General features: G+C 34.1%; 48 protein-coding genes (1 of these 48 cut by a window edge). 16 read left to right on the forward strand and 32 right to left on the reverse strand.

Features of this window, described 5'->3' with window-relative positions:
* Positions 1-424: 424 nt before the first annotated feature.
* Both DFQ08_RS13790 and trkA read right to left on the reverse strand, forming a co-directional pair.
* Complete coding sequence (locus DFQ08_RS13790) at positions 425-1,927, reverse strand: TrkH family potassium uptake protein (RefSeq protein WP_114310623.1); 1,503 nt, start codon at positions 1,925-1,927, stop codon at positions 425-427.
* A gap of 6 nt (positions 1,928-1,933) precedes the next feature.
* Positions 1,934-3,283, reverse strand: a complete 1,350-nt coding sequence (gene trkA, locus DFQ08_RS13795) for a Trk system potassium transporter TrkA (protein ID WP_114310624.1) — start codon at positions 3,281-3,283, stop codon at positions 1,934-1,936.
* Positions 3,284-3,576: 293 nt separating this feature from the next.
* Here trkA and ubiE point away from each other — a divergent pair, with 293 nt between their 5' ends.
* A complete protein-coding gene (ubiE, locus tag DFQ08_RS13800; protein WP_114310625.1) occupies positions 3,577-4,308 on the forward strand; it encodes a bifunctional demethylmenaquinone methyltransferase/2-methoxy-6-polyprenyl-1,4-benzoquinol methylase UbiE in 732 nt (243 codons plus the stop codon).
* Position 4,309: 1 nt separating this feature from the next.
* Positions 4,310-5,026, forward strand: a complete 717-nt coding sequence (gene porT / locus DFQ08_RS13805; RefSeq protein WP_114310626.1) for a type IX secretion/gliding motility protein PorT/SprT — start codon at positions 4,310-4,312, stop codon at positions 5,024-5,026.
* On the opposite strand, the gene DFQ08_RS13810 is transcribed toward porT, so the two are convergent.
* On the reverse strand, positions 5,013-5,756 hold the full coding sequence (locus DFQ08_RS13810; protein ID WP_114310627.1) for a TrmH family RNA methyltransferase: 744 nt from the start codon (positions 5,754-5,756) through the stop codon (positions 5,013-5,015). The two genes, porT and DFQ08_RS13810, sit on opposite strands and share 14 nt — an antisense overlap.
* A gap of 211 nt (positions 5,757-5,967) precedes the next feature.
* On the opposite strand from DFQ08_RS13810, the gene tamL reads away from it, so the two are divergent.
* The 4 genes from tamL to DFQ08_RS13830 all read left to right on the forward strand — a co-directional run bounded on the left by tamL (position 5,968) and on the right by DFQ08_RS13830 (position 11,618).
* The gene (tamL, locus tag DFQ08_RS13815; protein ID WP_245935442.1) at positions 5,968-8,553 is read left to right on the forward strand and encodes a translocation and assembly module lipoprotein TamL; all 2,586 of its coding nucleotides are present in this window, start codon (positions 5,968-5,970) and stop codon (positions 8,551-8,553) included.
* Positions 8,554-8,767: 214 nt separating this feature from the next.
* Complete coding sequence (gene fbaA / locus DFQ08_RS13820) at positions 8,768-9,835, forward strand: class II fructose-bisphosphate aldolase (protein WP_114310628.1); 1,068 nt, start codon at positions 8,768-8,770, stop codon at positions 9,833-9,835.
* Between the two features lie 256 nt (positions 9,836-10,091).
* Positions 10,092-10,949: an acetyl-CoA carboxylase, carboxyltransferase subunit beta gene (gene accD / locus DFQ08_RS13825; protein ID WP_114310629.1), complete on the forward strand. Its 858-nt coding sequence runs from the start codon at positions 10,092-10,094 to the stop codon at positions 10,947-10,949.
* Positions 10,950-11,081: 132 nt separating this feature from the next.
* On the forward strand, positions 11,082-11,618 hold the full coding sequence (locus tag DFQ08_RS13830) for a hypothetical protein (RefSeq protein WP_114310630.1): 537 nt from the start codon (positions 11,082-11,084) through the stop codon (positions 11,616-11,618).
* 69 nt (positions 11,619-11,687) lie between these two features.
* On the opposite strand, the gene DFQ08_RS13835 is transcribed toward DFQ08_RS13830, so the two are convergent.
* Positions 11,688-12,812, reverse strand: a complete 1,125-nt coding sequence (locus tag DFQ08_RS13835; RefSeq protein ID WP_114310631.1) for a sensor histidine kinase — start codon at positions 12,810-12,812, stop codon at positions 11,688-11,690.
* Between the two features lie 194 nt (positions 12,813-13,006).
* On the opposite strand from DFQ08_RS13835, the gene rpsO reads away from it, so the two are divergent.
* From rpsO to rpe, 9 genes are all read left to right on the forward strand, one after another.
* Positions 13,007-13,276: a 30S ribosomal protein S15 gene (gene rpsO / locus DFQ08_RS13840; RefSeq protein WP_114310632.1), complete on the forward strand. Its 270-nt coding sequence runs from the start codon at positions 13,007-13,009 to the stop codon at positions 13,274-13,276.
* A gap of 193 nt (positions 13,277-13,469) precedes the next feature.
* Positions 13,470-15,722, forward strand: a complete 2,253-nt coding sequence (locus tag DFQ08_RS13845; RefSeq protein ID WP_114310633.1) for a polyribonucleotide nucleotidyltransferase — start codon at positions 13,470-13,472, stop codon at positions 15,720-15,722.
* 461 nt (positions 15,723-16,183) lie between these two features.
* Positions 16,184-17,599 (forward strand): glycosyltransferase, encoded by a 1,416-nt coding sequence (locus DFQ08_RS13850; RefSeq protein ID WP_114310634.1) that lies wholly within the window; start codon positions 16,184-16,186, stop codon positions 17,597-17,599.
* A gap of 299 nt (positions 17,600-17,898) precedes the next feature.
* Complete coding sequence (gene proC / locus DFQ08_RS13855; RefSeq protein ID WP_114310798.1) at positions 17,899-18,702, forward strand: pyrroline-5-carboxylate reductase; 804 nt, start codon at positions 17,899-17,901, stop codon at positions 18,700-18,702.
* A 104-nt stretch (positions 18,703-18,806) separates the two neighbouring features.
* Complete coding sequence (gene proB / locus DFQ08_RS13860; protein WP_114310635.1) at positions 18,807-19,586, forward strand: glutamate 5-kinase; 780 nt, start codon at positions 18,807-18,809, stop codon at positions 19,584-19,586.
* 27 nt (positions 19,587-19,613) lie between these two features.
* Complete coding sequence (locus tag DFQ08_RS13865) at positions 19,614-20,813, forward strand: glutamate-5-semialdehyde dehydrogenase (protein WP_114310636.1); 1,200 nt, start codon at positions 19,614-19,616, stop codon at positions 20,811-20,813.
* Between the two features lie 193 nt (positions 20,814-21,006).
* A complete protein-coding gene (locus DFQ08_RS13870) occupies positions 21,007-21,381 on the forward strand; it encodes a hypothetical protein (RefSeq protein ID WP_114310637.1) in 375 nt (124 codons plus the stop codon).
* A 96-nt stretch (positions 21,382-21,477) separates the two neighbouring features.
* Positions 21,478-22,341 carry a sigma-70 family RNA polymerase sigma factor gene (locus DFQ08_RS13875; protein WP_114310638.1) on the forward strand — a complete coding sequence of 288 codons (864 nt, stop codon included), beginning with the start codon at positions 21,478-21,480 and terminating at the stop codon, positions 22,339-22,341.
* Between the two features lie 460 nt (positions 22,342-22,801).
* Positions 22,802-23,464 (forward strand): ribulose-phosphate 3-epimerase, encoded by a 663-nt coding sequence (rpe, locus tag DFQ08_RS13880; protein ID WP_114310639.1) that lies wholly within the window; start codon positions 22,802-22,804, stop codon positions 23,462-23,464.
* Between the two features lie 37 nt (positions 23,465-23,501).
* Here rpe and DFQ08_RS13885 read toward each other — a convergent pair whose 3' ends face one another.
* The 28 genes from DFQ08_RS13885 to DFQ08_RS14020 form a co-directional block, all read right to left on the reverse strand.
* Entirely contained in the window at positions 23,502-23,921 is a 420-nt protein-coding gene (locus DFQ08_RS13885; RefSeq protein WP_114310640.1) for a CBS domain-containing protein, read from the reverse strand.
* A 95-nt stretch (positions 23,922-24,016) separates the two neighbouring features.
* The gene (locus DFQ08_RS13890) at positions 24,017-26,350 is read right to left on the reverse strand and encodes a GumC family protein (protein ID WP_114310641.1); all 2,334 of its coding nucleotides are present in this window, start codon (positions 26,348-26,350) and stop codon (positions 24,017-24,019) included.
* A 1-nt stretch (position 26,351) separates the two neighbouring features.
* Positions 26,352-27,035, reverse strand: coding sequence for a polysaccharide biosynthesis/export family protein (locus DFQ08_RS13895; RefSeq protein WP_245935443.1), 684 nt, complete (start codon positions 27,033-27,035; stop codon positions 26,352-26,354).
* Positions 27,036-27,194: 159 nt separating this feature from the next.
* Complete coding sequence (locus DFQ08_RS13900; RefSeq protein ID WP_114310643.1) at positions 27,195-28,304, reverse strand: MraY family glycosyltransferase; 1,110 nt, start codon at positions 28,302-28,304, stop codon at positions 27,195-27,197.
* Positions 28,305-28,393: 89 nt separating this feature from the next.
* Positions 28,394-29,143, reverse strand: coding sequence for a glycosyltransferase family 2 protein (locus DFQ08_RS13905; protein ID WP_114310644.1), 750 nt, complete (start codon positions 29,141-29,143; stop codon positions 28,394-28,396).
* Complete coding sequence (locus DFQ08_RS13910; RefSeq protein ID WP_114310645.1) at positions 29,144-29,695, reverse strand: WcaF family extracellular polysaccharide biosynthesis acetyltransferase; 552 nt, start codon at positions 29,693-29,695, stop codon at positions 29,144-29,146.
* Positions 29,696-29,711: 16 nt separating this feature from the next.
* Positions 29,712-30,662 (reverse strand): UDP-glucuronic acid decarboxylase family protein, encoded by a 951-nt coding sequence (locus DFQ08_RS13915; RefSeq protein ID WP_114310646.1) that lies wholly within the window; start codon positions 30,660-30,662, stop codon positions 29,712-29,714.
* Between the two features lie 4 nt (positions 30,663-30,666).
* Positions 30,667-31,827 (reverse strand): glycosyltransferase family 4 protein, encoded by a 1,161-nt coding sequence (locus tag DFQ08_RS13920; protein WP_114310647.1) that lies wholly within the window; start codon positions 31,825-31,827, stop codon positions 30,667-30,669.
* 28 nt (positions 31,828-31,855) lie between these two features.
* A complete protein-coding gene (locus DFQ08_RS13925) occupies positions 31,856-32,869 on the reverse strand; it encodes a glycosyltransferase family 4 protein (protein WP_114310648.1) in 1,014 nt (337 codons plus the stop codon).
* A gap of 231 nt (positions 32,870-33,100) precedes the next feature.
* On the reverse strand, positions 33,101-34,378 hold the full coding sequence (locus DFQ08_RS13930) for a hypothetical protein (RefSeq protein ID WP_147269480.1): 1,278 nt from the start codon (positions 34,376-34,378) through the stop codon (positions 33,101-33,103).
* A 495-nt stretch (positions 34,379-34,873) separates the two neighbouring features.
* Complete coding sequence (locus tag DFQ08_RS13935) at positions 34,874-35,980, reverse strand: glycosyltransferase family protein (RefSeq protein ID WP_114310650.1); 1,107 nt, start codon at positions 35,978-35,980, stop codon at positions 34,874-34,876.
* Positions 35,977-36,993 carry a CgeB family protein gene (locus tag DFQ08_RS13940; RefSeq protein WP_114310651.1) on the reverse strand — a complete coding sequence of 339 codons (1,017 nt, stop codon included), beginning with the start codon at positions 36,991-36,993 and terminating at the stop codon, positions 35,977-35,979. The genes DFQ08_RS13935 and DFQ08_RS13940 overlap by 4 nt, the downstream gene beginning before the upstream one ends.
* A gap of 9 nt (positions 36,994-37,002) precedes the next feature.
* Positions 37,003-37,983 (reverse strand): hypothetical protein, encoded by a 981-nt coding sequence (locus tag DFQ08_RS13945; RefSeq protein ID WP_114310652.1) that lies wholly within the window; start codon positions 37,981-37,983, stop codon positions 37,003-37,005.
* 5 nt (positions 37,984-37,988) lie between these two features.
* Positions 37,989-39,425, reverse strand: a complete 1,437-nt coding sequence (locus tag DFQ08_RS13950; RefSeq protein ID WP_114310653.1) for an MBOAT family O-acyltransferase — start codon at positions 39,423-39,425, stop codon at positions 37,989-37,991.
* A gap of 1 nt (position 39,426) precedes the next feature.
* The gene (locus DFQ08_RS13955; protein ID WP_181858414.1) at positions 39,427-40,536 is read right to left on the reverse strand and encodes a glycosyltransferase family 4 protein; all 1,110 of its coding nucleotides are present in this window, start codon (positions 40,534-40,536) and stop codon (positions 39,427-39,429) included.
* A 5-nt stretch (positions 40,537-40,541) separates the two neighbouring features.
* Positions 40,542-41,492 carry a glycosyltransferase family 2 protein gene (locus DFQ08_RS13960; protein ID WP_114310655.1) on the reverse strand — a complete coding sequence of 317 codons (951 nt, stop codon included), beginning with the start codon at positions 41,490-41,492 and terminating at the stop codon, positions 40,542-40,544.
* On the reverse strand, positions 41,485-42,390 hold the full coding sequence (locus DFQ08_RS13965; RefSeq protein WP_147269481.1) for a glycosyltransferase family 2 protein: 906 nt from the start codon (positions 42,388-42,390) through the stop codon (positions 41,485-41,487). Before DFQ08_RS13965 ends, DFQ08_RS13960 begins: the two co-directional genes overlap by 8 nt.
* Before the next feature lies 1 nt (position 42,391).
* Positions 42,392-43,528 carry a glycosyltransferase gene (locus DFQ08_RS13970; RefSeq protein ID WP_114310657.1) on the reverse strand — a complete coding sequence of 379 codons (1,137 nt, stop codon included), beginning with the start codon at positions 43,526-43,528 and terminating at the stop codon, positions 42,392-42,394.
* Between the two features lie 57 nt (positions 43,529-43,585).
* Positions 43,586-44,710 carry a glycosyltransferase family 4 protein gene (locus DFQ08_RS13975; RefSeq protein ID WP_114310658.1) on the reverse strand — a complete coding sequence of 375 codons (1,125 nt, stop codon included), beginning with the start codon at positions 44,708-44,710 and terminating at the stop codon, positions 43,586-43,588.
* Entirely contained in the window at positions 44,710-45,594 is an 885-nt protein-coding gene (locus DFQ08_RS13980; protein WP_114310659.1) for a glycosyltransferase family 2 protein, read from the reverse strand. Before DFQ08_RS13980 ends, DFQ08_RS13975 begins: the two co-directional genes overlap by 1 nt.
* The gene (locus tag DFQ08_RS13985; protein ID WP_114310660.1) at positions 45,587-47,041 is read right to left on the reverse strand and encodes a lipopolysaccharide biosynthesis protein; all 1,455 of its coding nucleotides are present in this window, start codon (positions 47,039-47,041) and stop codon (positions 45,587-45,589) included. Before DFQ08_RS13985 ends, DFQ08_RS13980 begins: the two co-directional genes overlap by 8 nt.
* 371 nt (positions 47,042-47,412) lie before the next feature.
* Positions 47,413-48,345, reverse strand: coding sequence for a GDP-L-fucose synthase family protein (locus tag DFQ08_RS13990; protein WP_114310799.1), 933 nt, complete (start codon positions 48,343-48,345; stop codon positions 47,413-47,415).
* Between the two features lies 1 nt (position 48,346).
* Positions 48,347-49,462: a GDP-mannose 4,6-dehydratase gene (gene gmd, locus DFQ08_RS13995; RefSeq protein WP_114310661.1), complete on the reverse strand. Its 1,116-nt coding sequence runs from the start codon at positions 49,460-49,462 to the stop codon at positions 48,347-48,349.
* Positions 49,463-50,025: 563 nt separating this feature from the next.
* On the reverse strand, positions 50,026-50,820 hold the full coding sequence (gene cysQ / locus DFQ08_RS14000; protein ID WP_114310662.1) for a 3'(2'),5'-bisphosphate nucleotidase CysQ: 795 nt from the start codon (positions 50,818-50,820) through the stop codon (positions 50,026-50,028).
* 75 nt (positions 50,821-50,895) lie between these two features.
* A complete protein-coding gene (locus DFQ08_RS14005; protein WP_114310663.1) occupies positions 50,896-52,152 on the reverse strand; it encodes a sulfate adenylyltransferase subunit 1 in 1,257 nt (418 codons plus the stop codon).
* 87 nt (positions 52,153-52,239) lie between these two features.
* Positions 52,240-53,145, reverse strand: coding sequence for a sulfate adenylyltransferase subunit CysD (gene cysD, locus DFQ08_RS14010; RefSeq protein ID WP_114310664.1), 906 nt, complete (start codon positions 53,143-53,145; stop codon positions 52,240-52,242).
* Positions 53,146-53,150: 5 nt separating this feature from the next.
* Positions 53,151-53,741 carry an adenylyl-sulfate kinase gene (gene cysC, locus DFQ08_RS14015; RefSeq protein WP_114310665.1) on the reverse strand — a complete coding sequence of 197 codons (591 nt, stop codon included), beginning with the start codon at positions 53,739-53,741 and terminating at the stop codon, positions 53,151-53,153.
* Positions 53,738-54,172: a DUF2061 domain-containing protein gene (locus DFQ08_RS14020; protein ID WP_114310666.1), complete on the reverse strand. Its 435-nt coding sequence runs from the start codon at positions 54,170-54,172 to the stop codon at positions 53,738-53,740. Before DFQ08_RS14020 ends, cysC begins: the two co-directional genes overlap by 4 nt.
* Positions 54,173-54,843: 671 nt before the next feature.
* Between DFQ08_RS14020 and DFQ08_RS14025 the strand changes: the two genes are divergently transcribed.
* Positions 54,844-57,671: the 5' portion of a GEVED domain-containing protein gene (locus tag DFQ08_RS14025; RefSeq protein ID WP_114310667.1), read on the forward strand. The gene runs 1,768 nt beyond the window's last position; only the first 2,828 of its 4,596 coding nucleotides appear in the window; it begins with the start codon at positions 54,844-54,846; its stop codon lies off the right edge, out of view.

Raw genomic sequence — 57,671 nt, forward strand, 5'->3', positions numbered from 1 at the left:
TTTTTTAATCGGTCGCGCTTTGTTAATAATTTTCTATTATTATTTATTACGGTGTTCATGGCACTTGCAGACATAGCTTAAAAGATTTAAAAGGGTTATTTAGGATTTAAACCAAGGACGCTATAAAACGATAAAGGGGCTTAAACCTAAAAGCACTAAGAAAAGTAAGACTGACGTTTGAAGGAAAACACCTTCAGACTGCATCACTAAAGAATAAGCCTGTGATATAAATAATCAGAACCCAAGTAAAAGTATTAGTGCTACAAATAGGACGTAGAACTTATAAGAATGTTACAAGCGTGTGTCGGGTAGTTTGTAGAACACCCTCAGGTTATCGCTAAAAAAAACAAGCAATAACCTCCATAAAACAAAGATATTACAAGGCCATTTACCCAAAGTAATGATTAGGCCTACAGCTTAGTGCTTAACGATTTCTCCAAAAGAAAGGCGTTAGTAAGATCAGTACGGTAAAGAGTTCTAAACGACCAATGAGCATTAAGAACGAAGCCCACCATTTTCCTAAAGGCGGTAATGCCCCATAGTTATTAACAGGTCCAAAATCCCCTAAAGCAGGTCCTACATTACCCAAACTTGATGCTGAAAGTCCTATGGCCGATGTAAAATCCATTTGAAACATCGAAAACACGGCCGCACCAATAATAAATGACAGCATATAAAGAATAAAAAAGCCTAAGACATTAAATACAATATCTTTAGATACCGATTTCCCATTATAACGTACCGGAATAATCGCATTAGGATGTAAGGCCCGTTTAAATTCTAAGAAACTGTTTTTAATTAATATCAATTGACGCATTACTTTTACACCCCCTGAGGTACTTCCTGCAGAACCTCCTAAAAACATCATTCCGAAGAAGAAAACGGTTAAAAATGGCGTCCACAAGGTATAATCAGCACTCACAAATCCTGTGGTAGTAACTACTGTTAATACCTGAAATAAGGCATGTCTTAAAGCACTTTCAGCTTCCCCTAAAACCATAGGGTGATCTATTGAAGATATAGACACATCAGCTCTAAAGTAAATTAAAACAGCAGCCACTGCCGTGAAAATTAATATAAACTGAGAGTACAATTTAAACTCTTCATCTTTTAATATTTTAACCACTTTACCTTTAAATAGATAATAACTTAAGACAAAATTGGTCCCAGCTAAAAACATAAAGAATATAATAATATACTGAATAGCCGGATTATCATTCCAATAGGCTACACTCGCATTTTTTGTTGAAAAGCCCCCCGTAGACAAGGTACTCAAGGCATGATTAATAGCATCAAAGAAAGACATCCCTGCAATTTGAAGCAAAATTGTTTCAGCAACGGTATAACCTACATAAATGAGCCATAAGCGCTTAGCAGTATCGGTAATCCTGGGGTGTAACTTATCGGCACTAGGGCCAGGAGCTTCAGCCGTGAACAACTGCATCCCTCCTACTCCTAACAATGGTAAGATGGCAATGGCTAATACAATAATCCCCATACCGCCAATCCAATGCGTCATACTTCGCCAAAACAAAACCCCTTCAGGAATAATTTCAATATTGTCTAAAATACTAGCCCCTGTGGTCGTATAACCCGACATGGTTTCAAAAAAAGCATTTGTAAAAGAAGGAATTGCACCGGTCGCGATATAAGGCAGTGTTCCCGTTAGGGACATCACAATCCAACCAAAGGCCACAACGATATACCCTTCCCGCTTATTCATTTCTTTACGGTGGTCTTTCGTTCTATACATGGCAATAGCACCAATAAGCAAGGTCACAATACCGGCTAAAAACAACTCTATAGTTACTCCATCATTATAGATGAGACTGATTAAAGTTGCCGTAAGCATAAATCCACCGTTGAATAACAAAAGCAGACCGAAAAAATGAAATATTATTTTATAATTGAGTTTTATTCTTGACATCGTATTTTAAGAGAAAAACCGTTCAACTTCAGAAATAGAACGTGGTAAACAACAAACTACCACACGGTCTCCAGCTTGAATGGTAAAGCTTCCTAACGGAATAGACCCTTTACCATCTCTAATAACACCACCAATAATAGCAGATTTTGGAAACTTAACATTTTTTATCAGCTTATTGGTTATTTTAGATTTTGGCTTTACTACAAATTCTAAAAGTTCAGCATTCATATTGGTAAGTTTGGTCATTGCCACCACTTCACCTTTTCGTATATATCTAAAGATATTATTGGCCGCTAATAACTTTTTATTAATCAAAGTATCAATCCCAATAGACTGAGACAATTGATAGTAATCCATATTTTCTACCAAGGCAATAGTTTTCTTAACGCCTTTAGACTTGGCTAAAAGGCAAGACATAATATTGGTTTCAGAATTTCCGGTTACCGCAATAAAAGCATCCATATCAGAGATATTTTCTTCATCTAAGATATCCACATTTCTACCATCACCACAGATCACTAAAGCATTCGGAATTTCTTCTGCCAACTCTTCAGCTTTTCCTCGTCTACTCTCTACCAATTTCACATTAAACTTACTAGAACATAAATCGTGTGCCGTTTTATATCCTATTTGGCTTCCTCCAAGAATCATTACATTCTTTATTGAGACCTTAACTTTACCGGATAACTTAAATAATTCATCATCTCCACCTTTAGAGGTCACAAAGACCACTTTATCTCCTTCTTTAAATATGGTATCGCCTCGCGGAATAATAGTGTATTGGGTCCCTAAACGTTGAATGGCAATAGGTATAAAATTTAGCTCTGGGTAGATTTCTGCCGCCTCCTTAACCGATTTATCAACAAAGGTCGCGGTCCGTGATAAACGCAGACCTAACATGGTTAACTCGCCACCTTCAAACTCATAGGTGTCATTAAACCCGTATTGATTTAATAACAATTCTATTTCTGATGCCGCTAAAGATTCAGGTGATATTAACTCATCAATTCCAAACTTAGAAAACCCTACGGTATCTTTATTTTCAATAAACTCTGTGTTAGAAATTCTAGCTATGGTACGCTTAGCGCCTAATTGCTTCGCTAATACACAGGCCGTAATATTTGTAGTTTCAGAAGAGGTTACCGCAATAAAAAGTGCAGCAGTATCTATACGCGCCTCTTTTAAAATTGAAATTGAAGTAGAATCGCCCTTTATGGTTCTAATATCTAGGTGTTCACCGGCATAAGATAAACTATCTTTCTTTGTATCAATTAACGTAATTTCTTGTGACTCGTATGATAAAAGTTTAGCTAAATGAAACCCTACCTCACCGGCCCCTGCGATAATAATCTTCATTGTATTTGTTTGGAGTAAGCATGCAAATATACTTATAACTTATAAGTTAACGCCTTCCTGTAAGACATTATACCCACCTGCTACATTATGTTGCAAGTTAAAAAGTTCTTTATACTATGAAAATAATACAGCTTTTAATTCACTAAAAGAGCATAAAAACTACAGAGACCTAATTCGAATTTCTCTTTAAAAACAGAATTTCACAGAGCTTAAAAAGTGATTTTTTTTGCACTTTAAATGTAGGCAACGTTAAGTTCTTGACACTTCTTTTAGTATATTTGCTAAAAATTTTTATGGCTGAAAAAGTAAATCCCTATAAGGACAGTGACCAATCTAAAAAGGTCCAAGTCACTAAAATGTTTGATACCATTTCTAAAGAATACGATGGTTTAAACCGTGTTATTTCTTTTGGTATTGATATTAAATGGCGAAATAAAGTTGTAGACTTAGTTGCCAAAACAAAACCTAAAAACATTTTAGACATTGCTACCGGAACTGGAGATTTAGCCATTAGCCTTACCGCTACGAATGCTGAAGAAATCATTGGTTTAGACATTAGTGATGGGATGTTAGAAGTTGGAAGGAAAAAAATTACCGCTAAAAACTTAGACCCGATCATTTCTATGGTTATTGGAGACTCTGAAGATTTACCTTTTGAGGACAATACCTTTGATGCTATTACCGTTGCTTTTGGGGTTAGAAATTTTGAACACTTAGAAAAAGGCTTAGCTGAAATTCTTAGAGTACTGAAACCAAATGGTATTTTTGTGATTCTTGAAACATCAGTCCCTACGAATCCTATTTATAAAGCGGGTTATAATTTCCACACCAAATTAATTATGCCAACCATCGGAAAATTATTTTCTAAGGATAAAGTGGCTTATAATTATTTAAGTGAATCGGCATCTGTTTTTCCTTATGGTGAAGCTTTAAACAATATTTTACGAAAAATTGGGTTTATAAATGTTGTAGACCTACCACAAACTATGGGAGTGGCTACTATTTATACCGCATCTAAAGCATAATATGAAGCAAACTCTTGTCCTTTTAGCATTTTTATTCGCGTTTCAAAATTCTTCAGCGCAACTGTTCACTAAAGAGAAAGTGGCAAATCCGGTTGATAACATCGATCAAAAGCGCTTAACCTGGGGGTATTTTATTGGATTTAACCAATACGATTTCAACTTTGATTATCAGGAAGATTTAAAGGACATTTTGGTAGATGAAGCTGTAGGCTTTCATTTAGGACTTATTGGCGATATGCGTATTAACGATTACATGAACCTAAGGTTAGAACCCGGCGTTTTCTTTACCACAAGAAACTTAATGTACGACGAGAGTCTTTTTCCAAACGACGATTATAATGATTCCGATTTATTAAGAGAAGTGAAATCAACTTATGTCCACATTCCACTACTTTTAAAAATCTCTACAAAACGTATTAATAACTTTAAGCCATTTATTATTGGTGGTTTTTCTACCGCACTAAATTTATCGAGTAATCAAGACAACCCTGATGATAATAGTTCGGGAGAGTTTAGAATGAAAAAAAACAGCTATTTCTATGAGGTCGGTTTTGGAATAGACCTCTATTTGCAATACTTTAAATTCACGCCTTCAATACGTGGTATTTTCTCCATGAATGACGAGTTAGTTCGTGATGCTGACCCTAATAGCCCTTGGACAGGGAATGTGGCTAAAATGCAAACACGTGGGGTGTTTATTAATTTTACTTTTCAATAGTACGCCTACGAAATTCACTTAGAAGAATGGCCGTGGCATTAGCAACATTTAAACTTTCTGTAGCTTTTACGATTCCGAATTGAGGAATGGTCACTTTCCGATCCACTTGACTTTCTATCGCCTCTGAAATTCCATTACCTTCATTCCCTAAAACAATAATACCACGCTCAGGCAAACTGCTGCTGTAAATATTTTCGCCTTCTAAAAATGTACCAAAAACCTCAATAGAATGTGTCTTAAGATAACTTTCTAAATCTACATACTGCACATTAACCCGTGTTAAGGATCCCATCGTGGCTTGTACCACTTTACTATTGTAGCAATCTACCGTATTAAGACTACAGATTAGACTTTTTACACCGTACCAATCGCACAACCTAATAATTGTTCCTAAATTCCCAGGATCTCTAACATCATCTAAGGCCACAACCAATCCTGGATCTAAGTCTTGTTTAGGCTCCGGAATTTTAAAAACCGCTAAGGCCGTATTAGGATTTTTAAGAGCCGTTATTTTTTTTAAATCCGCATCAGAAATCAGAGACAGCAATTCTTCAGGCGCCTCAAAAATAGGTTTCGTGGTATATAAATTAACCAAGCTGTAATCGGAATTTAAGAATTCTGAAATACCTTTTACCCCTTCAACAATAAACAAACCCAGTTGCTGTCTGTTTTTCTTCTGACTTAAACTTTTTACAACCTTTATTTGATTCTTTGATAATACCGAACTCATTGTTCCACTGATCTAATTAATGTATCTGTAAAAGGCCTACGCAACGTCTAAAAATAGTTTCAGTTTAGCTTAGCAGAACCCCTACAAATACAAAGTAAACCTTTTTTAACGAAACAGCCTTTGCAAATTAACAGGACTATGAGGCATCTAATTAAGAAATGATGTTATTTTTGTTTCTTTAAGACTATTAAAAAACAACGCCAGTTTAAATTTGCATAAGTTCCCTTTTATATCACCATCTCAGTACAAATACGTGTCTCGCCATGTGTTGCTATGCTTATGCGTTTTAACCATCAGTTCTTGTAATATTGTAAAGCGTGTAAAAACAGGCGAGCATCTTATTACCCATAATACCATTTTAGAAGACAGTGTTGTGGTTAGCAATGAACGCATTAACAATATCATTGCACAAAAGACTAATTCTGGAATGCGTAAGTTTTTAGGATTCCCCTTAAAACTTCATATTTATAATTTAGCAAGACCTAATATAGACTCTATTTTAGAAGCACAGATTTTGAGTGACTCTACTAAAGTAAAACGTAGAATTGCTTTACTCTCTGAAAAACAGTTTGACAAGTTCCTTAAATCCAGACGAGATTTTAACGCTTGGCTAAAACGTACAGGAGAAGCTCCGGTGCTATATGATGAAGCAAAAACCATAAAAACGGCTAAAAACCTTCGTAAGTACTATTACACCAAGGGTTGGTTTAACAACGATGTTACTTTTGAAGTTAATAAGGACAGTAACAAATTAGCTCAGGTGATTTATAAGGTAAATAAAAAACAACCTTATATGCTAGACTCGCTTAGACCAGTGATTAGTAGTCCGGCGATAGACTCCATGTATCCGAAATTTATTGCGAGAACCTTATTAAAAAAAGGTGAGCAATTTGATGAGCAAAATTACGAAAGCGAACGCAGCAGAATTAACACCTACCTCCGTAATGCCGGCTTTTATTATTTTGGGCAAGATTATATTCGGTTTGAAATGGACACCATAAACACCAATCATAAAGTCCACACCGATCTTATCATTGGCAACCGCATTATCCGTGGGGACGATTCTACCGTTACCCGGCCTTTTAAGGTTTACAAAATTAAAGAAGTGAATCTCTATACCGATGATAATTTTAATAACCGCTTTAGTGCCATAACAGATTCTACCACTTATAAAGATATTAACCTATATAGTAAAGACGAATTAAAGTTTAGACCAAAAGCCTTAACGGATGCTGTTTTTATTAATAAAGGCGAAATTTATAGCGATTTAGCTCGAAGCCGCACCGCAAGATACCTCAACGATTTACAAATGTTTAGGTACCCTAATATAGATTTTGTTGAAAACGAAGAAGACTCCACATTAACAGCGAATATCTTTTTAGAACCGAAGAAAAAGTACGCTTTAAGTTTCGATTCAGACATCAATCAAAGTAATATTCAATCTATAGGATTTTCATTCAGTTCAGGATTAAAAATCCGAAATGTTTTTAGAGGGGCCGAAACCTTAGAAATCACCGGAATTGCAGCCATTGGCGCATCAAAAAGTAGAAGTTCTACGTCCACTTCCTTTTTCGACATTAATGAGTTTGGGGGCAATATTAGGCTTACCATCCCTAGATTGTTTAGTCCGTTTAATACTGAAAAAATTATTCCAAAATACATGTCGCCGAGTACAGCTATTAACCTATCGGCCACCAGTCAACAAAATATTGGTCTAGACAAACAATCTATTTCCGGAATTTTCAGTTACAATTGGTTTCCTTCAAACACGGTGACCAACACCCTAGAAATTTTTAACATCAACTTTGTTAAAAACTTAAACACAGATAATTATTTTGGGGTGTATTCCAATTCCTTTGCGCGCCTAAATGCCATTGCTCGCGGTATTGGTTATATTGATACTGAAGGGACTCTTTCTGATAGTTCGCTATCCAATCCGTATGCCCCAGCAGATACTTTTATTTCTGAAGTGTTATCTGAAAATACGAGTTTAACGTCTAGTGACGACGATTATGTGCTGGTCAACAACATTCAAGAGCGAAAAGAACGTTTAACAGAAAACAACCTTATTTTCTCTACCAGTTTTGACTATACAAAAGACAAGCGAAAGAATATTTTTGATAATGATTTTTCCGTGTTTAAATGGCGTGTAGAATTAGCCGGAAACCTTATGTCTAACATTTCTAACATTGCAGGCTTGTCTAAAAATAGCGATGACAATTATGAGATTTTCGGAGTCGCTTTTTCACAATATATTAAAACCGAAATCGATTATATTAAGTATGTCGATTTAGGGCGAAAAAACGTATTTGCATTTCGTAGTTATGCGGGGATTGCTATTCCTTATGGCAACTCTAACAGTATTCCTTTTGCTGAAAGTTTCTTTGCTGGTGGCCCTAATGACAACCGTGCATGGACCGCCTATAACTTAGGACCAGGGAGTTCTAAAACCACCAATGAGTTTAACGAAGCCAATTTTAAACTACACTTTAGTGCAGAACAACGCTTTAGTCTGTTTGGGGCGTTTCAAGGTGCCGTATTCGTAGATGCCGGAAATATCTGGAATGTTTTAGACAACGTCACAGAAGATGCAGCAACCCTATCTAACCTGAGCTCTTTAAAAGATATTGCTATTGGATCTGGAATGGGTATCCGTTACGATTTCGATTTCTTTGTACTGCGTTTTGATGTTGGTTTTAAAACACACGATCCCGCTCAAGATTTTGGGAACCGTTGGTTTAGAGATTATAACTTTAGAAACGCCGTTTATAACATTGGTATTAATTACCCATTCTAAATACATTCTACAAATTTAGTGTGTCACTGGTTTCGCTATGGAAAACCAGAAAAACATCAAGAACACCTCTGATGCTAAAGGACTTAGACTATTTATTCTGAACATTATAATCCCTTGGCTACTACAACGTTTTCGATATTTAATAATGAGTTTCACACTGCAAATACTCAAAATTTATGTACTTTTGGTAACATAAATTATCAATACCATAATTATGAGTCACAATATCAAACCTGGCGTTGCCACAGGAAAAGAAGTTCAAAATATTTTCAACCACGCTAAAGAAAAAGGTTATGCTTTACCTGCGGTAAATGTCATCGGATCTAATACTATTAATGCGGTTTTAGAAACTGCAAAATCTTTAAATGCACCAGTTATCATCCAGTTTTCTAATGGAGGAGCACAGTTTAATGCTGGAAAAAGTTTAAGTAACGAAGACCAAAAAGCGGCTATAGCAGGTTCTATTGCAGGTGCTAAACATATTCACCTTATGGCAGAAGCTTACGGTGTTCCTGTAATTTTACATACAGACCATTGTGCTAAAAAACTTTTACCTTGGATTGATGGTTTACTAGATGCTAGTGAACAACATTTTAAAGAAACAGGAAAGCCTTTATATAGCTCTCATATGATTGATTTATCTGAGGAGCCATTAGAAGAAAACATTGCCATTTGTAAAACATACTTAGAGCGTATGAGCAAAATGGGAATGACCTTAGAAATAGAATTAGGAATTACAGGTGGTGAAGAAGACGGTGTAGATAATACAGATGTTGACGATTCTAAACTTTATACACAGCCAGAAGAAGTGGCTTATGCTTATGAAGAGTTAAGTAAAGTTAGTGACCAATTCACTATTGCTGCTGCTTTCGGAAACGTTCACGGTGTATACAAGCCAGGAAACGTAAAATTAACGCCGAAAATTCTTAAGAATTCTCAAGAGTTCTTATCAGAAAAGTACAATTTACCACATAACCATATTGACTTTGTTTTCCACGGTGGATCTGGATCTACAGTAGAAGAAATTAAAGAAGCTATTGGTTACGGTGTGATTAAAATGAATATTGATACGGATATGCAATACGCTTTCTTAACAGGAGTTAGAGATTACATCCAAGACAATAAAGACTTTTTACAAACCCAAATTGGTAACCCTGAAGGAGACGATGTACCTAACAAAAAGTATTACGATCCACGTGTTTGGTTACGTAAAGGAGAAGATGCTTTTGTGGCCCGATTGAAAAAAGCCTTTGAAGATTTAAACAATGTTGATACCCTTTAATTCGGTGTATTAATATACTTTTTTAAAACCCGTTAAAACTTATAATCAGAGTTTTAACGGGTTTTTATTTGCTTTTAAGACTGCATTTTAGAGATAGCTTGCTCTATTTTTGAGTTATATTTAATAAAATAGTAATTTTGCACTCTTAGTCTAGTAACTAATAACTCACTTAAAAGACCGATTTTAAGATTTAAAACCTCTAAAAATCATAAACCTGTCCGAAGCATTGGCTAAGGATCCAAAATTGTAAATTTATATGGCTTGGTTTAAAAGAAAAGAAAAAGGTATTCATACCTCAACTGAAGAAAAGAAAGATACCCCTAAAGGCCTTTGGTATAAATCTCCTACTGGAAAAATAATTGACACCAAAGAATTAGAACAAAACTTTTATGTAAGCCCAGAAGATGGCTACCACGTAAGAATTGGAAGTAACGAGTATTTCCAAATTTTATTTGACGATAATAAATTCACGGAACTCGATGCTAACTTAACATCTAAAGACCCGCTTAAATTTGAAGATACAAAGAAGTATCCAGATCGTTTAAAAGCAGCGCAAGCCAAAACCAACTTAAAAGATGCTGTACGTACTGCAGTAGGAAAATCTAATGGCGAAGACTTAGTTATTGCTTGTATGGATTTCGCTTTTATTGGAGGCTCAATGGGAAGTGTAGTAGGCGAAAAAATTGCACGTGCTGCAGATTACGCCTTAAAGAATGAAACCCCTTTAATGATTATCAGTAAATCTGGTGGCGCACGTATGATGGAAGCGGCATTATCTTTAATGCAATTAGCAAAAACATCAGTAAAACTTGCGCAATTAGCAGACGCTGGTATTCCTTACATCTCTTTATGTACCGATCCTACTACAGGAGGAACCACAGCATCATTTGCTATGCTAGGAGATATTAACATTGCTGAACCTGGCGCATTAATTGGATTTGCAGGTCCAAGAATTGTTAGAGATACCACCGGAAAAGAACTTCCTGAAGGATTTCAAACTTCAGAATTTTTATTAGAACATGGATTCTTAGATTTTATTACACATCGTAAAGATCTTAAGAAACGTGTTAACCTCTACATTGATTTGGTTAAGAATCAAGCTGTAAGGGCTTAATAAACAAACTAAAAAAAGAGGCGAAATGCCTCTTTTTTTAGTATATTAGTGTTTAAGTTAATAACTTTTCAACCTTGTTTGCGTTTTTATGGCTTCAGCACTCATTAAGCAAACAGCAAAACACATACTATTATGAAAACTACAGCACAACTTACCGCCATTTTACTGCTCATGGTGACTACATTTTCTTGTGATGACCTTGACGAACTTACAGAATTTAACGTCACAGACGATTTCACCACTACCATTAGTGTTTCTGCCTCTGAAGATTCTGAAGGCCAACCCCAAAGTATTACACAATCTGCAACCTTAGATATTTCCTCTAACCAGGATATTCAAGATAACATTGATCTAATTCAAGATATTACGTTGAACTCCCTAACGTATGAAATTACAAATTACACAGGGATTGAAGATGCCACATTAACTGAAGGGTCCTTAACCTTTGGTACGGAAAGCATCACGCTAGCAAATATTAATTTAGAGCAGTCTGATATAGACAACACTATCTACACCGTTTCGGATGTGAGCTTATTAAATGCGATTGCTACAGATTTAGAGAATAATACGGTGGTTAGTGTTTTAGTATCGGGTACTGTTAATGCCACTCCTGTGGTTTTTGATGTTATTGTAACTTTTGATGTTACTGCAACTATTGACGTATTATAAACGACTCCGCATAATCACATATAAAAAAAGCGTTTCTTAAAGGAAACGCTTTTTTTATAACTTCAATATTTATTCCGCTATACTGGAATCGCACATTTTGAGGTAGATTAAAAACTCAGTCCCCTCATCTACCACACTATTCACTTCTACCCGTCCTCCTAAAGATTCAATATGATTTTTTGTAATGAATAATCCAATACCTATAGCATCTTCATTACAGTGAAAGGTATTGTACATATGAAAGAGTTGCTCTCCAAATTTTTCCATATCAATTCCTAAGCCATTGTCTTTAATTTTAAGCACCACATAATTTGTATCTAATGTACAACTGAGATGGACTTCTAATCGTCGTTTTTCAGATCTATATTTAATAGCATTAGTAAGAAAGTTAATTAAAATACTATCTAAATATGCGGCCACACCTTTAACACAGATATCTTCATCAATTTCATTAGCTATTAAAGCATCGGCGTTTTGCGCTAATGCAATAATATTGTAAATGGCTTTTTCTGTAAAATCGTGAAGGTTTAAGGCATCCAATTTAGAATCCTCTATAACTCTTATTTTACCAACTTCTGTTAAATGGGCTACCGTTTCTTGTAGATTACCTACCGCTTTTTTAAGAAGCTGAAAATTTTCATTCGTATCAAAGTCCGTATAATCTTCAGCTAAAAACTCCGTAATGATTTCTAAATTCCCGGCATGCGATCGTAAATTATGCGTCACAATTTCTGCAAAAGCGTTTAAGCGTTTGTTCTGCTCATCAGCAACGGTAAGCATAGCTTTTAATTTATTTTCTATTTTTTGGCGTTTGGTAATATCTGTAAACTGCCAAATCATATTCGGGCGTCCCGTTTTAAAATAAACGAGCGATACAGAGATTAAGACCCAAACAATAGACCCATCTTTATGAAAGTAGCGTTGTTTAACCCTGTATTTTTTAATATCACCATTAATGAGGCGTTCAAATTTTTCTTCGTGTACGCCAAGATCTTCAGCATAAACGATATTATCAATATCCATATTAAACAGATCCCATCGGGTATAACCAAAAATATCACAGACACTCTCATTAACTTTTAACCAATTTCCATCTAAATTTACAATAGCAATGCCATTGTAAGTATTATTAAAGGTTTGCTCTAAAACGTCATAGGCGTTAGAGAAATTTCGGAGATGATTTGAAACTTTCATACATAGCGATTGTTAGGATTAATTTATTGAAAGTTGCTAGTTCGGCTAAGGGGAGGTCTAAAACTATAAAATCAATATAGGCTTAAGAATATCAAAAAGTTACGAAAAAAAATTTAAATCACAAAAAAATAGTATATTTGCGGCTCGAAAGAGATGCTTTCGTGTACATAAAAATCATTTACAATAATATTAGCATGTATTTAAATCAAAAAGGAAAAGAAGAGCTTTTCACAAAACACGGTAAAAACGCGCAAGACACTGGTTCTGCAGAAGGACAAATTGCATTATTTACTGTAAGAATTAATCATTTAACAGAACACTTAAAAAGAAATCGTAAAGATTTTAATACGGAGCGTTCGCTAGTTAAATTAGTAGGTAAGCGTCGTGCTTTATTAGATTATTTAACTAAGAAAGATGTCTTAAGATATCGTGCTATCGTTAAAGAATTAGGATTAAGAAAATAATCTCAATATAAAGGCCACGCATTTAGCGTGGCTTTTTGTTTTCTATACAACTCACACGTAAGAGTTTAACAATCGTAAAAAATAGCATAAAAATCCTAAGTTAATTTTAGGGTTCGCGGTTTTTCATTGGTCACCAACAACAACAACTACACAACAACACAACGACCATTGTTTAATTAGAATTAAAAAATTTATGATTCCAAAAGTTTTTAAAGAGGTCATTGACCTAGGGGATGGTAGAGAAATCTCTATCGAAACCGGAAAATTAGCAAAACAGGCCCATGGTTCTGTTGTTGTACAGTCAGGAAAATGTATGTTACTATGTACAGTTGTTTCTAACTACAAGCAAGCCGATGTTGACTTTTTACCATTAACGGTAGATTATCGCGAAAAATTTGCAGCTGCTGGGCGTTACCCAGGAGGTTTCTTTAAAAGAGAAGCAAGACCTAGTGATGGAGAAGTATTAACCATGCGTTTAGTAGACCGTGTTTTACGTCCATTATTCCCAAAAGATTATCACTCTGAAACTCAGGTGATGATTCAATTAATGTCTCATGATGATGATGTTATGCCAGATGCTATGGCAGGTTTAGCCGCTTCTGCTGCTATTCAATTATCAGATTTCCCTTTTGAATGCCCAATTTCTGAAGCAAGAGTTGGTCGTGTAAACGGAGAATTTATCATTAACCCTACACGTTCTCAATTAGAAGAATCTGACATCGATATGATGATTGGTGCTTCTGCTGATTCTGTAATGATGGTAGAAGGTGAGATGGATGAGATTTCTGAAGAAGAAATGACTGAAGCGATCAAATTTGCTCATGAAGCCATTAAAGTACAATGTGCTGCTCAAGTAAAATTAGCTGAAGCCTTTGGTAAAAAAGACGTTCGTGAATACGAACCAGAAAGAACTGATGAAGACTTAGCGAAGAAGATTCATGATATGGCATACGACAAAGTTTATGCTGTAGCAAAAGCCGGATCTTCTAAGCATGAAAGAAGTGCTGCATTTGCAGAAATAAAAGAAGAAATCAAAGCCTCTTTTTCTGAAGAAGAACAAGAAAATTTTGGTGGATTAATTTCAAAATATTACTCTAAAGCGGAAAAAGCTGCCGTTAGAGATTTAACATTAAATGAAGGTTTACGTTTAGATGGACGTAAAACTACAGATATTAGACCAATCTGGTGTGAGGTAGATTATTTACCATCTACCCATGGTTCTTCTATTTTTACACGTGGAGAAACTCAAGCTTTAGCGACAGTGACTTTAGGTACAAGTAGAGAAGCTAACCAAATAGATATGCCATCTTACGAAGGTGAAGAGCGTTTCTATTTACACTATAACTTCCCTCCTTTTTCAACTGGAGAAGCGAGACCAATCCGTGGAACATCTCGTCGTGAGGTAGGACATGGTAACTTAGCACAACGTGCTTTAAAAGGTATGGTTCCTGATGATTGTCCTTACACAGTACGTGTGGTTTCAGAGATTTTAGAATCTAATGGTTCGTCTTCTATGGCAACGGTTTGTGCTGGTACTATGGCAATGATGGATGCTGGTGTACAATTAAAGAAACCTGTTTCTGGTATTGCAATGGGATTAATTTCTGATGCTGATTCTGGAAAATACGCCGTATTATCTGATATCTTAGGTGATGAAGATCACTTAGGAGATATGGATTTTAAAGTTACAGGTACTGCAGATGGTATTACAGCTTGTCAAATGGATATCAAAGTAAAAGGATTATCTTATGAAATCCTTGTTAATGCTTTAAAACAAGCCCGTGACGGTCGTTTACATATCTTAGGTAAAATTACAGATACTATTGACACGCCTAACCAAGATGTTAAAGAGCATGCGCCTACAATGATTTCTAGACGTATTCCTAATGAATTTATCGGTGCCTTAATTGGTCCTGGTGGAAAAGTAATTCAGGAAATGCAAAAAGAAACAGAAACCACTATTGTTATTAACGAAGATCCTGTAACAGAAGAAGGTATTGTTGAAATCTTAGGTGTTGGTAAAAAAGGTATTGATGCTGTAATGGCTAAAATTGATTCTTTATTATTTAAGCCTCAAGTGGGTAGCATTTACGAAGTTAAAGTTATTAAAATGCTTGACTTTGGTGCTGTTGTTGAATATACAGAAGCTCCAGGAAACGAAGTTTTATTACACGTTTCTGAACTTGCATGGGAACGTACAGAAAATGTATCTGATGTTGTAAACATGGGAGATGTATTTGATGTGAAGTACTTTGGTATTGATTCTAGAACACGTAAAGAAAAAGTATCTCGTAAGGCCATCTTACCAAAACCAGAAGGTTATGTAGCAAGACCACCAAGAGATGACAAACGTTCTGGTGGACGTGATAACAGAGGAAGAGATAATCGCGGACGTGACAACAGACGTGATGATCGTAAACCTAGAGAAGAAAAGAAAGAAGATTAATTCTTTTTAAGTCTATAAATTTAAAACCGCTTCATACTAATGAAGCGGTTTTTTTGTTTTCTAGTCCCTACACATTCGCTTATAGGACCCCTGCCATTACAGCCAACCCAAACGTCATGTCTAGAGTAAAGCTCATCACTGTGTCACAATTGCTAATACCACATAAACAAAATCGCTTCTTCTCCCATTTCCATATATGGCCATCTCTAACGTTTTTAGGGGTATAAATGCTCCCATATCCCCATTTATGTTCTTAAGTCTTTCAACAATAATAACGCTTTTATACGCCTACTTTTTAACAGGCCATCTTACTAAAAACGCTTCAAATCAGCAGTAAAATCAAGCCCTTAGAAATTATAAAGTTTTCTTAATAAATGCATCGGCATGGTCTAAGTTACAATTGTCGTCGTATATACTTTAAACAATTTAGTCACAATCAACAAACTAAAAACTTCATTTCTATGATGTCAAAACCAACCTCCTCAACAAAACTATCTCGAACAAAAAAATTCACGAATAAATTTATTTTCAACAGTAAGCCTAAGCCCCATAATTTTCACAATAAAATTGTCCTATTTAGTACATTCTTATTAATGAGTATTGGTATTTATTTCTTTTATGTGTTTTTTAATGATTTTGAAAAATTTAATGCCGATCGTAGAAGCACAACATTAGGTTTCACCTTTATGACTATTGCTTTAGGTTTATTTATTTATAAGGCCGCATTTTTTATCTATACCACCTATAATTATTTTAGATATAAACCTGTTGCTTCGGTAAGTGATAAAGAATTACCAACTGTGACGGTTATTGTTCCGGCTTATAATGAAGGAAAACAAGTCTGGGATACCTTAATGAGTTTAGAAGCGAGTAACTACCCTAAAGAAAAACTTCAAATTTTATCTATTGATGATGGGAGTGTTGATGATACTTGGGAATGGATGCAAGACGCTAAAGACAAGTTAGGATCGCGTTTAGAAATCCTACAACAACCTGAAAATAAAGGAAAGCGTCATGCCCTATACAGAGGATTTAACTTAGGAAATGGTGATGTTTTTGTGACCGTAGATAGTGATTCTATAGTGACTGAAGACACGCTAAGAAATTTAGTAAGTCCTTTTGTAAAGGATGAAAATTGTGGTGCCGTTGCCGGAAACATTAGAGTACTGAACAATAAAAAGGAAATGCTTCCTAAAATGTTGGATGTAAGCTTTGTGATGAGTTTTGAGTTTGTACGTTCAGCAGAAAGCAACCTTAACTCTGTATTATGTACACCAGGCGCATTAGCGGCCTACAGCAGAACAGCCGTCTTTAACTGTTTACCAGAATGGATTAACCAAACGTTTATGGGGCAACCTTCCGATATTGGAGAAGATCGTGCAATGACTAATATGATTCTAAAACAAGGGAAACACGTTTTATTTCAAAAAGACGCTGTCGCCTATACTAATGTCCCAGATCAATACTTAGGTCTCTATAAAATGTTTATACGTTGGGGACGTAGTAATGTGAGAGAAAATATTGCAATGTCTAAATATGTCTTTACTAATTTTAAAGCAGGCAGTAAGTTTGGAAGTCGCTTACTCTTTTTAAGTCAAGCGTCTAGAATAATTATGAGCTACCCATTTGTCTTATTTATGCTGTTTTTTGTGCTGACGCATCCTCTGCTCTTTTTAGGTTCTACCTTATTAAGCATCTTAGTGTTCTCTACATTTTCAGTCTTATTCTTCGGTTACCGTTATGAAATTAAGGAAGCCGTTTGGGCCTATACCTATAGTATTGTATACACTTTTGCTCTATTTTGGATAACACCTTATGCCATTGCTACAGCAAGCCGAAGAGGTTGGTTAACCCGTGGATTGCCAGAAAAAAAATAAACCTTTCTTTTGAAGAACAACTTACTAAAGTCCGTAAACACTTACATGTTGCGGACTTTTTTTTATTCCTATTCACAATTTGTCACCGACAAAATGACACTTCTTTCCAAAGCGCATTTTTCTTGAATTATGACATCCGAAACAATTCTTTGATAAAATTGATAAAATGTTAACGATACGAATAAATTCCTTAAGATACCCAAAATCTTTAAATGAGAATTTCTATTTGGCACTGTCGCACAGTAATTGCGGCTAATAAGACCATTGACAGTAGTGTCAGTTATATTATAAAACAAATTATGAAAGTATTAGTAATTGGAGCCGGTAATATGGGCTTAACGTATTCTGAAGGTATGGCGGCATCGCCACTACTTAGTAAACACAAACTTAGAATATTTGATACCGATCCAAAAAAAATTGAAAGTTTAAGCAAAGATTTAAGATTCAACGTATACGATAATTTAGAAGACTGCTTACCACAAGCCGATATCGTTTTTATTGCCGTAAAACCATACCATAGCGATGGATTGTTTAATAAAATGAAGTCATTGATAAACGACAGTCAAATTTTTGTTTCCTTAATGGCTGGTGTTACCATTGAATCTATTCAAGATAAATTACAGGTTAAAAAAGTGGTAAGAACTATGCCTAATTTACCAGCACAAGTGGGGAAAGGGGTGACTTCGTACACAGAGTCTAACGCCGTTTCTAAAGTAGAATTAATTATGGTAAGAAACCTTTTAGATACTACAGGAACGTCGATCCATGTAAAAACAGAAAACTTCATTGATGCCTCTACAGGTATTTCTGGGAGTGGTCCGGCATACGTATTCTACTTTATGCAGTCTATGTTAGAAGCCGCACAAAAAATGGGCTTTTCAGATTACGACTCTAAAGTTTTAGTGACCAGTACTTTTGAAGGCGCTATAGAGCTCTTCAACCAAAATAACATTTCGCCAAAATCATGGATTGATAAAGTGGCTTCTAAAGGGGGAACCACACAGGCGGCTATAGATTCTATGGACGATAATAATGTAAAACAATTAATTCAAGATGCGGCATACGCAGCTTTTGATCGTGCTATAGAACTCGGAAAAGAATAAATAAACCTTTAAATAAATAATTGATTACTAGGTAAAATAATAACCTACATAAGAATAATTATTACAAGTCAGGAGATGACGCCTGGCATTTAATTACAAAAACAATGGATGATAATATAAAACGGGTGGTTGTAAAAGTTGGAACCAACGTATTAACAAACAAAGACAATAGAATTTTAGGACCTGTACTACGCGAGCTTGTTAGACAAATCGCTGTACTTTATGAAGAAGATATCATGGTTATCTTAGTCTCTTCAGGATCAGCAATGGCTGGTATGGAAATTTTAGGCAAAACGGATATAAAAGACAAGTCTATACGACGCCAAATATATTCGGCTGTTGGCCAACCAAGAATGATGAGACACTATTACAGTTTATTTCACGATTACGGTATGCGATGCGCTCAAGTTTTAGCCACTAAGCGCGATTTTGATATCGGGAAGCACCGTGAAAACATGATTAACTGTTACGAAGGTCTATTGTCTGAAGGTGTGATTCCTATTGCTAATGAAGATGACGCCGTCTCTTTAACCATGTCTATGTTTTCTGATAATGATGAGCTTGCAAGTTTAATCGCAGAATTAGTAGACGCCGACCGATTAATTATCCTTTCGGATACGGACGGACTTTATGACGGTCATCCAGATGATGATGACTCAAAAATTTTAAATACCGTTAAAACGGATCAAAACGTCGAAAAATACGTTCAAGCTTCAGATAAAAAAGAAGGTGAAGGACGAGGTGGTATGGCTTCTAAATTAAAGATCGCTAAAGGTACCGCAAACAAGAATATCCCAACCTATATTGCCAACGGTAAAAGAGAGAACGTCATTGTAGATATTATTAATAATAAAGAAGTCGGAACTAAATTTATCAGTGCCTAATTAAACTTCTTAAAAAAACAAATACACATGAAACTTTTAAATACCGAAATAAAAAATAACGTTCTAAAATCGATGATTACGATTTTAGAACGGGAACGAACAGCTATTATTGACGCCAATAAAAAAGATTTAGAGGCTTTTCAACGCGAAGACCAAGCTTTATACGATCGTTTGATTGTCAATGATAAAAAGGTCGATGAAATGATTGCGGCGGTTAATGCGGTAATGCTTCAAGACGACCCTGTTGGAAAAGAAATCACCAATAGAACCTTAGAGAATAAATTAAATATTGTTAATACTACAGCGCCGTTTGGAACGATTCTTATTATCTATGAATCGCGACCAGATGTTACTATTGAAGCGGCAGTGTTAGCCTTTAAGGCCAATAATAAAATCTTATTAAAAGGTGGAAAGGAAGCCTTAAATAGTAATCTTATTTTAGAGCAACTTTGGCATGAAGCTTTAGAAGCCAATGGTTTATCTAAGGACTGGATTAAATTGCTACACCTACAACGCGAAGAAACACAAGAATTTTTAAAGAATCCTACGGAACCTTTAGATTTGATTGTACCCCGTGGTGGTGAACGCCTAATTAATTTTGTGAAGACCCACGCCACCTGTGCAGTTTTGATCAGTGGACGTGGTAACAACTTTTTATATGTTTCTGAACACGCCGATTGGAGTAAGGCTGTAAATGTTATTATCAATGCTAAAACCGACAAGATATCGGGTTGTAATGCTTTAGACAAGGTGCTTATTAACAAGAATCTTCCGGAGTACGATACCAAGGTAAAAATGCTTCAAGAGAAATTAGAACAGCATAAAGTTGAAGTACTTGTAGACACAAAAATAGGACGTATTTTAACCGATAACACCGTGGTTAATGAAGAAAACGTATGGCACGAAGAATTTTTAGCCCTTAAAATTTTAATTGGTGAAGTAAGTTCTTCAGAAGAGGCTATTGAAATGATTAATACCTATTCTGGGAAACATTCGGCTTCTATTATTACAGAAGACAAAACCGAAGCTTTAAATTTTATGCATAATGTAGATAGTGCAGCGGTGTACCATAATGCCTCTACAAGATTTACAGATGGCGGACAAATGGGCGTAGGTGCAGAATTAGCCATCAGTACCGATAAATTACACCACCGTGGGCCATTAGGATTAAATCAATTGGTTACCAATAAATATTACGTCTATGGTGATGGACAAGTAAGAGTTTAAAGATTGTTCAACAACTCTTTTAACAGATAGCCTTTCATTAGATTGCGATCTTTTTAATAATGCCTTTGTAAGTGACTAAATTCTACGCTGACAAAGGCATTATTGTATTTAGGACCATCCAAACAAACGTTATATATTTAATTATCAGTATTTTAATTTGGAATTCTCCTGTTTTTTACGTATCATATAAGCTATGATTCCACAAGACAAAATTAAATACGCAAAGGCACTACGCAGTTCCATCGCTTACCTTGAAAACTTAGGGTATTCTAATATTAAGGCCGATTTTAAAGGCTACGAAACCCCTAAATCTTACCATAAAAAAGGTACTGATATTGATGTGACTCCAGATATAGTTGCCGAAAAAGAAGGACGAAAACACATTTTTGATTTAAGTTTAAAATCAGAAAGACCGCGATTATTAAAATCGAAATGGCTTTTTTTAAACTCCTTAAGTCAACTTAAATCGTATCGGTTTAGACTTATAACCATGCGAGGGCACTATAAATTCACCAATGAAACCATAGATGCTATTCACTTAGATAGCATAAAACTTCTAAAGATTTAAAAGTTTTTAAACAATCCTGTAACATTTAAATCGATTTCTGCGTATAATAAGAGCAACATGGTGTTGTAGCTCAATTGCACAAATCATTTTTATTACATGAGACAACTAAAAATTACCAAGCAGGTTACCAACAGGGAGACCGCATCGCTAGATAAATATTTACAAGAAATTGGTAAGGTAGATCTAATTACAGCAGACGAAGAAGTAGAATTAGCACAACGGATTAAAGCAGGAGACCAAGTCGCCTTAGAAAAATTAACCAAAGCTAATTTACGTTTTGTTGTATCGGTTGCAAAACAATACCAAAATCAAGGGTTAACATTACCAGATTTAATTAATGAAGGTAATTTAGGTTTAATTAAGGCTGCACAACGTTTTGATGAAACACGTGGTTTTAAATTTATCTCTTACGCCGTATGGTGGATTCGTCAATCAATTCTTCAGGCTTTAGCAGAGCAATCGCGTATTGTACGTTTACCCTTAAACAAAATTGGTTCTATTAATAAGATCAACAAGACTTTTGCATTTCTTGAGCAAAGTCATGAGCGTCCACCATCAGCAGAAGAAATTGCTAAGGAGTTAGACATGACCATCAATGATGTAAAAGAGTCTATGAAAAACTCGGGACGTCATGTAAGTATGGATGCGCCATTGGTAGAAGGAGAAGATTCTAACCTTTACGATGTATTACGTAGTGGGGAGTCTCCTAACCCAGACAGAGATTTGTTGCATGATTCTTTACGTACGGAAATAGAGCGTGCTTTAGAAACTCTTACACCACGTGAAGCAGATGTTATTCGTTTATATTTTGGCTTAGGAAATCAACACCCTATGACCTTAGAGGAGATTGGAGAAACCTTCGATTTAACGCGTGAACGTGTAAGACAAATTAAAGAAAAAGCAATAAGACGTTTAAAACATACTTCAAGAAGTAAAATATTAAAAACATACTTAGGCTAGACGTTTCACAACCTTTAAATCTCTCATCGTCTTATGTAAGGTTTTACAAGGTTTAACGACTACCTAATTAAGGTAACAACAGTTACAACATAACTGTTCGTTTTTTGATTGATGAAAGAACCCACGGCTGATTACCGTGGGTTCACTTTTTATAAACTTATATCGTATAACCTCAATTCTGATTGTTTTTGGTAAGACCTCGTTTTCATCTCCTATTAAGGTAAAGCTCAATGCTAAGTTTTATGGCTTTCCTCTCATATCTGGTTATAGATTATCAAAACCAGAAACAAGCTTCTTTATTTCTGTTTTAGTTCACCTCTTACTTCCCTCCGCGCTAACAGGTATCCGTTATATTTTGTCTATTCCCGCATAGCAATCGTTCCAAACAGCTTTTTTTTAAAAGTTAAAATAATCCTTCTAATTTAATTACATTTGCAAAAACCTCATAAAACCACTTATAATGGCTTCAAAATTAATTGCACCTTCAATGCTCGCTGCCGATTTTGGCAACCTACAACGCGATACTGAAATGGTGAATAACAGTGATGCAGATTGGTTTCATATCGATGTAATGGACGGCCACTTTGTGCCAAACATTTCTTATGGTATGCCCGTGATTGCTGCGATAAAAAAACATGCCACTAAACCTTTAGATGTACATTTAATGATAGAGCAACCTGAGCGCTACATTGAAGAATTTGCTAAGGTTGGTGCAGATATTATTACTGTACACTATGAATCTACCGTGCATTTGCACCGTACACTAAGACAAATTAAAGACGCTGGTTGCAAAGCTGGTATTGTACTTAATATTACTACACCGCTAAATGTCTTGGAAGATATCTTACCGGAGTGTTATATGATTTTATTAATGTCTATTAATCCCGGTTTTGGTGGACAGAAATTTGAAGATATTACCTATAAGCGCGTAAAGAACCTTCGTAAAATGATTGACGAGCAAGGCTTAGAGACGCGTATAGAAATTGATGGTGGTGTAACGGACCAAAACATAGCTAAACTTGTTGAAGCAGGTGCTGATACCTTTGTGGCTGGTAGCCATGTTTTTAAACATGAAGACCCTACCTTAGCGATTAAGAATTTAAAACATATTGCTAACCAATAATAAAAAAAGCGCTTAATCTTAATTAAGCGCTTTTCTTTTATAGTTGTTTTAAAAGGTAATTGATGAGATCAGTAGTGGTAATAATCCCTACTAGTAAGCCATCATCTACAACGGGTAAGGCATGAAACTCTCTTGTGGCTAGTATTTCTGCAACTTCCTTTATTGAAGCTGTAGACGCAACGGTTACCACATTTTTCACCATCACTTGGTCAATACTAAACATATTATAAACTAAAGAATCAACCTCATCGTCGGTATCATATACGGCATCTGCAAAACTGATCCGGAGTAAATCGGTATAACTTAACATCCCAATAACGACCTCCTCTTTAACCACAGGAATGTGTCTTATATGATGTCTTTTAAATAATTCTTCTGCCATCTCCAAGTTATCTTCCCTATTTAAGGCAATGATATTGGTTGACATAATACTTGAAATGGGTTCTATAACTCTCATAACCTCTAATTTTAAATTGATAATTAAAAGTAGCGGATTGGCAGCGTATAAAGTATGACAATTGTCACCTCTTGATAAAGAATTAAAAACGCGCTTTAGCTTTTAGCTCCATAACCGTAGTTATAGCCATAGTTATAACCGTAACCGTAGGATTTATTAGCCTCCACACTATTCAATACATAAGCCATATTTTTGAGCTTACCCGATTCATTTAACTCTTTAGAATAGTTTAAGAGGTTTTTCTCGGTATAATTGGCTCTCACTAAATACATAGTGGCATCGGCTAATTTAGAAATTAGCATGGTATCCGTAACTAAAATGGTCGGTGCTGTATCAACAATGATATAATCGTACTCTGATTTAGCTTCCTCTAATAATTGTTCAAAACGCCCATTAGTAAGAAGACTAGCTGGATTTGGTGGTATGCTTCCAGATAAAATTATATCGTGATTAGGGTGATTTTTAAACCCTTTAATTATGGCATCTTTCCAATTAAAGTTTTCATCATGCAGATAATTGGTTAGACCAAGCCTATGTTTATCTTCATTAATTTGGTTATGAATTTGAGGGTTTCTTAAATCCGCCCCAATCAATAAGACCTTTTTATTTATACTCGATAAGGAGAGTGATAAATTAATACTCACATGGGTTTTACCTTCGCCTTTAATGGTTGAGGTACAAAACACCACACGGCCTTTATTGTTAGAGTGTAAAGGCAAAATATAATCGACATTAGAACTTAAAATTCGAAAAGCCTCCGCTTGCATTGAATTGTCTTCAGGATTGCTAAATATTAACTGATCCCCTTTTAGTTTAGGCAATTCTCCAACGATTGGGACTTTAGCATTTCGTTCTACAATATCCTCTTTTCCTTTAATCTTAGTGTCTAATAATAGGATTACATAAATAACCCCAAAAGGAATCGCTAGACCAGCCAATAAGCCCATGATATAAATACTCTTAGAATTTGGCGAAATCGGTACATGTTGCGAAATTGCATACTCTACAACTTTAATGGAAGGCTCTGTAATGGCTAGATTAATCGCCGCTTCTTCGCGTTTTTGTAATAAGAACAAATATAAGCTCTGCTTAATTTCACGCTGTCTCGTGATGTCTGTAATGATTTTTTCTTTGGCCGGCAAATTATAAACCTTAGCGGCAAATTTTCGGTTTTTACGACTTAGCTGTGCTTTAGAGGCTATTAGTTGTTTTGTATAAGACTCGATAGAAGCAAAAATATTAGATTTTATATCTTCTAATTTTCCATTCAAGAGAACTACATTAGGGTTGTTCACCCCTCCACTAGTAAGTAAATTATCACGCTCTAAGACTAAAGCATTGTAGTTATCCACTAAACCATTAATACTGGTACTTGACAAACCTATATTGGCAGGCAATAAGTCAGATTTAGCATTGGGTTGTCTTAACGTCTCACCTAGTAGATTTGATAACATTAGTTGCTTTTCAAGCTCGAACAATTCTTGCTCCGATAAGGTACGTTGGCTAAGTCCCAACTCCGCGTCAGTTTCTAAGGTAAGAATATCATTCTTTTGCTTATAATCTTGAATTCCCACCTCAATAGAATCTAATTCTTTTGCGAGTAAGTCAAAACGCTCGTCTATAAAATCAATAGTACGTCTCGAAATTTCTTGACGGTCATTAATACCATCTTCATTAAATACATCGATCAGTGTGTTTAAAATACGCTCATTCTTCTCTTTACTTTGACTTGTAAAACTAAGCTGCAATAAATCACTGTTGCCTAAAACGCTCACGTCTACCCCTGCTTTGACACTCCCTGAAACTGCCGAAATTGGTAAAATCTCAACAATATAGACCTTATCTTCAGCCTCTTTAAAATTAAAATTCTGAGGTAAATTTAGCTCAAAAGGTAAATTATGATTCGTCTTAGTCGTATCAAAGTTTGGAAAAATCAAACTTTCATCAGAGTTATTTACTGCAATTTCAAAAGCCGATGGCTTTACCTCAATACGGTAAGACGTTGCCTTAGTAATACTATCATTATGTAGGGTCTTCAGAATTTGAAAAGGAAGTTGACTAACCTCTGTCGTTAAGACATTGCCTTCTACAAAAAACCGCATGGTAAGGTCTAATTGATCTACAACAGCCTCACTTATACGTCTAGATTTAATGACTTCTATTTCATTTTCAAGATTAATATTAGACCGGTTAAAAACAAACGCTGCCGATGGCAATTCTAAACCTTTGGTTTTATTTAATATTTTTATTTTAGCACTAGAATTATAAATCTTAGGCGTATATCGTAAATACAAGACAGCTCCTGTCAAAGTAATAACCACACCTAAAACAAACCAATACCAGTACTTCAGGTATTTGTAAACTTCATTTTTAATCGTCTCCCCTTGATCATTAGGTTTTAGATTGTAGCTATCTTGTAATGGACTCATATTATTTTGTAATTATAAGGACGGTGGATAATACAATTGAAAATACGGATAAAAACGTCCCTACATTCCCGACGAAACCAGCACTTTTAACCTTAGGATTATTAGGATTAACAACAATCATGTCATTAGGCTTTACATAATAAAAATCACTATCTAACCACTCCGAGCCAGTTAAGTCTATATGTGTAATTTTTCGAATGCCATTATCATCTCTCATAATCAAAACATCCTCACGTTTTCCATTTATCGTTAAATCTCCGGCATACCCTAAAGCTTGTAATAAGGTAATATTTTGCTCTGTAAAATTAAAGGTTCCTGGTTGTTTTACCTCGCCTAGTACGGTAACTTTAGCATTTACTAAACGCACATCCACAGACGGATTTTTTAAATGCCCCTCGTTTTGCAATTTACTTTTTAGAAATTCTGCAAATTCTTGAGTTGTTAGTTCTGCCACCGATAACACCCCTAAAACAGGAAAATTAATCGTCAGGTTTTCCGATACTAAGTAACCATCCAATTGCATCAAATCGATACTCGAATTTCCAGAATTACTCGACGCCTTATTATAGGGCACTGCAGACTCTTGGATTAAAGCACTAATCGTAATGCGTAAGACATCATTAGGTTGAATGGGTGCATTGGTGTAAGTGATTGTAGTATTATTAAATTGTTCAGCATCTTGCATATATAAGATCTCTTTTTTAGAAGAACACGAACAGACTATAAGTAAACAACTAATAAAAAATAGTTTTTTGAGCATGGTAAATTATTTTAACAAGACCACAAATATAATGGTTTAAAGCGATTCAAAAAGTATTAGCATTCGCAATAGGTCAACACTTTGTTAAGCGCCAAAAGTTTTTATCCCAGCTTTAAACCAATTATATAAAAAGTAAAGCGAATAGAGTATGGTTCCACTTACCAGTAAGATGGCCAGTTGCCAATTAATGCCCCAATTTTTAAAGACAAAAGTTATACCTATAAGAACACAATTTGTAACTACAATAATAGCCGTGGTTTGTCTATGCGAAAAACCTAGAAACAAAAAACGATGATGTAAGTGATTTCGATCGGCCACAAAAGGGCTTTTCTTATGAATCACCAAACGAATAAAAAATATACGCAAGGTATCAAGTAAAGGGAAAAATAAAAATGCCAAAACTAAAATTGGAGAAGAGTTGCTATATAACGCATTGCTTGATAATTCGGATGTATTAATAAAACGGATTGCTAATACAGCAATTAAAAAACCTAAAATCATAGATCCTGTATCCCCTAAAAACATTTTATTACGTTTAGAAAAATTTAAAAAGAGAAACGGGACTATAGCACCAATGATTGAAGCCGCTAAAACAACCATACTTATATCACGATATCGATAAAACACGTAGGCAAATGCCACAACAGCCATTAAAGCTAAAGTTCCTGCTAAACCATCAATACCATCAATTAAATTAAAGGCATTAATGATTAAGATGTATACAAATAGTGTAAACATTACCGATACCCAATACGGCATTATGTAAATCTCTAAAATTCCTGAAAGACTTGCTATACGCGTATTGGTAAAAAGGATAAGTAATCCGGCTGCCAACAATTGGCCTGTAAATTTTTTCCGTGGCGACAGAATAAGAATATCATCTTTTAAACCTAAAAAGAACAATAAAGTAACACCACCTAAAATCAATAATAAGATTTTTGTATCTAAAACAGCACCTATAGTGGTCAAGGTGACTACAATCCCCAAATAAATACCAATTCCCCCTAGATTAGGCACACTACCTGAGTGGCTACTACGTCCTCCTGAAAAATCCATAAGGTTTTTAGATTTTGCTACATTTATTATAGCGGGAAAACTAGTACTAGAGACACAGAACGCGATGAGAATAGCTATTAAAATAAGCCAACCTATATGATCTTGGGGAACAAAATTTTCGAGTAATTCTTTTACCATTGGTATAATTCTACTTAATTTCCGGCAAATATCTGTTAATTTTTTGAAACCTAAGTCATTTTATTGTAATGATATTTAACACTTTATACTTAAGTTTTAAATTGCTTGAATTTACTTACATTTTTTTGCAAAATAGTGAGCCAACCCCCTGTTTTATTATCCTTTACAGCACGATAATCTTCTTTTGATTTTTGAATGATATTTTTCAAACTTTTATTACTAGCCCCCCCTACTCTCATTTTAACAATCGTCTTAGGAAGGTAGAAAAATCTCAAATCTTTCTGTTTAAAGATACGCAAAATAAAATCATAATCTGCCGCTATTTTAAACTTGATATTAAATGCTCCAAAGGTATCATAAACCTGCTTTTTAACATAAAGCGTTGGGTGGGCTGGCATCCACCCCTTTTTTAAGAGTTCAGGATTGAAAGGTTGACTAATCCAATTTCGAATAATTTTATTGGTATTCTCTAAGGCTACATAGTGTAAATCACCATACACCCCATCAACGCCTTGTTTTTTAAAAACTTCAACAATAGAGGCTATAACCTGTGTATCTGCCAAAAAATCATCAGAATGTACAAAACCAACAATTTCACCTTTTGCTTTTTTCACGCCTTTATTTAAGGCATCGTAAATGCCATGATCGGGTTCTGAGCTTAAGGTAATGTTATCATGTTTTTTTGCTGCTGCTTCAAGCTTTGTTAGCGTTTCTTGATTAGATCCACCATCTATGATGATGTATTCGATATCCGGATACGTCTGATTAAGCACCGAGGACATACAATCTTCAATCGTTTTTTCATTATTATATACCGCGGTAATAATGGAGACTTTCATTTAAGGCATTTTAATTTGACGTGATTTTACTTTTACAGCCGGATTTCCGCTATAAATACTATAAGGGTCTAAGTTTTTAGTAGCGACAGCCCCCAAACTGAGTACCGCGTGACTCTCTAAGGTTACCCCAGGTGCCACACTAGCTTTGGCCCCTACCCAACTCCCTTCTTTTAAGTGAATAGGAGCTGTAAACAAATCAAAACTTGTGGTTTTATAATTGTGGTTCCCACAGAGCAATAATGCTCCCTGTGATACACAAACATGATCTTCTATGGTCACCTTATCTAAATTATCGATCCAAACGGATTCTCCTATCCAACAATGGTTACCAATCTGTAACTTCCAAGGGTATTTTATAGTCACTCTTGGTTTAATAACAACTCCTGTTCCTATTTTAGCACCAAATTGCCGTAATAAAAATACTTTAAGCCCTGATGAAACATTCCAGCCTAGCTCAAAAAAAAAGCAACTGATATAATACCACAGAACGCGTTTTAATTTTGAACCAGGATTATACCAACTATTGTCGTATTTTGATAAATCTGTTCTCAAAGCTTAAAATTATATATTAGGCTTTATTAGATTTAATTAAGCCATCAAAATAATTAATTGTTTTTCCTAAGCCTTCTTTTAAATGCACTTTAGGCTCCCAACCATTTAATTCTTTCTTTGCTAAATCGATAACGGGTTGACGTTGCATCGGATCATCTTGTGGTAACGGTAAATGGATAATTTTAGACTTCGAATTTGTTAATTCAATAACTAATTCTGCGAGTTCTAACATGGTAAACTCCACAGGATTCCCAATATTAACAGGCCCTACAAAACCATCACGACTCCCCATCATACGAATTGTTCCTTCCACCAAATCATCAACATACTGAAAACTTCGTGTTTGAGTCCCTTCACCAAAGATTGTAATATCATCGCCTTTTAGAGCTTGCATTATAAAATTAGAAACCACACGTCCATCTTGAGGGTGCATTCGCGGTCCATAAGTATTAAAAATTCTAATAATTTTAATATCTACCTCATTTTGTGTGTGATAATCCATAAATAGCGTTTCCGCACAACGCTTCCCTTCATCGTAACAAGAGCGCAAGCCTATAGGATTTACATTTCCCCAATAGCTTTCTGGTTGTGGATGTACACTCGGATCGCCGTACACCTCGCTTGTTGAAGCTTGCAATATTTTTGCCCCTACACGTTTGGCTAAACCAAGCATATTAATAGCCCCCATCACAGAGGTTTTTATTGTTTTTATAGGATTATACTGGTAATGTACAGGCGATGCTGGACAAGCCATATTATAAATTTCATCAACCTCAATCATATAAGGGTTAATAATATCATGACGCACCAATTCAAAATAATGATGATCCATAAGGTGTTCAATATTAGTTTTAGATCCCGTAAAATAATTATCCAGACAGACCACTTCATTCCCTTCGTTCAGTAAACGTTCGCATAAATGCGAGCCTACAAAACCGGCACCACCAGTGATTAAAATTCTCTTCATGAAATTATTTAATATTCTCGTTCAAAAATAAGGCTTTATTTTGTTCTATTAACTCTGGATTTTCTATAAATTCATTTGCATAAATATATGACCGGTTCGACCATTTATTATATTCTAGTTCAGACATTTCACAAAACTTCTCTATAACCTTTACAAAACCATTTTCTTTTTCGAGAGGTACATCATAACCAAGCTCTTTAAGTTCCAAGTTAAGCCACGGTGTTTGGTCTGATATAATAACAGGACAACCATTCTGCCAAGACTCCATGATAACATGTCCAAAATTTTCGCCATAGGTAGGTAAAAATAGTACGTGTTCTGTTTTTAACAGCTCTGATAATTTATGATTAGGCACAGCCCCCAAATAATTGACACTAATATGCTCTGGCATTTTATCTATCAGTTTCAAACATTTTTCCCAATACATTTTATCTTCTATTGGTCCAATAATAGAATACCTAACCTTAAACTCAGGTTTTATTTTTAAAAGCGCTTCAAGTGCGCCAAATAAATTTTTTTTAATAGCAATTCTAGAGAGATAAAACAAATGAATTTGATTCGCATTTTTTTTCTTTTCAATAAGAGCATCCGTTCTTATTGAGGATAAATTGGGTGCTAAAAGTATACGACGTCTTATACCAAAATGTTCTATAATTTCATTTTTTTCACTTTCGGCTGTTGCATGCCACACAACTTTTTTATGAAGTCCCATAAATCTGAATAATTTCAGAAACAAAATCTTTTTTAACGGCTTTATAGCTAAAGCTCCTTTGCCGAGCATTCCTCTTGTTGCCAATACACGTTTTATTGGTTTATTACGTAAAAGCCAAAATGGCAAAAGTGTGTATTTTACAGAAAATAGCGAATTAAAGTAAACAACATCAAATGAATTTTCAGATAAAATCTTTTTAAAAAATGACTGGTTTTGATGATTTGCATCTAGATACATGACTCGATAACCATTTTTATACACCCATACATTAACATCTTTAGTTTTTAAATTTAAAGTTTCTTCTAAATCTGTATTAGAAGTAATAATCGATATATCGAATTCATCCTTTAGTCTGTTTACCAAATTAGAGATCGACTGAATTGGCCCACCCGCCTTATAAGCAGGCAAATACCAATCTACAAAAATCCATAATTTTAATTTCTCATTAATCATAACAACACGACCCTTCTTATATTACATATTATTCTAAGTTCATCATATTTGATGTCCTACTTACTTCCTGATAAACATCCATATAGTGTTTCGCTACGGTTTCGATACTAAAACGCTCTACATTACGCAAACCTTTTTGAATCAAAGTACGTCGTAAATTTTCATCTTCGATAATTTTAATAATCCCTCCTCTTATTTCATCTATACTATAAGGATTTACTAAGAGTGCGGTTTGAGCAGCTACTTCTTTCATGGCGCCTAAATTAGAAGTAATAACAGGCCTACCTATAGCTTGTGCTTCAATAATTGGCATTCCAAAACCTTCGTATGTTGATACAAAACATAAAAGGTGACAAGCCTTATACTCAGCTATAACATCCTGAATATCTAAATTAAATTTATAGGTTATCTCTATATTAAACTTTGCTGCTAAATCCTTTTGATCCTTAGTGGGATAACCAATTAAAACTACTTCACAAGGAATATCTTTTAAACTTTCTAAAACGCGACATAAATTTTTATTTGGTTTGGTACCTAATAACAAAATCTTAGGTTTACTTTGGTTAAAATGATATTCCCTAAATTCAAATAATGGATTCACAGGATTATACACCACCCTAATTTTATCTTTTGCAAAAGGAATGATTTTCACAAGTTCCTTTTTAGTAAATTCTGAAATTACAGTAATTCTGCCAACAAATAAAGCTGGTAACCAAAACCAAAACAATTTCAAATACATTTGTTTAATAAAAGAACCTTTTACAATAGAATTTACATCATGAATTGTTAGGATAGAATTTCTTCCTGTTACTATACCCATATACTGAACATCTCCTGTAACGTGATAAATATTATTAGCTTCTTTATTAAAGAATCTCAAGTTTAACCAAAGTACTTTAGGACTTCCACCGGAAAAATTAAGATTTGAAATTGATATCAGATATTTCAATCCTATATTTTGTGAAAGGTTTTCAAAAACACCTTCTATACTATTGTATTTAGGATCCCGTTTTCTGAATATAAAGCTTATGGTTTCTTTCATTTATCTAAATTCCATATATTAAGTTAGCTATATGAAAAGGAAAGGTTAATACCATCGACTATGACAAATAGTTGTTTAATACAAGTTATAATTACTTATCAGATATATTAGCTTGTCTCCTACCTAATCTACGTGAATAATTTTTACACAGAAATTCTATACATTCTTAATTATTGTAGCCTAAATTTCAATATACTAATATATTGAAATTGCGAATTTCGTAAATTATAATTAACGATTTTCTGCATTGACAAAGTGCAAATTTAAAACTTTCTTGGTAAACCATAGAAATAAAAAAACTAAAACTAATGATTTGACTAGGTGATTTAATACCACTACAAGTTCTGTTTCTGCTTTTACAACTTGAAAAAATATTAGCGGTAAGAAAAACAATATTATAATGTTATTTTCAATTTTTTTAAACAAAAACAACCATACCCAACCTAATAAATACCCCCAAATACCCATAAAAAACATACCACCTACTTTTCCGTAATTAGCATAACCTTCTCCAAGCATACTCATACCCATTGAAGTAGAGCTACCTAACATAATACCAGTGTATTTTTCAAAATTCTCAACACCACCTGCAATCTTTTTATTAGGATTTAAAAAGCGCGGTAAAGCTGACGCTATTATTGCATCTTTTACTGTAGCTCCACCAGCATAAGCTTGTACTCTAGGTGTATGGTCCATAATAGCACTAATAATCCACCCTTGATTCAAACGCACATTTAACTCTTCTTGTTCTTCAGTGTTTTTTGTTAGTCCACCAGAGAGACGTTTGCTTAAAATATCGATAAATAATGTGGTATAACTTCCGCTAAACCCTTGCCAAACCAATGTTCTATAATCAGATTTAACGGCCTGTATCATGGTGCTTATGAAAAAGCCAGTGATTAATATTATAATATTCAATTTGAATGAAGGCTTTGTCTTATAGGCCCAAAACATATAAAAAAATGTACTCCATAATATTAAATCATGAAATAAAGCATTTTTTAATGAAGTAAACACTAATAATATAATAGCTAAAAAGAACACATACCGATGCCATTTCTTTTTTGAAAAAAATAAAAGTATTGCTCCTACAAATTTAAAATTGGCCAATAAAAAGAAAATAAATTTCAGTCCTCCTGGCGCTACTGACCTTATAATTTCTGATATAAAACCTACAGCGACTAAAATAACGGCATAATTTGAATATTGATAAAATGTATCAATCGGAAATTGTTTCTTTTTTAACTTACTTAACCCAATAAATACAACAATCATCATCGTTAAATAAGCTGGTACTGCATATTGCATGTATTCTACTTCATCTACATACATATAATATTTAAAATGTTGAAAACTCGTCCTATATTCTATATAAGGTCCAACTATCCATTGTAAACCAGCAATCAAGAGTAACAGTTCTAATATAGGAATAGAATTACCTAAGGCCTTTATAAACCTATAGCCTATATAACAAACAGTTATTATTCCTAGAAGTGACCAAAACATCATATTTATATTCTATTATTAAAGACACATATTCGTACCTATCACTTATATGGCTAAAGTCTATTTAAACAAAGACTTTTTTAGGTCATCATTCAAGTAATTTGACTAATTTAGGTTCAATTAGAAAAGCTAATATCTATTAAAAGTATAAGATTTTAAATTCACAAAATATTTCTGCTATCATAGCATAATATGAATATGTAAAGATATTGTTTTTCTATTAACACATTTCATATTTAGGGCACTTAAAAAAATAGTAGATAATTCGTTAACCAATTATTTCATAAGCTAAGAAATTAAAAATCTTCTTCTATTGCAAACCTTAAAATCATTACTAAAATTTAAACCTTATTAATTAAACTGGATAACACGTATTTTAGAAAGCTAATCTAAAGTTATAAAATTATTGACACATATCATATTATAGCACCCTTCATGTTGTCAAAAAACATCTAGGCATTGATGAGCCGAATTTGTATTAATATAAAATCAACTATTTTATTTAATTAATGGAATAATGAGTGGTTTTAAAGCTTGGTCAGCAATGTAGATACACTTCTTATTTTGTTTCTCATTAAAAACAACATTTAAATAATTAAAATCTATTATTTTTTCAAAGTTTATAGAAACAACATCTTCATTTTCATATCTTCTTATACCTAACATTTTATTTGGATACCATACTTGCAAATTACAAACCAAATATTCAAATAACTTGTTAGGCGCATTATATTTAAAATTATCAGTTTGTGCTTTGTAAAGAATAATACCCACATCGTAACTTCCGAGCACATTGGGTAAATTATCATATTCCACACCTTGATCGTAAAAGTTAATAAATAAACAATTAATCGAGTTTAGATATTTTGCGGTATCCTTGTGTAAATTATAAGAATAAATATCAAAAATCACATTCCCTTCTTGATTTTGTACCCAAGTACAAAATTCTTTTATATAAGTAGCTTCTAATGAAAGTGAGCCAACATATACTATTCTTAATTTTTCATCTTCTAAACTTATTGACGTTGAAATTTCCTCCCACTTTTTTGGTGGGTAATTGGGTAGAATTTTCATTTTATCTTTTGACAAGCCAGGGTTATCTTCCAAAAATAATTGAACCCGATCCTCGTTTGTTTGAGAAATCCAAATAGCCTTGTGGTACAAGTACTCTGTTTCGAACTTATGATATAAACGGTTTAATTTCATCCCTTTTTTGTACCACTCTTTATTAAAGTACTCATGGTGATGTATGTACAACTCCTTATATTTACCAAAAACACGCATATACCAATACACAGGCCATGCAGAATAACTTTCATAATACAAAACACGCTTTGGATTAAGTACTATTAAGCCAATTAAACAGTTAATATTAAAAAACAAATATTTTAAAAGACGAAAAGCAATATGTGTTTTAGGGTTTACCAAAGGGGCTCTAGAAATATTAGACAAACCACTATTTGTATATATACTTCGGTTTTTTACATTTTTTGTAGACCATACCTTGACTTTTACTCCTTTTTCTTTTCCTATTACATCTAAAAAATTTGTTACAGGTGGATAATATTCCAACGGTAAATAATGTATGACTGCGATTTTTTTCATCTCAACACTTTATTTAAAAGACGCTTTATAATACTCTCATAGTCGAACCCTTTTTTATGGACGCAATCAAATCCGTTGGTTGTTAAGGTTTTGAGTTTGGCGTTGTTGGACTTATAATACTTTACTTTAGAAATTAAATCATCCAAATCTTTATAAAAAACAACCTCTTTATCATTATAAAAATTGCTAGTTTCTATATTTTTTTCCGTTAACAAAGCGGTGCCACAGGCTGGAATTTCGAAGGTACGCGTGGTGTGAAGTTCTGGAAAATGTTTAGACAACAAGCCCAGAGCAAACTTTGAAGAGGAAATTAATTCGCTATACGCACCACTATAAACAGCTTCTCCTAAAAAAATTAAGTTGTTATCGGCTTTATGTTTTTCTACAAAAGCTCCCCACCCTTTTCCTACTAATTTCAGTTTTAAATTTTCTTTAATAATGCGCTCTGCAATAACGAGTCTTGAGGGTTCGGCTAAACCTATAAACACAATGGCGTCGTCCTTATCTTCAAAACTATGTTTTGGTTGATGTATATCCTTATCAAAACCTTGAGTTGTTAATATAATTTTTTCTTTTTCAACTTTCTGTTCATAAAATTCTAACTCTGCACTCTTTGTTGTAATCACAAAATCATACCAATCTATTGATTTAAAAAACAGTTTAGACTGGTTGGCATAAAACCCCATATCTGGCGTAAAATGTACAAGTTTTTTAGTTCTAGCTCTTAGTAGTTTTAGGGTTTTAGGTTGTATAAACACCCCTTTATCCACCCAAATTAAATCGAAATCTGAAAACGTCTTTAATTTTTCGCTAATAAACGTGTTCACTTTAGCTATAAGTGGTCCTATTTTATAACGAAACCCTAAAGAGCGCCATACTTTAGTTGTTCTAAAGAATGGTATATGTGTATCTATAACCTCAAACACATCGGGTTCTAAGATACTTTGAATGGTCACTGCACGCATTTTGCTTGTTGTGCCTTCAGTATGTTGTCCTATATATAATACTTTCATTTTATAAGTCTACAGTACTGTATTTAGAAATTGAGTCATTTTTATAGCTCCTTTACGGTTTAAATGAGAAGCATCACCAAAATAGCCATTAGATAAAAGAAAAAGCTCTGATTTAAATTCCACTTCTGGAAATTCTTGCTTTAGTGAATTCATATAATTTTTATAATTATTTATAAATGCAGTTGATAATTGATTATAAGACGCTTTATTATATGGCATATTAACATAAACCACATGAATATTATTCGCTTGTGCTAACTTAAAAAGTTCTTTTAGTGCTGTAGATATGGTGGAATTCACAATAAAATCTTCTTCTTTAGTTTCTTCATTTAACGCATTAGAAAAGGCATCTTTACCGTACAAATAATACCCTTTATTTTTTACCAAATCACTATAAAACGACCTATTAGGTTTATTTCTACGAAACTTAGAAGAAGTAATGCTTTCTTGAAAGTACAATGGGCATTTTAACAAAATTAGATAGGCTTTAATTCTAGATGTGTACTGCTCAAAATATGACAGCTCAGAGGGGTGTATTTCCCAAAAAGCATCATTTTTATAATTAAAAGTATTATGAATCGTATTAACATCATTTATATTAAGATAAGAATACCTCAACGAGTTAATAAAATAATATTCTGAACTCATTAAATGAAGAGCCCCATACGATACTATTAAAGTATCTATAGACGCCCCTTGCTTCATAAGTTTTTCCAATTGAAAATAGCCCTCAATTGGAGAACTACCTAATAATGCCCCATTAATAGTTGTTTTAGTTAAACTATCAGGAACAAAACCAGCTTGTGCTCTACTATCACCTATAATAATAGTATTTACACCAAAAGCGTTGTGTTCTATAAGCTCCTTTCCATATTTAAATATAGAAAACGACTGATCCATATAATACTCCGGAAAAGCGATGACAATCCCAGTAATACAGATGTAACTTAAACTAAGTAATAAAACGGTTCTTTTTAAATATTTTACCATGACTGTTAAAATTGAAAATAGATAAACTCTTTCCCCGAGCTATGAGAAATATAAATTAATGCACTTAATATAACATAGCAACCATATCTTAAACTTCGATACTTAAACAACGAAAATTTTTCAATAGCAAATTCTTGATTACGCCCAAACCACTCTATAACCATAAACAAACCGACAAGTAAAATTGCAGTTTTAGGTAGAACCATTGGAGCACTAAAAAGGGACATAGAAAAAATTGAAGCTATAATTTCGAGTGCTTGTGTTATATTTTCTGATCTAAAAAATATCCATGCTAGTACCGTTAGTAAGAACGTTCCTAAAATTTTTAATGCTATAACAAAAGCATCTTTAATATTTGTATACGCAATCACATCTGTGTTATTTCTATTGATACCAAATACCATTAAGGGCACAAAATAAAAAGCATTTAAAGCACCCCAAGCAATAAAAGTCCAATTTGCACCATGCCAAAACCCACTAACTATAAAAATAATAAATACATTTCTTAATTTAAAAAACAAGTTACCTCTACTCCCCCCTAACGGAATATACAAATAATCTCTAAACCAAGTATTTAAAGAAATATGCCAACGACGCCAAAACTCTGCCATATCTCTAGAAAAATACGGAAAGGAGAAATTCTGCAACAGCTTAAATCCAAAAAGCCTAGAAGTTCCAATTGCTATATCAGAGTACCCCGAAAAATCACCATAAATTTGAAATGCAAAAAAGACGCCTCCTAACAATAATGTACTACCACTATAATCTTGATGATTATTAAAAATCTCATTAGCATAAAAAGCACAGCTATCGGCTATAACAACTTTTTTAACTAAACCCCATAAAATTTGTCGCATACCGATTACGCTATTGGCGTAACTAAACGTTCTTTTGGAATAAAATTGAGGCAAAAGATTAGTTGCTCTTTCTATAGGGCCTGCAACAAGCTGAGGAAAAAAACTAACAAAAGCTGCAAAGTCTATAAAATTATTGGTCGCCTTGATATTACCTTTATAAACATCTATGGTATAACTTAAAGTTTGAAATGTATAAAAGCTAATTCCTACGGGTAGAATAATATTTAGAGAAGAGGAACTAATAGATCCACCAAAAAAAGTAAAGGCATCCACAAAATTTTCTAGAAAAAAGTTATAATACTTAAAGAACCCTAGAAAACCTAAATTTACACCTATACTTATCCACAAAAGCAACTTTCTATGGGCTATACCTTTTTGTTTTAATAATTGATTTCCTATTATAAAATCAACTAAAGTACTAAACGCAATTAAACTTAGAAATCGCCAATCCCACCAGCCATAGAACACGTAGCTGACTATTAATAATAGTAAGTTTTGTTTTTTTAAACTTTTATTAAACACAAACCAATACAGAGCAAAAATAATGGGTAGAAAAAGTCCAAAATCTAAAGAATTAAATATCAACTTAATTGGTAATTTTATTCGTTATTTTATGCAATACCATCTCCCATGTGTTATTTTTAATAGCATTATTTCTAGTGGTTTTTCTCATTTTAGAATACGATTCAGCATTGCTTAATAATAAATCCATTTTTTCAACCAATTCATCAACACTTCGAGGATCATTCAACAAATATCCTGTTTGTGCATTTAACAAGTATTCTGGAATGGCAAAACGATTTGATGCAATAGCAGGACAGCCGTGATACGCGAGCTCATTTATAACCAGCGTATTGGTATCTTTTAGTGTTGGATGCACAATCGCAAAGGCATTTTTAAATATTTTAATTAACTCTTTTTTCTCGTCTACTACATTCTTTCTAAAAAAGCCTAAATAGTCAATATTTGGTAAATCTAGAATTTTGTCCTCTGGTTTCTCACCGACAATCCAAAGCTTGGCACTAGGGTATTTTTCTTTTATTTTTTGAATAGCTTTTACTACAATTTCGCCGCCTTTTGGAATAAACTCCCTTGAAATAAACAAAAAGTTATATCCTTCTTTATAGCTATCTTCCTCTGGTATATCTATAAAACCTCCAACGCCTACATTAACAAAATTATCGCCGGATAAATTATAGGCTTTTTTCGTTTCTTCTAAAGCCCACTGCGATCTAAAAAACACCTTTTCTGCCTGTCTTAACCATGTTGCTTCTAATTTATAGATCCGTTCCAAATCTTCCTTTTTAAATTCAGATCGGTCATTATAAATCTCTACATAGGTAGCAAAACACGCATCATTAAAACAATAGTAGGGCTTATCTGGTTGCGTGCATGACCATTGTGTAAAGCCATGAAAAAAATAAGCATCAGCACCAGTATGTTGTGTTTCGTTTTTAAACTGACCTGCGATATGGGCTAATCTTCGATTTGAAAAATGGTGGTAAATACGCTTTGCATGCACTTTCTTTTGAAGAACAGATCGTAATTTATTTACAATATCAGGTTTAGCCTCAATATGGTGATACAAAACATCTTTATAATGATTTTTAAAATAAGAATATACAGCAAAATTCACACCTGAACCACCGCCACTAGACTCTTTTAAACCTGTATTTGTAATATAAGCTAATTTCAAAACTTTTATTTTAAGTTAAATATTTTCTTAATTTTAAGTGCATTATTAAACCCAATATATGAACTTAATTTTCTAAATTTAGCGCCACCTACAGGCCACATTTTTGAGAATCCTAGGGCATAAAACTCATTTTTTGCAATAGTCACTAATTCTGGAAACAAGCCATTAAATTGATAAATAAAATTTAAAAAATTAAAACCTAAACCTTCTTTTAATTCAGTTAATAACCCGGCTTGTATTGCTTGAGTTTTGTACGATCTATACGAGTTTAATAAACTTTCTGCTTTTTCAACACTTAAGGTATTAGATTGTGAAATACTATTAGGGTTTCCAGACCTATAAAACACCTTGGCAAGATTACTGTACTTAATGCAATCTGCTAATAATATAACACGGCTAAAGAACTCTCCATCTTGATTTATCAATAGCTTTTCGTCCCATTCTCCAGCTTTTTCTATTAACGGTCTTGGTGTAAGCCAAATAGACGTTTGTCCCATCCCTTTACCCTTCCAAGATTCATTTAACCATAAATAAGGGGTATCATAATCTTTATTGATAGGCTGCTGTTTCCAGGATACCGTATTTATATGCTCATAGAACCGTCCCCAAATTCCACTTGCTAAGGATGTATTTCCTGTTGCTTTTAATAGGGCTAACTGAGAAGCAATTTTATCTTCACTTAATAAATCATCGGCATCTAAGTACTGAATATAATCACCCGTACTTATCTCAAATCCATAGTTTCGTGCAGCACAGGCACCCTTTCTTATATTTTGCTTAACTATAATGTTTTCATCCTGTAAGGCTAAGGCTTTTTTAAAAGAATCATCTGTAGAATGATCATCAATTATAATAATCTCTAAATTTTTATGCGTTTGACTCATGACAGAATCTAAGGTTTCCGCAATATATGATGAAGCATTATATAGCGGTATAATTACGGAAACTTTATCCATTATTTTCTTTTATTAAGTCTTGGTATTTTGTTAAACCATTGCCTTTCTCTGAACCAAAATAATATTTTAGTGCCATAAATAAATACTTAGATAATTGAAAATTTAAATGTTTTAAGGCCAGTAAAGCGTGAAATAATTGTTTTTTTATAAGTCTTCGTTTAGCGAATTTAAATTGTTTAGGACTCAACAAATCATGCTGTAAAAACAAAAAATGATTATGAATCATATAGGGCTCTAAATTGCCTTTTATAGTTTTACTTTTTCTTGCGGTGGCTTGGCCTGGTCGTTTTCTCCATTTCGCAAAAGGTTCTGAAAGTAATACTACGTTATGCTGCAAGGTTAACGAAAGTCTAATAAAATCATCACCTGAAATAATGCCCTTAGGAAACCCGTTAAATTCTTTATGAACTATTGCGGTTCTAAAAATGTTTCTCGCAAATGACATATTTATTTCACTTTGATTTAAAAAGTGATTTTGTAAAATTTCTTTTGACGTTTTTAATTTATATTTAGAATCACCTAGCTCGTCTATAGGTCTCACTATACCAAACCCTGCTTCAGGATATTGCTCCATTAACATTACAGCATCACATAAACCATTGGTGTTTAGCAAGGTATCATCGCCATCTACAAAAATAAAATAATCGCCTTTTGCAAGGTTTATAGCCTTAGTTCTATTGGCGTATTCACCAAGGTTAACCTTATTTTCAAAAAGCCGAATTCTATCGTCTGATTTATTTTTTATGATGTCTAAACTGTGATCCGTAGAACAATCATCACAAATAATTAATTCAAGATTATTATACCTACTATTTAATACGCTCGTGATGGCTTCATCTAAAAATTCAGCAGAATTATAGACCACCATAATTATTGAAACTAAAGGGCTTGTACTCAAATCAATCCGTTTTTATTGTGTTTTTTAATAAATTCAATATTTTTTCTGCTCGTTCCTCAGAATTACAGATAGATTCAATATGTGTTTTTCCTTGTTTACCCATGCGTATTGCCAAATCTGGGTTAGACAGTAAACACATCATTTTTTCAGCCATTGTCTCATAATCAAACTCACGTACTAAATACCCTGTTTCACCATCTATGACGTTCTCAGGAATACCATTATGCAGTGTAGACACAACAGGAATCTCTAGTAATGCTGCTTCAGCTAAACTTATAGCAAAGCCCTCTTGATCGCCGTTATTAGAGGTCACCGAATGCTGTACATATATTTTAGCATCTGTTAGAAGCTTCATGGCATCGGTATGTTTTATTGCACCATTCATTTTAACACAATCTGCTATCCCTAAAGTTTTTATACGCGCTAGACAATCTGAATATAAAGGGCCATTACCTACTAAGTTTAAGTTAGATTTAGGAAACTTTTTAAGAACCAAATTAAATGCTTCTATTAAAGCTAATGGATTCTTTTTGGATGTTAATCTTCCTATACTAATAAAATCTATGGCTTTATTTGTAAATTCTTTTAACTCAATTTTTGGCATGGTTACCCCTAATCTGATCACTTTTATTTTGTGCTCTGGGCAGCCGTTTAACACTAATAAGCGTTTTATATGATGCGATGCAGCAATGACATAGGACACATATTTAAATAATTTTTGAAGATCCTTTTTATAACTATTATCGTTGAGTTGAGATGTGATATCATAGCCATGAAAATGTACTGTAAATGGTTTTTTACTTGCTATTAAAGCAGGTAAAATTCTAACGGCATTAGTACCATACTCAATATAAACCGTATCACAATTATCTAAGAATGGCTTCACTTTTTTAGAGGCCATTTTTTGTTTTATATTATGATTTATTTTTTTGCCTCTGCTTTCTAAGAAATAATTTAAATAATAGTCTAAACGAAATGGAATCTTATTACTTAATATTTGGCACGCCAATTCGTCTTTATAAAACAATTCCGTTTCAGACACTAAGCTTAAGTCTGTTAAAGTGTTTAAACGTTTAGCCAACTCCAATATAAAGGTTTCACTTATACTTATCCCGCCTACATAATATAATACTTTCATCTTTAAGTTCTATTAAAATCCATTGTTGCTATGTAAAATGTATGTCACTACTATTCATTAATTATTAATAATTTGAATATAATTAGCCACTACATGCGCCCAAGTAAAACTATCGGTAAAACGACTATACGCCTTGTCTGCTAATACTTTCATCGCCTCTTTATTTTCCAAAGCATCTATAATAGTTTCTGACAGTTTGCTAACGTCTTCACAATTTATTTTAATAGCGGTATCACCAACCTCTTCGGGTATTCCTCCTTTGTTTCCAACAATCATTGGTATACCTGATGCCATGCCCTCAATTACAGAAAGCGGACAAGGGTCATTCCAAATAGAAGGTATACAATACAATGCTACTTGTTTAAACAATTTAGGAACATCATTATGGTTTACATAGCCAAGAAAATCAAAGTTTTCAGTGTCCTCCTTAATAATGTCTTTAAGTGAAGTCACAAAAGGCGAATCTTCCATTTTTCCGAAACCAGCACTGCCTGCAATAATTAATTTTACACTAGGAATCTTGTTTTTAACTAATAAAACTGCTTGGATTAATTGTTTGATGCCTTTTGTTTCATCTAAGCGTCCTATAAATAAAATTTGGTTATTATTTGCTGGTTCTGTCCGTTTAAAATGTTGAGGATTACTTCCATTTAATAACACCGCGCATTTTTCTGAAAAATCTAAATTATGCGCCGTTCCTTTCTTTAAAATACCTTCTTGAATATAACCACTTACTGAAATTATTTTATCACAATACGTATAAAGCTCCGTTATTTGTTTATTATTTAATCCCAAAACATGGTCATTATGCATGTGTAACATAACTTTTGCTTGTGGATTTAATCGTTTAATTATAGGAATGTAATTTGGTCGATTATGAACATGTATAATTTGAATCTTTTTTCTTCTAGCAAATAGTCCTGCTAAAATGACATAAGTATTATACTTTAAATGATGACCTATTTTTTTTCCTAGATATTTACTTAATGCAAGTGATGTTTTAGTTTTTATTTGTTTTAGATTATTGTCTTTGTATGGTGTGTCCGAATAAGGTGCGCATATTATTGTTTCGTATTGCTTTAATTCATCTGAAAATTCTTTTACCCATGTCGATATTGCCCCGCCATTCTTAGGGGAATAAAACTCTTCTTGTGGTAATATAAATGCATTTTTTTTAGCCATTACTTTTTTATTATAAATCTGTAGAGTTGCGATACTAGAAGATTATCAACATATTTATATCCTAAGAGTTTAAAGCCCAAAATAAATGTAGTCTTCACCTTATTACGATCTCCCATCATATTAGCATAGTATCTTGTTTTATTAAGTTTCTGCTTTACCGCGTTGCGATAACCAATTGTTTTTTTAACATCAGAGCTTAATAATGCACTCCATTTTTGTAATGATAATATATGCCCTTCGTACATTTTGTTGAAATTTGTTTTTGCACTTGTTTCATGTATTCTAATACGCACATCGGTGGAATGAGTAGAAACAATAGTCATGTTAGCTAACTTTAACCTGAACCACAAATCCATATCTTCACAGGCATAAAGTTTTTCATCCCATCCGCCAAGCCTATTAAAGCATTCTTTTTTAATGGTAACGGAGCTTGGCGCTAACATACTATCTACCCAAAAATCGAATAGCGATTGCGGATTTAGATTTGCTTTTTCGTTCATAAATTCGGCCGCTTCATTAAACCAAGTATAATTACTGTAAACCAAATCACAATTGTGTTTTTTTATAGCATTAATATGGTTTTGCAAATATTCTTTTTTCCACAAATCATCACTATCTAAAAAAGCCACATATGCTCCTTTTGCATTATCAATACCTATATTTCTTGCCTTTGAAACCCCTCCATTTTCTACATTTATAACTCGTAATTTATCGAATTTTTTCTGGAGTTGAGTTAATACTGCCATAGAATTATCTGTTGAGCCATCATTAACAACAATAATCTCAAACGTCTTATAAGTTTGATTACAGACAGACATAATTGTCTCTTCAATAAATTTAGCACCATTATAATTGGGTATAACTACACTAACCAAATCATCCATTGATTTTCTTATTTAATTTAGATTTTATAAAACCAATAATATATTGAAGTCCTATTGATTTTAAAAGCATATTTATTCCTACGAAAACAATAATATAAATACTACTTTTTAAAATAACGGCAACTATATTATTGAATTCAAGCACCTGATCTAAAAAATAAAACACAGTAATTAATAATAGAAACGGAAAAAAATGTTTCCCAATAACTGCTAGTTGTTCACTAATTTTTATATTAAAATATTTGTGCATTAGGTTCATATTAAAAATCAAGCCAATATTACCTAATATAAAACCTGCTATCAAAAAATAATTTAAGCCATAAAAATACGCTATAGGTATAGGAATTAATGCCATTACCTTTTTATAAACCTCTACTTTTAATAGCGCACCAGATTCTCCTCTACTTAAAACCGCAGGGGTTAAAACAGAACTAATAGTGATAGCATAAGTAAAAAAGCCAAATATTTTTAAAATTATTACACTCCCAATCCATTTCTCAGTATATAAAATAACGATTATTTCTTTAGCATTAATAACCAAAAGTCCTGATAATAAGAATGTGGAAAAACACGTAAAGCTTAAAATAGTTCGAAACAGTCTTTTTTGCCGTTCAATATCTTCATTAATTAGAGAGAAAGAAGGGAATAACACGCCTGAAAAAGCCCCGAACGCATACTGTATTGTAATTCTAACCAAAGATTTTGCTTTATAAAACAACCCTAAGGCAGCGGCATCAAATATTTTACCTATAATAATGGTATCTAGCCTATTAAAAAAGGTTTCAATAAAAACCGTTAAAGATTGTTTGTAACCAAACTTCCATAGATCAGAGACTGAATTTAAATTAAATTCAAAACTAGGGCGCCAAGAAGACATAATCCAAAGAACCAAGCTATTTAAAACCCAATTTAATACTTGTGAATATACCAAACTCCAAACCCCATAACCATTTAAAGCCAAAACAATACCGAATATGGCTGAAATGATACCTCCAATCATTTCGGAAACAAAAGGGGTTTTAAAATTAAGTTCTTTAGCAAATAACGATCGTTGTAAGGACGTTACACCTTTTATTAAAAACGTTACGGACATGACCTTACTTATATCTTCAAGTAATGGCATATCAAAAAAGCCTGCTATTAGACCTGCTGAAAAATACATGGCTAGTCCAAAAAACACACCCAATAGCATATTAATATAAAAAACAGTAGATTTCTGTTCTTGTGTCACTGACTTTCGTTGGATTATGGCTGAACCAAACCCCAAGTCAAAAATTGTATCACAGAAATACGCAAACACCATTGCCATTCCTATTAAACCAAAATCTTCTGGCTCTAATAGTCTGGCTAAAATTATAGAAACGATAAAGGTTCTAGCGTTACCGAATATTATTTTTAATAAATTCCAAGAAACCGCCTTTTGAGTAGATTTATTTAAATTTTTCAATTTTTATTACTAATGTTAAGTTTTATAATAAACTATTAGTGAAAATAAATTAATACGATTAACTATAAAGATAATCTCACATTGAATGGACTAATTAGGAGTTTCTAATATCTCTAACATCTACTCTGAAGCCGTATAATAACAATAACATGAAATTTCCTCATCTTTAAATTTCCCACTTACAACAACTCTTCCTTGCAAAAAAACTGACAATTAGGTATTTGAACAAGGTTTCAAGTAAGCACTTTGCTTAAATTCACTTTCATTTTTTTTTGTGTCATTACCTTTTTTAAATCACGGGATCACAATGCAACTGAGCCTGACATCTACGACGAGTAGCGGCGTTTATAATCAAATATTTTAATATGTTCCTATGTATTACAGTTTTCCAAATACCACTTATAAGCCCATACAATCCCCTCATCTAAAGCAACTTTTGGTGCCCAACCTAGACTTCGTAACTTAGAACTGTCCATCAGCTTACGAGGAGTACCATCGGGTTTGGTAGCATCCCAAATTATTTCTCCTGTATGGCCTACACTATTTTGAATGGTTTCTGCTAAAGCTTTAATGGTCACATCAGTCCCGGTCCCCACATTATACAAGTGTTCTGGCAATACGTTTTCTACGGCAAAGAGCACGGCTTGGGCTAAATCATCGACATGTAAAAACTCGCGCATCGGCGTACCACTACCCCATAAGCTTACTGGCGCATGATTATTGGCTTTAGCTTCATGGAATTTACGAAGCATTGCTGGTAACACGTGAGAACTCTTTAAATCGAAATTATCATGAGGCCCATAAAGGTTAGTTGGCATTAAACTCACAAAGTCTTTGCCGTACTGCTTTCTTATAGCTTCACAAGCTTTTACGCCCGCTATTTTAGCAATAGCATACCACTCGTTTGTTGGCTCTAAACTGTCGGTAAGTAAATACTCTTCTTTTAAAGGTTGCGGCGCAAATTTGGGATAAATACATGAGCTTCCTAAAAATATAAACTTTGAGATCTCTGCTTTATGAGCCGCATCTATCAAATTATTCTGAATCTGAAGATTCTCCATTAAAAATGGATAAGGATTTTCATTATTCGCTAAAATCCCCCCTACACGGGCTGCGGCATCAATAAGAACATCCGGTTGTTCTGTATCAATAAAATCAATAACCGCTTGTTGATGTCGCAAATCAAGTTCCTTGCTGGTTTTTCCAATTAAATTAGTGTAACCTTTAGCCGTTAAAGCTCTCCTAATTGCAGATCCCACCATTCCACGGTGCCCTGCAATGTATATTTTTGAATCTTTAGTTATCTTATTCAAAATAATTCATGGTTTTATACCCGCCATCTTCAAGGTATTGTTGTTCTGTCATTAATTTTATATCACTCTCCATCATGTCTTTCACCAAGTCATTAAGATCATACTGACATTCCCAACCTAATTTCTTTTTAGCTTTAGAGGCATCACCTATTAACAACTCAACTTCTGTAGGTCTAAAGTAACGCGCATCAACCGCTAAAACTTCTTTACCTATTTCTAATTGATATTTTGGATTATCACACTGTACTACAAATGCTTTTTCATCTTCACCTTCGCCTTTAAATTCTAAAGTAATTCCAACCTCAGCAAAACTCATTTTTACAAAGTCACGAATACGAGTCGTTTTTCCTGTAGCAATCACCCAATCTTCAGCTTCATCAGCTTGAAGAATCATCCACATCATACGTACATAATCCTTAGCATGGCCCCAATCGCGCTGGGCATCTAAATTTCCTAAGTAAAACTTATCTTGTAAACCTAAGGCAATACGTGATACAGCTCTGGTAATTTTACGCGTCACAAAAGTTTCGCCTCGAATAGGCGATTCATGATTAAACAAAATTCCGTTACAAGCATACATGTTATACGCTTCTCGGTAATTCACTGTAATCCAATAGGCATACATTTTTGCCACAGCATAAGGCGAACGCGGGTAAAAAGGAGTCGTTTCTGATTGTGGTACCTCTTGTACTTTACCGTACAACTCTGAGGTTGATGCTTGATAAATTCTTGTTTTTTTCTCTAAACCTAATAATCTTACGGCGTCTAGTATACGTAAAGTTCCTAAACCATCGGCGTTACCTGTATATTCTGGAATTTCAAAAGAAACCGCCACATGACTCATTGCTGCTAAATTATAGATTTCATCGGGCTGAATTTCCTTGATTAAACGGATAAGGTTTGTACTATCCGTCATATCGCCATAGTGGAGATAAAAATTCTGATGATCTACATGCGGGTCTTGATATAAATGATCAATACGATCCGTATTAAATAATGACGAACGGCGCTTTAATCCATGAACCTCATAACCTTTCTTCAACAAAAACTCACTAAGATATGCTCCGTCTTGCCCGGTAACTCCAGTAATAAATGCAACTTTACCCATAAAAACTATTGAATATTACAGTAATAAATGAAAATTTTTTAAGTGCACAAAGCTAATAAATTATAAGACTTTGAAGTCATTCTTTTATGTAAAATGAAAATTAAATTTTTCAATAATCAACTCATTATAAAAACTTAAGCATTATAATTTATACTTTTATTAACACCTAATAAAGAAAATTACGAAACCCCTTTTTACTTAACACACTTATTTTAAAACCCCTACATAGAACACTTCCTATTTATAAGCTTTACCTTAAGTCCTTTTTTAATTTCGGAATGCTATTGCATATGCGTATTCTATAATATTGTAAAGCTCTTTTTAATAGCCTTGCCAACCAACATCAGTAGCAACGCGTTCTCTCTATTAAACGATAAACCGGTATCATTTTAAAATGCTTAAAAAAATATTCCCTCTAACAACTTACAATACTCATAGCGCTATAAAACAAAAAAATCACATACGGTTACATTAAGAAACCCTATGTAATTCTTTATTATTTAAATAAACCTCTATTTAAATGAGCATAAGACCTCTGAAGCGATCTACTACCGTAAACCGGTTTATTTGGCTTGCACTAAAAACCAATGGTTCAGTAACTCTTCTCTATTATACAACATGGGTTGTTTGGTCTCCCAATCTACAACCTCAAAACCAGCGTGTTCGCAAATGGCTTGTCCGGCGGCGGTATCCCACTCCATGGTCGGTGCAAATCTAGGATAACAATCGGCTGTTCCTTCGGCAACCATACAGAGTTTTAAAGAGCTGCCTTTAGAAATAAGGTTGACCTCACCATGTTTTTGGCGCATTTCATTAATATAATCTTCAGTTTCTGGAGACCTATGCGATCGGCTTGCGACCACGGTAAAGGTTTTATCCTCACGCGTAATGGGTAATTGCACTCCTTCTTCTAAAAGACTTTCAACCTTATAGTTCTCAAGATCTACCGTGACTTTGTAAGCCCCATCGGCACTCGTAGAAAAGTAAAGTTCTTTTAATACTGGTACATAAATGACCCCAATGGTCGTTTTTTGATTTTCAACCAAAGCGATATTCACCGTAAACTCTCCATTACGTTTGATAAATTCTTTAGTCCCATCTATAGGATCTACAATCCATAACTGATCCCAATCTTGGCGTTCCGAGTAAGGCAAGGCCTTACCTTCTTCTGAAAGTACAGGGATATTCGTGTTTTCTAAATAAGACATAATCACATTATGAGACGCAATATCTGCTTTAGTTAAAGGCGAATTATCCCCTTTAATTTCCACACCAAAATCGTCAGTATTATAGATTTCTAAAATAGCTTTACCTGCTTCAAGCGCCGCTTCGATGGCTGTATTTAAATTTTTATTCATGGATAATAAGGTAAGTATCTTAATTAAAAAAATAATGCCCCCTCAAGGAGACATTATATCAAAATGGTTTCAGTATTAAATAATCATCCCTGCGCCAATCGTTTCGTTAGTTTGCTCATCGATAATAATGATACTTCCGGTTTGACGATTTCTTTTATAAGCATCATAAAAAATAGGCTTCGCCGTTCTAATCGATACCCGTGCAATATCATTCATCTCTACCTTATCAATATCTTCAATGCGATGAAGCGTGTTGATATCAATCTTATATTTTAGTTCTTTAACCATTCCCACAGTTTCATTGGTGGTATGCTTAATCACAACTTTAGTACGAGTTTGTATTGGCGTTGAACTCATCCAAGTCACTAAAACTTCTAGATCTTGGCTCACTTCTGGCACGTTATTTTCACGTACAATCATATCGCCACGGCTGTTGTCTATTTCATCTTCTAAAGTCATGGTTACAGACATTGGCGCAAATGCTTCTTCAATTTGCTCTCCATTAAGCTCAATTGTTTTAATGGTAGATACAAAGCCAGAAGGTAAGGATTTTACCTTATCACCTGGTTTAAAAACACCACCATCAATACGACCAGCAAAACCTCTGTAATCTTGATTTTCTAAAGTATGTGGACGAATTACCGATTGAATAGGAAAACGACAATCGACTAAATTATGATCACTAGAAATATGAACGGTTTCTAAATGGTACATTAAAGTACTACCATTATACCAATCCATATTTTCAGAACGATTTACGACATTATCACCGTTTAAAGCAGAGATTGGAATAAATTGAATGTCTTTAATCCCTAATTTTGAAGAAAAGGCTTTAAAATCAGAAACAATATTAGCATACACTTCTTCACTATAATCTACTAAATCCATTTTATTAACACAGACTATGGCATGTGGAATACGTAATAATGAAGCGATAAAAGCATGACGATGCGTTTGCTCTAACATCCCTTTTCTAGCATCAATTAAAATAATGGCTAGATTAGCTGTTGAAGCTCCGGTAACCATATTACGGGTATACTGAATATGACCAGGGGTATCGGCAATAATAAACTTACGTTTTGGTGTTGCAAAATAACGGTAGGCCACATCAATAGTAATACCTTGCTCGCGTTCCGATTTTAGACCATCTGTTAATAACGATAAGTCTACATAGTCAAAACCTTTAGATTTACTCGAGGCCTCTACCGCATCTAGTTGATCTTGAAAAATTGATTTGCTATCGTATAGTAAACGTCCTATTAAGGTACTCTTTCCGTCATCTACACTTCCTGCTGTTGTAAAACGTAATAATTCTATATCTTGATATTCCATTTGTAATAATTGTTTGTTGTGAGTTGTTTGCCTTTAGTTATCTAATAAAAACGAGTAGAATTCTAAAGTTTCAACTTCATTTATATTTTAAAAGTAACCTTGTTTTTTACGGTCTTCCATGGCTGTTTCCGCACGCTTATCGTCAGCACGACCACCGCGTTCTGTGGTACGTGTTGTTGCAATTTCTTCGATAATTTTATCTAAATCATCGGCTGTAGACTCCACAGCACCAGTAATTGGCATATCGCCACAAGTTCGGTAACGAATAGTCATATTTACAACCTCTTCACCTTCTTTTAATTTTATAAATTCAGAATTTGCTAAAATCACCCCATCTCTAACAACACAATCGCGTTGATGTGAGAAATACAATGATGGCAACTCAATATTTTCTAATTTAATATATTCCCAAACGTCCATTTCAGTCCAATTAGAAATTGGGAAGACTCTAAAATGTTCACCGTAATTTTTACGTCCGTTAAACAGGTTCCATAATTCTGGTCTTTGGTTTTTGGGGTCCCATTGCCCAAATTCATCTCTATGCGAAAAGAAACGCTCTTTAGCTCTTGCTTTCTCTTCGTCACGTCGCGCACCACCCATAGCGGCATCAACTTTATAGTCTTCCAAGGTATCTAATAAGGATACAATTTGAAGTGAATTCCGAGAAGCATCAGCTCCTGTTTCTTCTTTAGCACGCCCCTTATCAATAGCTTCTTGTACAGAACCCACAATGAGTTTTACTCCTAATCGCTCCACCAATGCATCTCTAAACGCAATCGTTTCTGGAAAATTATGACCGGTATCAATATGAATTAAAGGAAACGGTATTTTAGCTGGAAAGAATGCTTTTTTTGCGAGATGGGTAAGAAGAATTGAATCTTTACCACCTGAAAATAACAATACAGGGTTTTCAAACTGTGCTGCTATTTCACGAATAACAAAAATAGCTTCTGATTCTAATTCTTTTAAATGATTAATTACGTAATTACTCATATTTTTTATTTTAATTTTTGAATAATAAAGTCTAAAATAGCTTGAACCGATGTTTCTATCGGCTCATGATCGGTTTTAATTTCGAGATCAGGATGCAACGGGGCTTCATAAGGGGCCGATATTCCTGTCATATTTTTTATTTCACCGGCACGGGCTTTTTTATACAAGCCTTTTACATCGCGACGTTCGCACTCTTCAAGCGAGGTATTCACGTAAATCTCGATAAAGTTTTCAGCGCCAACAATAGCCTTAATGTTTTCTCGGTCTTTACGGTAAGGCGACACAAAAGCGGCCAAGGTAACCACACCAGCATCGACCATTAAATTTCCAATCTCGGCGATACGTCTAATATTTTCTGTACGATCTTCTGGAGCAAAACTGAGATCTTTATTAATCCCTTGCCTTATATTATCGCCGTCTAAACTAAATGTCGAGAGGCCCTGTTTATGGAGTTCCACCTCTACCAAATTCGCTAAAGTCGATTTTCCTGACCCCGACAAGCCTGTAAACCACAAAAGACATGCACGATGTCCTCTTAATTGCTCACGATCCGCTTTAGTGATTTTATAATGATGTCTCACTGTGTTTTCACTCATACCCCGCTTTTTAAATCTTTTAACTCTTGACGTTTCTTTCTTTTATCTAAACCGAAATCAATACGATACCAAAATTTCTCATGTACAAAATACAATAACATTTTTGTAACAACCTCAGCACCTCCAATTTTTAATCCAATTAAAGGATTACCTGTTACGATCCATCCCAAGACAAAAGTATCAACTGTTCCGACGGCACGCCATGAAAATGTTTTAAGTATGTGACGCTTATTAGACGATTTTATTTTCGATTTAAACCAAATTCGCTCGTGCAAATAATATAGAACCATCTTGGTTATGAGCTCCATAAATGCTATTTGAGAACCTAACTCAATATTACCTGATATAAACCAAGACAACAGGAACGTATCTAAAGTCCCTATTATACGCCAGGTTATCGTTTTGGCAATATGTCGTTTACTTAATTTCATTAGACCCGAATTGCAATTAGTTTTTAGACAGCATCAATTAACCCATTACTCTATTACTTTAGTAGAGTATTTGATTATAATTTGCAAATCTAAAATAAAATTCAAGACAATGTTACTATAAATAGCAATTAAACGAAATAAAAACAAGTCACGCCTTAAGTTGGACATATCATTTTCGAATTACTAAACCTCTTTATAGTCCAAAAATCTACCGATCTAGCTTTACATTTTTTTAATCACCACTACCATTGTAAGTTAAAATACATTTTAGAAAAATATAATATAAAGACAAATCCTCTAAAAACACTCTTATTAACGAATAATCCCCTACTAATAAATTATCCAAACGAGTATTTTGAACATATTAACTTTATTCTGTCTTTAAAAAATAAGCAACAGGAAACACAACATATTAAAACACTTATTTAAAACTACTTAACTCACCAGTACTAAAAATATTTAATGTAAGGTTAATCTTATGGTAATATTTAAGTTTTATGGTTAGAAAAATCTTGTATTACATTTGCCAACCCCACATTTACAATACTTATAGCTTGTTATGGTATTTTAATTTTTAATAATCTTATATCGTTATATTTTGTAAGATTTTTCTTTTAAAAATATAATTACAACTTACATTTCATCTTAAAAAACTAGAAACAAATTAACACATGAAACACATTTACTTATTTTTAATTACCCTTTTTATTGGGAGTTTTGGGTTTGGGCAAACTACAGTTACCTATAATTTTTCAGGTGGCGTAACTGGACTAAATGTACCATCACCTGGTATCACTGTTGATTCTGATCCAAATATAGGCTTTGGTAGTTTCAAAAACTCGGGAACATCAAATCCAGCATTAAACAGCGGTCAACTAAGATTATACCAAAACGCAACTAAAGGTGGTTCTATTAAGATTTATGCAAATAATGGAGTGACTATAACCGATATTACAGTGAATGCTTCTGGGAGAACTGGACCAGCTGGTTACACCGTTGACGGAGACACTGCTACAAACTTAAATGCAACAAGTACTTATACAATAAGCGGTATCTCAGCAACTTCTGAAGTTGAATTTTATCAAAGAAGTAGTGATAGTGGTGATAGAATTTATGTAGATAGTTTTACAGTTACTTACATCATACCTGTGACTTGTACAGCCCCAACAACTCAAGCTTCAGCTTACAACACAACCGCTTTAGGTACGACATCTGCAACTTTAAACTGGACGTCTGGAGATGGTGATGAAGTATTAGTTCTAGTAAAAGAAGGTTCAGCTGTGGATGAAGATCCTACAAATGGTACTACTTATGCAGGTGATACTGTTTTTGGATATGGTGATCAGCTAGGCACTGAAAATTATGTGGTACACTCTGATTCTGCAACGAGTTCAGTAAGCATTACTGACTTATCCGAAGCAACTACTTATCATGTTGCGGTTTATGAATATAATACTACTGACACCTGCTATTTAACACCTGCCTTGACTGGTAGTTTTACAACAGGATGTTCTACACCTTCAGATGTGACTGCATTTACGGCAGACGAAGGTAATGAAGAAATTGATTTAACATGGACTAATGGTAGTTGTTATGATGAAATTTTAGTCATAGCTAAAGAAACATCTGCAGTAACGGTTACACCAACCGGTGATGGTGCTGCATACACCGCAGATGCTGCCTTTGGTTCGGGCACAGATTTAGGAACTGGTGAGTATGTTGTTTATAAAGGTACAGGGACTTCGGTAACTGTAACCGGTTTAACAAATGGTACCACCTATCATTTTGAAGTTTTTGCTCGTAAAGCTTCAACTTGGAGTTCAGGAGTTACCGCTAATGCTGTACCAGATTTAACTTGGTGTACAGTTTCAGGAACTACTACATTTGATACCTCAATAACTTTAGTAAACTTTGGAACTATTAATAAGTCCAGTGGACAAGGCAGTGGTTATGATGATTTTACGGCAGAATCTACAGATGCTATACAAGGTAGTGATATTGATTTAACCGTGAATTTAAATACTGATGGGGCATATACTATTTATGCAAAAGCCTGGATAGACTGGAATCAAGATGGTACATTTGATACCTCTACTGAAGAATATGCATTAGGAACTGCTAATGATGAAACGGATGGTCCAACAACTTTAAGTCCACTAACAATAAGTGTTCCTGCAGGCGCAACATTAGGAAACACCAGAATGCGAGTAGTTTGTCAATACGACTCAAATCCAGAACCTTGTGCAGGCTCAACTGATGGTGAAATAGAAGATTACACCATAAATGTTGTCGCTGCTCTAAATAATGACACAGATACCGAAGTGTATGAGCCAACATCTCAAGTCGCTACTGCGACAATTACTGCAGCTAGCAGTACTACAAGTGGAACAGCATTTGATGCTTTAGGTTTTGTAGTAGAAGATTATGGATCTGGTGATACTGAACCAACAAACATTACTACGATGCGTTTTGTACCTGGACCAAATAATACAGCCGATTGGACAGACCATATACAAGGTGTTACGTTATCAGACGAAAACGCTGTGTCTTATGCACCAACAACAAGTATTACTGATACCGAGATTGTATTGACTTTTGGAAGTCCTGTTGTAATAGCAGATGGTACATCTTTAGAGTTTTTATTAGGCTTATACTTAAATGAGACCGCTATTGTAGATGGCAGTGTTATACAATTACAAATAAATGAAAGCGCTAGTGGATTTGAAACTAATATAACGGGTTCAGGTCTTGCTGATCCGTTCTTATTAGGAGACGTTGTTGGTAATGATATAACTATAAATGTTGATGCGACAGAACTTGTGTTTTCAGAACAAGCGTCAGACACAGAATTAAATGCAGCAATGAGTCCTGCTGTAACGGTTTCTGGTGTAGATGCCAATGGTAACTTAGATACAGATTATAATTTAGATGTAGACATTACATCGACAGGAACATTATCCGGATCGACAGTAACTGCAACTGCTGTAAGCGGTGTAGCAACTTTTTCTACGCTAACTCATACGATAGTTGGTTCTGGTTTAGTATTAACTGCAGATGACGGTGCATTAGCAACGATTGATAGCTCGCCTTTTGATATTACTGAGCCTATAGTTGGAGCTGCAGATTTATTTTTCTCTGAATATATAGAAGGAAATACTGGAAACAATAAATACTTAGAAATATACAACGGCACTGGTACTACAATTACATTGACTGATTATTCTGTTGAAATGTATGCTAATGGTAATTCATCTGCTAGCCAAACTGAAGATTTTACTGGTGGTTTCCCAACAACGCTTGCTAGTGGTGATGTTATTGTTTTACAAGCGCAAAATACATCAGAATTTACTGGAACGGCTTATGATTCTGGTGTCTGTTATTTTAATGGAAATGATACGGTTGTGCTTAAAAAACACGGTATTATTATAGACATTATTGGTAATATTGGCTGTGACCCAGGAAGTGCTTTTACTGCTTCGGGAGGTTTCAGTACAGCAAA

The organism is Winogradskyella arenosi (assembly GCF_003337305.1).
GTDB lineage: Bacteria > Bacteroidota > Bacteroidia > Flavobacteriales > Flavobacteriaceae > Winogradskyella > Winogradskyella arenosi.

Coding starts and splice junctions, on each gene's coding strand:
- DFQ08_RS13790 (WP_114310623.1), bottom strand. CDS start 1,927: ATGTCAAGAATAAAACTCAATTATAAAATAATATTTCATTTTTTCGGT.
- trkA (WP_114310624.1), bottom strand. CDS start 3,283: ATGAAGATTATTATCGCAGGGGCCGGTGAGGTAGGGTTTCATTTAGCT.
- ubiE (WP_114310625.1), top strand. CDS start 3,577: ATGGCTGAAAAAGTAAATCCCTATAAGGACAGTGACCAATCTAAAAAG.
- porT (WP_114310626.1), top strand. CDS start 4,310: ATGAAGCAAACTCTTGTCCTTTTAGCATTTTTATTCGCGTTTCAAAAT.
- DFQ08_RS13810 (WP_114310627.1), bottom strand. CDS start 5,756: ATGAGTTCGGTATTATCAAAGAATCAAATAAAGGTTGTAAAAAGTTTA.
- fbaA (WP_114310628.1), top strand. CDS start 8,768: ATGAGTCACAATATCAAACCTGGCGTTGCCACAGGAAAAGAAGTTCAA.
- accD (WP_114310629.1), top strand. CDS start 10,092: ATGGCTTGGTTTAAAAGAAAAGAAAAAGGTATTCATACCTCAACTGAA.
- DFQ08_RS13830 (WP_114310630.1), top strand. CDS start 11,082: ATGAAAACTACAGCACAACTTACCGCCATTTTACTGCTCATGGTGACT.
- DFQ08_RS13835 (WP_114310631.1), bottom strand. CDS start 12,812: ATGAAAGTTTCAAATCATCTCCGAAATTTCTCTAACGCCTATGACGTT.
- rpsO (WP_114310632.1), top strand. CDS start 13,007: ATGTATTTAAATCAAAAAGGAAAAGAAGAGCTTTTCACAAAACACGGT.
- DFQ08_RS13845 (WP_114310633.1), top strand. CDS start 13,470: ATGATTCCAAAAGTTTTTAAAGAGGTCATTGACCTAGGGGATGGTAGA.
- DFQ08_RS13850 (WP_114310634.1), top strand. CDS start 16,184: ATGATGTCAAAACCAACCTCCTCAACAAAACTATCTCGAACAAAAAAA.
- proC (WP_114310798.1), top strand. CDS start 17,899: ATGAAAGTATTAGTAATTGGAGCCGGTAATATGGGCTTAACGTATTCT.
- proB (WP_114310635.1), top strand. CDS start 18,807: ATGGATGATAATATAAAACGGGTGGTTGTAAAAGTTGGAACCAACGTA.
- DFQ08_RS13865 (WP_114310636.1), top strand. CDS start 19,614: ATGAAACTTTTAAATACCGAAATAAAAAATAACGTTCTAAAATCGATG.
- DFQ08_RS13870 (WP_114310637.1), top strand. CDS start 21,007: ATGATTCCACAAGACAAAATTAAATACGCAAAGGCACTACGCAGTTCC.
- DFQ08_RS13875 (WP_114310638.1), top strand. CDS start 21,478: ATGAGACAACTAAAAATTACCAAGCAGGTTACCAACAGGGAGACCGCA.
- rpe (WP_114310639.1), top strand. CDS start 22,802: ATGGCTTCAAAATTAATTGCACCTTCAATGCTCGCTGCCGATTTTGGC.
- DFQ08_RS13885 (WP_114310640.1), bottom strand. CDS start 23,921: ATGAGAGTTATAGAACCCATTTCAAGTATTATGTCAACCAATATCATT.
- DFQ08_RS13890 (WP_114310641.1), bottom strand. CDS start 26,350: ATGAGTCCATTACAAGATAGCTACAATCTAAAACCTAATGATCAAGGG.
- DFQ08_RS13895 (WP_245935443.1), bottom strand. CDS start 27,035: ATGCAAGATGCTGAACAATTTAATAATACTACAATCACTTACACCAAT.
- DFQ08_RS13900 (WP_114310643.1), bottom strand. CDS start 28,304: ATGGTAAAAGAATTACTCGAAAATTTTGTTCCCCAAGATCATATAGGT.
- DFQ08_RS13905 (WP_114310644.1), bottom strand. CDS start 29,143: ATGAAAGTCTCCATTATTACCGCGGTATATAATAATGAAAAAACGATT.
- DFQ08_RS13915 (WP_114310646.1), bottom strand. CDS start 30,662: ATGAAGAGAATTTTAATCACTGGTGGTGCCGGTTTTGTAGGCTCGCAT.
- DFQ08_RS13920 (WP_114310647.1), bottom strand. CDS start 31,827: ATGATTAATGAGAAATTAAAATTATGGATTTTTGTAGATTGGTATTTG.
- DFQ08_RS13925 (WP_114310648.1), bottom strand. CDS start 32,869: ATGAAAGAAACCATAAGCTTTATATTCAGAAAACGGGATCCTAAATAC.
- DFQ08_RS13930 (WP_147269480.1), bottom strand. CDS start 34,378: ATGATGTTTTGGTCACTTCTAGGAATAATAACTGTTTGTTATATAGGC.
- DFQ08_RS13935 (WP_114310650.1), bottom strand. CDS start 35,980: ATGAAAAAAATCGCAGTCATACATTATTTACCGTTGGAATATTATCCA.
- DFQ08_RS13940 (WP_114310651.1), bottom strand. CDS start 36,993: ATGAAAGTATTATATATAGGACAACATACTGAAGGCACAACAAGCAAA.
- DFQ08_RS13945 (WP_114310652.1), bottom strand. CDS start 37,983: ATGGTAAAATATTTAAAAAGAACCGTTTTATTACTTAGTTTAAGTTAC.
- DFQ08_RS13960 (WP_114310655.1), bottom strand. CDS start 41,492: ATGGATAAAGTTTCCGTAATTATACCGCTATATAATGCTTCATCATAT.
- DFQ08_RS13970 (WP_114310657.1), bottom strand. CDS start 43,528: ATGAAAGTATTATATTATGTAGGCGGGATAAGTATAAGTGAAACCTTT.
- DFQ08_RS13975 (WP_114310658.1), bottom strand. CDS start 44,710: ATGGCTAAAAAAAATGCATTTATATTACCACAAGAAGAGTTTTATTCC.
- DFQ08_RS13980 (WP_114310659.1), bottom strand. CDS start 45,594: ATGGATGATTTGGTTAGTGTAGTTATACCCAATTATAATGGTGCTAAA.
- gmd (WP_114310661.1), bottom strand. CDS start 49,462: ATGGGTAAAGTTGCATTTATTACTGGAGTTACCGGGCAAGACGGAGCA.
- cysQ (WP_114310662.1), bottom strand. CDS start 50,820: ATGAATAAAAATTTAAATACAGCCATCGAAGCGGCGCTTGAAGCAGGT.
- DFQ08_RS14005 (WP_114310663.1), bottom strand. CDS start 52,152: ATGGAATATCAAGATATAGAATTATTACGTTTTACAACAGCAGGAAGT.
- cysD (WP_114310664.1), bottom strand. CDS start 53,145: ATGAGTAATTACGTAATTAATCATTTAAAAGAATTAGAATCAGAAGCT.
- cysC (WP_114310665.1), bottom strand. CDS start 53,741: ATGAGTGAAAACACAGTGAGACATCATTATAAAATCACTAAAGCGGAT.
- DFQ08_RS14020 (WP_114310666.1), bottom strand. CDS start 54,172: ATGAAATTAAGTAAACGACATATTGCCAAAACGATAACCTGGCGTATA.